At 41.8% G+C, this 57,671-nt stretch carries 41 protein-coding genes and 2 tRNA genes (1 of these 43 running past the window's edge); 38 read left to right on the top strand and 5 right to left on the bottom strand.

What is annotated here, in order from left to right:
- The 5 genes in view from HMPREF3112_RS01585 to HMPREF3112_RS01565 are tightly spaced (at most 60 nt apart) and all read left to right on the top strand, a layout consistent with a single transcriptional unit that may run on beyond the window.
- On the top strand, positions 1 to 889 hold the final stretch of the coding sequence (locus HMPREF3112_RS01585; RefSeq protein WP_060971833.1) for a peptide ABC transporter substrate-binding protein. 1,082 nt of this gene lie to the left of the window's left edge; the window shows 889 of its 1,971 coding nt (coding positions 1,083-1,971); its start codon lies off the left edge, out of view; its stop codon occupies positions 887 to 889.
- A 60-nt stretch (positions 890 to 949) separates the two neighbouring features.
- A complete protein-coding gene (locus HMPREF3112_RS01580) occupies positions 950 to 2,443 on the top strand; it encodes an ABC transporter permease (RefSeq protein ID WP_060971834.1) in 1,494 nt (497 codons plus the stop codon).
- A complete protein-coding gene (gene oppC, locus HMPREF3112_RS01575; protein WP_022496729.1) occupies positions 2,443 to 3,369 on the top strand; it encodes an oligopeptide ABC transporter permease OppC in 927 nt (308 codons plus the stop codon). Before HMPREF3112_RS01580 ends, oppC begins: the two co-directional genes overlap by 1 nt.
- A gap of 9 nt (positions 3,370 to 3,378) precedes the next feature.
- The gene (locus tag HMPREF3112_RS01570) at positions 3,379 to 4,464 is read left to right on the top strand and encodes an ABC transporter ATP-binding protein (RefSeq protein ID WP_002891435.1); all 1,086 of its coding nucleotides are present in this window, start codon (positions 3,379 to 3,381) and stop codon (positions 4,462 to 4,464) included.
- A complete protein-coding gene (locus HMPREF3112_RS01565) occupies positions 4,457 to 5,386 on the top strand; it encodes an ATP-binding cassette domain-containing protein (RefSeq protein ID WP_022496727.1) in 930 nt (309 codons plus the stop codon). The genes HMPREF3112_RS01570 and HMPREF3112_RS01565 overlap by 8 nt, the downstream gene beginning before the upstream one ends.
- A 49-nt stretch (positions 5,387 to 5,435) precedes the next feature.
- On the opposite strand, the gene HMPREF3112_RS01560 is transcribed toward HMPREF3112_RS01565, so the two are convergent.
- The 3 genes from HMPREF3112_RS01560 to HMPREF3112_RS01550 are packed head-to-tail and all read right to left on the bottom strand — an operon-like array spanning position 5,436 to position 7,313.
- The gene (locus HMPREF3112_RS01560) at positions 5,436 to 6,221 is read right to left on the bottom strand and encodes a hypothetical protein (protein ID WP_037611821.1); all 786 of its coding nucleotides are present in this window, start codon (positions 6,219 to 6,221) and stop codon (positions 5,436 to 5,438) included.
- An 11-nt stretch (positions 6,222 to 6,232) separates the two neighbouring features.
- Positions 6,233 to 6,931, bottom strand: coding sequence for an ABC transporter ATP-binding protein (locus HMPREF3112_RS01555; RefSeq protein ID WP_022496274.1), 699 nt, complete (start codon positions 6,929 to 6,931; stop codon positions 6,233 to 6,235).
- Between the two features lie 4 nt (positions 6,932 to 6,935).
- Positions 6,936 to 7,313 (bottom strand): GntR family transcriptional regulator, encoded by a 378-nt coding sequence (locus tag HMPREF3112_RS01550; protein ID WP_022496273.1) that lies wholly within the window; start codon positions 7,311 to 7,313, stop codon positions 6,936 to 6,938.
- 181 nt (positions 7,314 to 7,494) lie between these two features.
- On the opposite strand from HMPREF3112_RS01550, the gene HMPREF3112_RS01545 reads away from it, so the two are divergent.
- The 29 genes from HMPREF3112_RS01545 to HMPREF3112_RS01405 all read left to right on the top strand — a co-directional run bounded on the left by HMPREF3112_RS01545 (position 7,495) and on the right by HMPREF3112_RS01405 (position 42,051).
- On the top strand, positions 7,495 to 8,289 hold the full coding sequence (locus HMPREF3112_RS01545) for an HAD-IIB family hydrolase (protein ID WP_070437658.1): 795 nt from the start codon (positions 7,495 to 7,497) through the stop codon (positions 8,287 to 8,289).
- Positions 8,282 to 9,100: a Cof-type HAD-IIB family hydrolase gene (locus tag HMPREF3112_RS01540; RefSeq protein WP_021143817.1), complete on the top strand. Its 819-nt coding sequence runs from the start codon at positions 8,282 to 8,284 to the stop codon at positions 9,098 to 9,100. Before HMPREF3112_RS01545 ends, HMPREF3112_RS01540 begins: the two co-directional genes overlap by 8 nt.
- Positions 9,101 to 9,110: 10 nt before the next feature.
- Positions 9,111 to 10,508, top strand: coding sequence for a signal recognition particle-docking protein FtsY (ftsY, locus tag HMPREF3112_RS01535; protein WP_021143818.1), 1,398 nt, complete (start codon positions 9,111 to 9,113; stop codon positions 10,506 to 10,508).
- A gap of 234 nt (positions 10,509 to 10,742) precedes the next feature.
- Positions 10,743 to 11,372, top strand: coding sequence for a guanylate kinase (gmk, locus tag HMPREF3112_RS01530; protein WP_002884259.1), 630 nt, complete (start codon positions 10,743 to 10,745; stop codon positions 11,370 to 11,372).
- Between the two features lie 21 nt (positions 11,373 to 11,393).
- On the top strand, positions 11,394 to 11,708 hold the full coding sequence (gene rpoZ / locus HMPREF3112_RS01525; protein WP_002886855.1) for a DNA-directed RNA polymerase subunit omega: 315 nt from the start codon (positions 11,394 to 11,396) through the stop codon (positions 11,706 to 11,708).
- A 142-nt stretch (positions 11,709 to 11,850) separates the two neighbouring features.
- The gene (locus HMPREF3112_RS01520; RefSeq protein WP_070437655.1) at positions 11,851 to 14,247 is read left to right on the top strand and encodes a primosomal protein N'; all 2,397 of its coding nucleotides are present in this window, start codon (positions 11,851 to 11,853) and stop codon (positions 14,245 to 14,247) included.
- Between the two features lie 17 nt (positions 14,248 to 14,264).
- Entirely contained in the window at positions 14,265 to 15,200 is a 936-nt protein-coding gene (gene fmt, locus HMPREF3112_RS01515; protein ID WP_070437652.1) for a methionyl-tRNA formyltransferase, read from the top strand.
- Complete coding sequence (rsmB, locus tag HMPREF3112_RS01510; RefSeq protein ID WP_038677043.1) at positions 15,190 to 16,512, top strand: 16S rRNA (cytosine(967)-C(5))-methyltransferase RsmB; 1,323 nt, start codon at positions 15,190 to 15,192, stop codon at positions 16,510 to 16,512. Before fmt ends, rsmB begins: the two co-directional genes overlap by 11 nt.
- Before the next feature lie 43 nt (positions 16,513 to 16,555).
- Positions 16,556 to 17,293 (top strand): Stp1/IreP family PP2C-type Ser/Thr phosphatase, encoded by a 738-nt coding sequence (locus HMPREF3112_RS01505; protein ID WP_038677041.1) that lies wholly within the window; start codon positions 16,556 to 16,558, stop codon positions 17,291 to 17,293.
- Positions 17,293 to 19,167, top strand: a complete 1,875-nt coding sequence (gene pknB / locus HMPREF3112_RS01500; RefSeq protein ID WP_002884755.1) for a Stk1 family PASTA domain-containing Ser/Thr kinase — start codon at positions 17,293 to 17,295, stop codon at positions 19,165 to 19,167. Before HMPREF3112_RS01505 ends, pknB begins: the two co-directional genes overlap by 1 nt.
- A gap of 145 nt (positions 19,168 to 19,312) precedes the next feature.
- On the top strand, positions 19,313 to 20,071 hold the full coding sequence (locus tag HMPREF3112_RS01495) for a potassium channel family protein (RefSeq protein WP_070437649.1): 759 nt from the start codon (positions 19,313 to 19,315) through the stop codon (positions 20,069 to 20,071).
- A gap of 163 nt (positions 20,072 to 20,234) precedes the next feature.
- The gene (gene liaF, locus HMPREF3112_RS01490) at positions 20,235 to 20,933 is read left to right on the top strand and encodes a cell wall-active antibiotics response protein LiaF (protein WP_013990238.1); all 699 of its coding nucleotides are present in this window, start codon (positions 20,235 to 20,237) and stop codon (positions 20,931 to 20,933) included.
- On the top strand, positions 20,930 to 21,940 hold the full coding sequence (locus HMPREF3112_RS01485) for an envelope stress sensor histidine kinase LiaS (RefSeq protein WP_013990239.1): 1,011 nt from the start codon (positions 20,930 to 20,932) through the stop codon (positions 21,938 to 21,940). The genes liaF and HMPREF3112_RS01485 overlap by 4 nt, the downstream gene beginning before the upstream one ends.
- On the top strand, positions 21,930 to 22,574 hold the full coding sequence (locus tag HMPREF3112_RS01480) for a response regulator transcription factor (RefSeq protein ID WP_002884791.1): 645 nt from the start codon (positions 21,930 to 21,932) through the stop codon (positions 22,572 to 22,574). Before HMPREF3112_RS01485 ends, HMPREF3112_RS01480 begins: the two co-directional genes overlap by 11 nt.
- Before the next feature lie 301 nt (positions 22,575 to 22,875).
- Positions 22,876 to 22,947 (top strand) — tRNA-Gln (locus HMPREF3112_RS01475).
- A gap of 29 nt (positions 22,948 to 22,976) precedes the next feature.
- Positions 22,977 to 23,048: transfer RNA gene (locus HMPREF3112_RS01470), tRNA-Glu, on the top strand.
- Between the two features lie 222 nt (positions 23,049 to 23,270).
- A complete protein-coding gene (gene rimM / locus HMPREF3112_RS01465; protein ID WP_002884411.1) occupies positions 23,271 to 23,789 on the top strand; it encodes a ribosome maturation factor RimM in 519 nt (172 codons plus the stop codon).
- Positions 23,779 to 24,498, top strand: coding sequence for a tRNA (guanosine(37)-N1)-methyltransferase TrmD (trmD, locus tag HMPREF3112_RS01460; RefSeq protein WP_002886864.1), 720 nt, complete (start codon positions 23,779 to 23,781; stop codon positions 24,496 to 24,498). Before rimM ends, trmD begins: the two co-directional genes overlap by 11 nt.
- Position 24,499: 1 nt before the next feature.
- Positions 24,500 to 25,498 (top strand): NAD(P)/FAD-dependent oxidoreductase, encoded by a 999-nt coding sequence (locus HMPREF3112_RS01455; protein WP_048674163.1) that lies wholly within the window; start codon positions 24,500 to 24,502, stop codon positions 25,496 to 25,498.
- 82 nt (positions 25,499 to 25,580) lie between these two features.
- Entirely contained in the window at positions 25,581 to 27,995 is a 2,415-nt protein-coding gene (locus HMPREF3112_RS01450) for an FtsK/SpoIIIE family DNA translocase (RefSeq protein WP_070437646.1), read from the top strand.
- A gap of 214 nt (positions 27,996 to 28,209) precedes the next feature.
- Positions 28,210 to 30,405 carry a type I pullulanase gene (pulA, locus tag HMPREF3112_RS01445; RefSeq protein WP_070437643.1) on the top strand — a complete coding sequence of 732 codons (2,196 nt, stop codon included), beginning with the start codon at positions 28,210 to 28,212 and terminating at the stop codon, positions 30,403 to 30,405.
- A gap of 169 nt (positions 30,406 to 30,574) precedes the next feature.
- A complete protein-coding gene (gene glgB, locus HMPREF3112_RS01440; protein ID WP_070437640.1) occupies positions 30,575 to 32,455 on the top strand; it encodes a 1,4-alpha-glucan branching protein GlgB in 1,881 nt (626 codons plus the stop codon).
- 191 nt (positions 32,456 to 32,646) lie between these two features.
- Entirely contained in the window at positions 32,647 to 33,789 is a 1,143-nt protein-coding gene (locus HMPREF3112_RS01435; protein WP_014634805.1) for a glucose-1-phosphate adenylyltransferase, read from the top strand.
- Positions 33,779 to 34,915 carry a glucose-1-phosphate adenylyltransferase subunit GlgD gene (glgD, locus tag HMPREF3112_RS01430; protein ID WP_002884710.1) on the top strand — a complete coding sequence of 379 codons (1,137 nt, stop codon included), beginning with the start codon at positions 33,779 to 33,781 and terminating at the stop codon, positions 34,913 to 34,915. Before HMPREF3112_RS01435 ends, glgD begins: the two co-directional genes overlap by 11 nt.
- Entirely contained in the window at positions 34,912 to 36,342 is a 1,431-nt protein-coding gene (gene glgA, locus HMPREF3112_RS01425) for a glycogen synthase GlgA (RefSeq protein WP_070437637.1), read from the top strand. Before glgD ends, glgA begins: the two co-directional genes overlap by 4 nt.
- A 319-nt stretch (positions 36,343 to 36,661) precedes the next feature.
- Positions 36,662 to 39,067 (top strand): glycogen/starch/alpha-glucan phosphorylase, encoded by a 2,406-nt coding sequence (locus tag HMPREF3112_RS01420; RefSeq protein ID WP_048674155.1) that lies wholly within the window; start codon positions 36,662 to 36,664, stop codon positions 39,065 to 39,067.
- A 211-nt stretch (positions 39,068 to 39,278) separates the two neighbouring features.
- Positions 39,279 to 39,839, top strand: a complete 561-nt coding sequence (locus tag HMPREF3112_RS01415; protein ID WP_022496317.1) for a GNAT family N-acetyltransferase — start codon at positions 39,279 to 39,281, stop codon at positions 39,837 to 39,839.
- 105 nt (positions 39,840 to 39,944) lie between these two features.
- Positions 39,945 to 41,474: a DUF1310 family protein gene (locus HMPREF3112_RS01410; RefSeq protein ID WP_048674152.1), complete on the top strand. Its 1,530-nt coding sequence runs from the start codon at positions 39,945 to 39,947 to the stop codon at positions 41,472 to 41,474.
- Positions 41,455 to 42,051 carry a hypothetical protein gene (locus HMPREF3112_RS01405; protein ID WP_048674150.1) on the top strand — a complete coding sequence of 199 codons (597 nt, stop codon included), beginning with the start codon at positions 41,455 to 41,457 and terminating at the stop codon, positions 42,049 to 42,051. The genes HMPREF3112_RS01410 and HMPREF3112_RS01405 overlap by 20 nt, the downstream gene beginning before the upstream one ends.
- 61 nt (positions 42,052 to 42,112) lie before the next feature.
- Here HMPREF3112_RS01405 and gshAB read toward each other — a convergent pair whose 3' ends face one another.
- Entirely contained in the window at positions 42,113 to 44,377 is a 2,265-nt protein-coding gene (gshAB, locus tag HMPREF3112_RS01400; protein WP_048674148.1) for a bifunctional glutamate--cysteine ligase GshA/glutathione synthetase GshB, read from the bottom strand.
- 808 nt (positions 44,378 to 45,185) lie between these two features.
- Between gshAB and HMPREF3112_RS01395 the strand changes: the two genes are divergently transcribed.
- Positions 45,186 to 46,931, top strand: coding sequence for an ABC transporter ATP-binding protein (locus HMPREF3112_RS01395; protein ID WP_070437634.1), 1,746 nt, complete (start codon positions 45,186 to 45,188; stop codon positions 46,929 to 46,931).
- Entirely contained in the window at positions 46,921 to 48,789 is a 1,869-nt protein-coding gene (locus HMPREF3112_RS01390; RefSeq protein ID WP_013990253.1) for an ABC transporter ATP-binding protein, read from the top strand. The genes HMPREF3112_RS01395 and HMPREF3112_RS01390 overlap by 11 nt, the downstream gene beginning before the upstream one ends.
- A 93-nt stretch (positions 48,790 to 48,882) precedes the next feature.
- Here the strand turns inward: HMPREF3112_RS01390 and HMPREF3112_RS01385 are convergent, their stop codons facing one another.
- Positions 48,883 to 50,406 carry an ATP-binding cassette domain-containing protein gene (locus tag HMPREF3112_RS01385; protein ID WP_070437631.1) on the bottom strand — a complete coding sequence of 508 codons (1,524 nt, stop codon included), beginning with the start codon at positions 50,404 to 50,406 and terminating at the stop codon, positions 48,883 to 48,885.
- A 428-nt stretch (positions 50,407 to 50,834) separates the two neighbouring features.
- Here HMPREF3112_RS01385 and HMPREF3112_RS01380 point away from each other — a divergent pair, with 428 nt between their 5' ends.
- Positions 50,835 to 51,923 (top strand): hypothetical protein, encoded by a 1,089-nt coding sequence (locus tag HMPREF3112_RS01380; RefSeq protein WP_070437628.1) that lies wholly within the window; start codon positions 50,835 to 50,837, stop codon positions 51,921 to 51,923.
- 527 nt (positions 51,924 to 52,450) lie between these two features.
- On the top strand, positions 52,451 to 57,671 hold a 5,221-nt coding region (locus HMPREF3112_RS01375), incomplete at its 3' end, for a Spy0128 family protein (RefSeq protein WP_141738645.1).

Below are 57,671 nucleotides of genomic sequence, written 5' to 3'. Positions count from 1 at the left end.
TGCTGTTCGTAACCTTCTTGTGAAACCTGATTTTGTTTATGCTGGTGACAAGTCATTCGGTGATTTGGTAACTGAAAAGATGCCTTCATATGGTGACGAGTGGTCAGGTGTTAACCTTAAAGACAGCCAAGATGGTCTCTTCAACGCTGATAAGGCTAAGACTGAATTTAATAAAGCTAAGGAAGCTCTCCAAGCACAAGGTGTTCAATTCCCAATTCACTTGGACCTTCCAGTTGACCAAGCTGCAAAACCAACTGTAGCACGTGCACAATCTTTGAAACAATCTGTTGAAAAGACACTCGGAAAAGAAAATGTGGTTGTAGACGTTCATCAAATGTCTCAAGATGATCTTCTTAACAGTACTTTGTATGCAGCTAACGCAGCAGCAGAAGACTGGGATATCAATATTTCAGTTGCTTGGGCACCTGACTACGAAGACCCATCAACATTCCTTGATATCTTCAAGACAACAGCTAGTGAGAACACAAAAACTTACATGGGATTCGACGATCCTAACAATGCAGCAGCAGCTCAAGTAGGTCTTAAAGACTTTGATGCTTTGGTTGATAATGCAGCTAAAGAAACAAGCGACCTCAACGTACGTTATGAACGTTATGCAGAGGCACAAGCTTGGTTGGAAGATAGCTCACTCTTCATGCCACTTATGGTTAACAAGGGTGCTGCTCCAATGGTAGCTCGTTTGACACCATTCTCAGGTGCTTACTCTCAAGTGGGACCTAAGGGTTCTGACAGATACTTTAAGTACCTTGAGCCTCAAAAAGATGTTGTCACTAAGAAAAACTATGATAAAGCCCGTGAAAGCTGGCTTAAAGAAAAGTCTAAGTCCAACGAAAAAGCTCAAAAAGACCTTGAGAAACACGTTAAATAAAAGGACGATGGAACTTTCTCATTAGATTGGGAAAGTTCTTTTGGAATTAAAGGAAGAGACATGAAAAAATACATTTTATTGAGAACCCTCCGTTCTCTATTGTCAATATTTGTCGTGACGGCCTTGACCTACACGATTATCTATACCATGGTGCCGAGGCGTCTGATTTTCAGACAGGACCCTAACTACAACAAGATTGCTAAGACAGCTGATTCTAAGGCTAACTATGAAAATACAATCTATGAACGTATGGGTTACATTGATTACTATGACACCAAGGAGTTGCAGGAGAAAGCTAGCTCCCTTGATAAGTCGGTAACCACTAAGCCAACAAAAGAAAATAAAGCTATTTACCAAAAATATGTGGATAGTTTAGGACATGGCTGGCGTTTGCATCAATTCAAGCAAAGTAAACAATTCTATGCAACACGTGATGTGCCAGTGCTTGAACGTGTGTTTGGCTTCTATACGCACCTCTTTGAATTTGACAATACTGGATGGGTTAAAGATAAAACAAATCCAAACTTGAAGCGTTACATCCGTATTGAAAATGATCCAGCTATCGGTTGGTCAGTTGTCGGTTCAGGAACTAAGCATAAATATTTGCTTTACTTTAACGGTCAGTTCCCATTTGTTCACCAAAACTTTGTGAAGATGAACCTTGGTACCTCTTATCCAACTTATGCTGAGCAAGGTGTTCTTGATGTTATTACGCAAGGCCAAGGGCAAACACAAAGCTCTGAGGTCAACTTCCCTACTGGTAAGAAGATATCTTCAGTAGATATCTACTCTCGTACTTATAAATCACCAAGTCAGGCTGATGCGAGAGATCGTTCTTACTATGGAAATGACCCATACACAGCTACCAAGAGTCGCTACCAATACCCATCAATGGTGACAAGTTCTGCTATTGCAGGTTTGATTGGTTTGGTCTTGTCTTATGCCTTGGCAATTCCATTGGGATCATACATGGCACGCTTTAAAAACACACTCTTTGATAGTGTGTCAACAGGTGTCTTGACTTTCTTGCTTTCACTACCAACCATCGCCTTGGTTTATATCATCCGTTTGATTGGTTCTGAGATTGGTCTTCCAGACTCCTTCCCTATCTTGGGTGCAGGTGACTGGCGTTCATACGTCTTGCCATCTGTTATTCTCGGTCTCTTGTCAACACCAGGTCTTGCTATTTGGATTCGTCGTTATATGATTGACTTGCAATCACAAGACTTCGTTCGTTTTGCACGTGCCAAAGGGTTGTCAGAACAAGAAATTTCGAATAAACACATTTTCAAAAATGCTATGGTTTCCTTGGTTTCAGGGATCCCAGCATCTATCGTTAGTGTTATCACAGGGGCAACCTTGACAGAAACAATCTTTGCCTACCCTGGTATGGGTAAAATGTTGATTGACTCTGTCCGTGCTTCAAATAACGCTATGGTTGTGGGTCTTGTATTTATTTTCACAGCCCTCACCATCTTCTCATTGCTTGTGGGTGATATCCTTATGACTATGATTGACCCACGTATCAAATTGACATCTAAAGGAGGTAAATAATGGCTTCAATTGATAAAAGTAAGTTCCAATTTGTAAAGCGCGATGATTTTGCCTCTGAAACAATTGATGCGCCGGCCTATTCATACTGGAAATCGGTGATGCGTCAGTTCTTCAAGAAAAAGTCAACAACTGTCATGTTGGGAATCTTGATTGCTATCATTTTGATGAGCTTTATCTACCCAATGTTTTCAAAATTTGACTTTAATGACGTGTCTAAGGTTAATGACTTTAGTGTACGTTATGTGCATCCAAATGCTCAATACTGGTTCGGTACGGACAGTAATGGTAAGTCTCTCTTTGACAGTGTTTGGTTTGGAGCTCGTAATTCTATCCTTATTGCTGTTATCGCTACCTTCATTAACGTTGTTATTGGTTTAGTCGTTGGTGCTGTTTGGGGGATTTCTAAGACCTTTGATATGATTATGATGGAAATCTACAACATCATCTCAAACATTCCTGCCCTCCTTGTCGTTATCGTCTTGACTTACTCATTGGGTGCAGGTTTCTGGAACATGATTTTTGCCATGACTGTCACAGGTTGGATTGGTATTGCTTATACTATCCGTATTCAAATCATGCGTTACCGTGATTTGGAGTACAACTTGGCTTCTCGTACTTTGGGAACACCAACTCCTAAGATTGTGGTTAAAAATATCATGCCACAACTTGTATCAGTTATCGTGACTATGGCTAGTCAGCTCTTGCCAGGATTTATCTCTTACGAAGCCTTCCTTTCTTACTTTGGTTTGGGGCTTCCTGTTACAACGCCTAGTCTTGGTCGTTTGATTTCAGACTATGCACAGAACGTTACAGTCAATGCTTATCTCTTCTGGATTCCATTGACTACCTTGATCCTCGTTTCCCTCTCTCTCTTTATTGTCGGTCAAAACTTGGCGGATGCCAGTGACCCACGTACGCATAGATAGGAGTCCAATATGACAGAAAATAAAAATGTAATATTATCGGCTCGCGATATCGTCGTGGAATTTGACGTTCGTGACCGTGTTTTGACAGCCATTCGAGGAGTTTCCCTTGATCTGGTTGAAGGTGAAGTTTTAGCCTTGGTTGGTGAGTCTGGTTCAGGTAAATCAGTTTTGACTAAGACTTTCACAGGGATGCTTGAAGAAAATGGTCGTGTAGCTAGCGGTTCTATTGATTATCGTGGCCAAGATTTGACCAAACTTAAGAGTCACCAAGATTGGGCATCTATTCGTGGGGCTAAGATTGCGACTATCTTCCAAGATCCTATGACCAGTCTTGACCCAATTAAGACTATCGGTAGCCAAATTGTTGAAGTTATTGTCAAACACCAAGGAAAATCAGCCAAAGAAGCTAAAAAAATGGCCATTGATTACATGGACAAGGTTGGTATTCCTGATGCTGAAAAACGTTTCAATGAGTATCCTTTCCAATACTCTGGTGGGATGCGTCAACGTATCGTTATTGCCATTGCCTTGGCTTGTCATCCGGATGTCCTTATCTGTGACGAACCAACAACTGCCCTTGATGTGACCATTCAAGCTCAAATCATCGACCTCTTGAAATCACTCAAAGAGGAGTACGGTTTCTCAGTGATTTTCATTACCCATGACCTTGGTGTGGTAGCAAGTATCGCTGATAAGGTTGCTGTTATGTATGCTGGTGAAATCATTGAATACGCAACTGTTGAGGAAATTTTCTATGAGCCTTGTCACCCATACACGTGGAGCTTGCTTTCAAGCTTGCCACAGTTGGCTGATGATAAGGGTGAGCTTTTCTCAATTCCAGGGACACCACCATCACTTTATACACCGGTTGTTGGGGATGCCTTTGCTTTGCGTTCAGACTATGCTATGCAGATTGACTTCGAGGAAAAAGCGCCACAATTCCAAGTTTCAGATACTCACTGGGCTAAGACCTGGCTCTTACATGAGGATGCACCAAAAGTTGAAAAACCTGCGGTTATCCAAAATCTACATGAAAAAATCCGTGCTAATATGGGATTTGCACATTTAGGAGATGAGGAGGAAGGCAATGCCTGAGAAGTTAGTTGAAGTAAAAGATGTGGAGATTTCCTTCGGTGAAGGAAGCAAGAAATTCGTTGCTGTCCACAATGCTAATTTTTTCATCAACAAGGGTGAAACCTTTTCCCTCGTTGGTGAGTCTGGTAGTGGTAAAACCACTATCGGGCGTGCCATTATTGGTCTAAATGATACAAGTAATGGTGAGATTATTTTTGACGGTAAGAAAATCAATGGACACTTGTCTCACTCTGAGAAAAACGACCTTATCCGTCGTATCCAGATGATTTTCCAAGACCCTGCGGCTAGTTTGAATGAACGTGCAACAGTCGATTATATCTTGTCTGAGGGCTTGCATAACTTCCATCTCTATAAGGATGAGGAAGATCGTAAAGCTAAAATCAAGAAAATCATCAAAGAAGTGGGACTTCTTGAGGAGCACTTGACACGTTACCCTCACGAATTTTCTGGGGGACAACGTCAACGTATTGGGATTGCACGTTCCTTGGTCATGCAACCTGATTTGGTTATCGCTGACGAACCCATCTCAGCCCTTGACGTGTCAGTTCGTGCCCAAGTTTTGAACTTGCTTAAGAAATTCCAAAAAGAGTTGGGACTGACCTACCTCTTTATCGCTCACGACTTGTCAGTGGTCCGTTTCATTTCTGACCGTATCGCTGTTATTTACAAGGGGACAATCGTGGAAGTTGCTGAGACAGAAGAACTCTACAACAATCCTATCCACCCTTACACCAAGTCACTCTTGTCTGCTGTTCCTATTCCAGACCCAATCTTGGAACGTAAGAAAGTCTTGAAGGTTTATAATCCAAACCAACACGACTATTCGGTTGATAAACCAGAAATGGTTGAAGTACGTCCAGGACACTTCGTTTGGGGTAACAAGGCCGAAATCGAGACTTATCGTAAAGAACAAAGTAAATAAGTCTTTTCAATGCAAAAAAAACGTGTTCCAGAAGGAACACGTTTTTTCTTTAGTCTAAATTTAAGCGTTTTGTCATGATATAGTAGGTACCAAAGTAACTTGCTCCGATGAGAATGAGAGACTGAACTAGACTAAATATATATGCCGAGTTATTAATTGCAGTATTTGTTGCATCTCCGGTCAAGGCTGCACCGATTCCAAAGAAGAAACCAATAAAGGATAGGATAGCCTGAATGGCAAAATAGGCGACAAACCCCATAAGAACTTTGTTAGTATTAAAGAGGTTTCCAATACTAATACAGAGGTAATAGAATAGGATACCGCTAATTGTTCCTAAAATTGTAGAAGGGATGACAAGGTAGAGGGCACCTATTTCTTTTAGGAGCTGTCCCAAGTAACTAGTAGTTAGTAGGAAATCTTTGAAGTCTATATTAAATCCGGCTATAATAGCAATCGAAGCGAGTACTACGAGACTAGAAATCGTATTTAAAATAAAGGCTACCAAGAGTTTAGATAAAATCAATTGGTGGGCAGAAACTGGGAGTGTATTGGTTAGATAGCCTTCTCTCCCAAAGACAGTCTGTGCAAAGCGTCTAACAATGAGGACTATTGTCGCTATATAAATGGTTCCCCATACGATAATGGTAGCAAAAACCATCAGTGTGAAGAAAGCGAAGAAGAGTAGACTAGGTTCTTCGTGACTGTGTTCAAAGGTGAATATTAATTTGTGCAGCATTAAGCCCAAGGGGATAGAGAGTAGGATGGCAATACCATAAATGCTAAGGTACCACTTACGGACCGATTGTAATTCATACTTAACTAATTTCCAAAACATGCTCATACCTCCTAGTTATGGAACATCTCTCTAAAGAGTTTGTCGATAGATTTGCCATGGGCTTGACGGATATTATCAGCATCCCCTTGAAGTTCAATCTGACCGTATTTTAAGAAGATAACTTCATCTAGGACGGATTCAATATCTGCAATCAAATGGGTTGAAATGATAACAGAAGCATCTTCAGAGTATTGGTTGATGATGGTTTTAAGAATGTAGTCACGTGACGCGGGATCGACTCCACCGATAGGTTCATCGAGGAGATAGAGTTTAGCTTCACGACTCATAACCAAAATCAACTGAACTTTTTCTTTGTTACCTTTTGATAGGTCTTTAAGGCGCAAATCAGGCTGGAGCTTTAAATCCTGCAAGAGTTGCAAGGCAAGAGGATAACGGAAGTCAGCATAGAAATCTTGGAAGAAGTCCAAGTAGTATTGGATAGTCTTACTTTCATCCAAATAAGTTGTATCAGGTAGATATGCCACTTGAGCTTTGGTGATAGGTGATGGCTGAAATCCATTAATAGTTGCTAAACCAGAAGTTGGTTGGAGGAGGCCATTCAAAATCTTGATGAGAGTTGTTTTACCACTACCGTTTGGTCCTAAGAGACCAATGATTTTACCAGAAGGGATGGACATGGTCACATCTCTAAGGGCTGGAATACCATTATAGGTCTTGGTGAGATTTGTTAGAGTTACAATATCAGTCATTGGTCTATAAGTCCTTTCCTGTTTGTTCGATGTAGTCAGTGATGATAGATTTGATTTCAGGTGAGCTAAAACCAATGGCTGTCATCTCAGTGACAAAGTTTTTCATGAGACTTTGGGCAATCTCGTGTCGTTTTTGATCAATTAGTTTTTCATCTTCGGTAACAAAGCGACCAGAGGTACGGGCAGAGTAGACCAACCCCTCTTTTTCAAGTTCTTGGAAGGCTCTTTGTACAGTGTTAGGATTGACCCCAGCTTCCTGAGCAAATTCTCTAACGGGTAGGAGTTGTTGTCCCATACTCAATTCCTTGGAAGCTATCTTCAGTTTGACGCGATAGGCGATTTGGAGATAAATTGGCGATTTTTCATCAAATGTCCAAGCCATAAGAGACTCCTTTCTAAAAGTATAACAGTATTATTTTTGTACTACCGTAATGATACAACTAAAATACTGGATTTGCAAGTAAAATGCCATATTTTCTCTAATTTCTCTGGCTTTTCCCAAACTTATATTCCTATTTTTGGTACAATAGGGGCAAGTATATTCGACCTGAAGGGAGATTATTTTGAAAATTTTAGCAACAGATATGGATGGTACCTTTCTAGACCATCTTGGTGCCTATGATAAGGCACGTTTGGAAAACCTTTTGGATGCGTGTGAAGCTAAAGATTACGTTTTTACAGTAGCTTCTGGCCGAGCTCTCTTGGCCTTGGAGGAGCTTTTTGATGGTTTTGTGGACCGCATTGCTATTATTGCGGAGAATGGGGCCTTGGTTCAGTACAAGGGTGAAGTCCTATTTGAGTCCAAGCTAGAACCTAAAGATTATTTAGAAATTGCAGACACGACTTTAGCCTTACCAACTTGCGAGGGAATTCTCTTGTCGGGACGTCGTGGTGCCTATGCTCCAAACGATGCAGAACCAGCCTATCTTAAGGCCATGGAACGTTACTATGAAAATGTTATGGCAACGGACCTTGAAGCGGTTACAGATGACATTTTCAAGGTAACTGCTAAGTTCCAAGGGGATACCATTATGGAACGTGGTGACTATCTCAACACGATTTTTGAGGATATGACAGCTGTGACAACTGGCTTTGATTCTATGGATATTATCCTTAAAGGTGTGGATAAGGGCTTTGGTCTTTACCATCTTTGTCAAGAGTTGGGGCGTCAAGCTTCAGATGTTGTAGCCTTTGGTGATAATCTCAATGATATGGAGATGCTGACCTTTGCTGGGCATGCGGTTGCTACGGAAAATGCCCGCGATGAGATTAAGGCAGTAGCTGACGAAGTGATTGGTCACCATAAAGACGGTGCAGTCTTTGACTACATGGAAGGATTGGTGGACTCAGATGTCTGAGATTAAATTATTGGCCTTGGACCTAGATGGGACACTCTTCACTAAGGATAAGCAAGTAACAGCTGAAAATAGAGCTGCTCTGAAAGCGGCAGAAGCTAAGGGGGTTCATGTGGTCATTACGACTGGTCGCCCTCTGCCAGCTATTACTCATATCTTGGAAGATTTGGGCTTGTTGGATGATAAGCACTATAGTGTGACCTTCAATGGTGGCTTGGTTCAGCGTAATAATGGGGATATCCTCATAAAGAAAGAGATGAGTCGAGAAGATTTAAAGCAGATTTATGCTGTCTTCGAACCTCTAGGGCTTCCTATGGATGTTATCAGTGATGGCATTGTCTATGGTGTGCCAAGTAAAGGCAATCATTCTCTCTATCGTCAGGCTAATCCTACCCTGACCTTCGTTGATGTGGAGAGTATTGATGACATTCCTGAAAATATCGTCTATAATAAGGTAGTTACGGTCTGTGAGGAAGCGTTTTTGGATGCTCAAATTCAAAAAATACCTGACCATTTATACCAAGCGTTTGAGGTCTTTAAGTCTCGTGAAATTATCCTAGAGGTCATGCCTAAAGGTGTTCATAAGGCTGTAGGTTTGAGACTCTTGACTGATTACCTTGCTCTGGATAAAAGTCAGGTCATGGCTATTGGAGACGAGGAAAACGACTTGACAATGCTGGAGTGGGCTAGTCTTGGTGTGGCTATGGCGAATGCTGTTCCCAAGGTCAAGGCTGTTGCCAAGGCAGTAACGACAAAAACTAATGAGGAATCTGGAGTGGCTGAGGCCATCCACAAATATATTCTAGAGAAATAAGGAGAACCAAATGGGTCTATTTGATCGATTATTTGGACAAGAGGAAAACCAGTCACAGGAAACTGTAGCAAATCATGAAATTTCAGAAACTGAGGCTCTTGATAATCAAGACTTATCAACAAGTGAAGGGATAAGCGAGAGTCAAACAGAACAGCTCAGTGAGTCGGAGACTCAAGTAGAAGAGATTTCATCCACAGAATCTGTTGAATCTAGTGATTCTACTGTGACAGAAGAAAGTGAAGCAGTGTCTGACGAAGACCTTTCTGTTGATAATCAGGCTTCAAGCGAAGCAGAAGGCGTTTCCGAGTCAGAAGAAAGTCAAGTTGCTGTGGATAACCACTTTGCGGATGTCATGGCTGATTACTATGCTAAGAAGGCTCAAGTAGCTGCTGCTGCAGAAAAAGGTGAAACTGTCACTTTTGAAGCCGTTCAAACCCGTAAAGTTGAGGAAAAACCTGAAGAAGTTCAGGATTCAAAAACTGAAACAGAACAAGAGAAATATAACCGTACCCTCAAGAAGACGCGTACTGGTTTTGCTGCCCGCTTGAATGAATTCTTTGCGAATTTCCGTCGTGTTGATGAGGAGTTCTTCGAAGAATTGGAAGAAATGCTAATTCTTTCTGATGTTGGAGTTAATGTTGCAACGCAATTAACGGAAGATTTGCGCTATGAAGCCCGCCTTGAAAATGTCAAAAAGACTGAGGATTTGCAACGCTTGATTATTGAAAAACTTGTGGATATCTACGAGAAGGATGATGTCTACAAGGAGCAGATTAATTTCCAAGATGGTTTGACAGTCATGCTTTTCGTTGGTGTCAACGGGGTTGGTAAGACAACGTCTATCGGTAAGTTGGCGCATAAATACAAACAAGAAGGCAAAAAAGTTATGTTGGTAGCTGCTGATACCTTCCGTGCGGGAGCTGTTGCTCAGTTGGTTGAGTGGGGACGTCGTGTTGATGTGCCAGTAGTGACTGGTGCTGAGAAGGCTGACCCAGCTTCAGTGGTCTTTGACGGTATGGAAAAGGCCCTTGCTGAGGGAGTTGACGTCCTTATGATTGATACTGCGGGTCGTTTGCAAAATAAAGATAATCTTATGGCAGAGCTTGAAAAGATTGGTCGTATTATCAAACGTGTGGTTCCAGAAGCACCTCATGAAACCCTCTTGGCCTTGGATGCCTCAACAGGTCAAAATGCCCTTAGTCAGGCTAAGGAATTTTCAAAAATTACACCTCTTACAGGTCTTGTCTTGACTAAGTTGGATGGTAGTGCCAAGGGTGGGGTGGTTTTAGCCATTCGCCAAGAGTTGGATATTCCAGTTAAGTTAATTGGTTTTGGTGAGAAAATTGATGATATTGGTGAGTTCCATTCAGAAGAATTCATGCAAGGTCTCTTGACTGGTTTGGTTTAAAAGAGTATTTAAAAAAGAGTGAGTACTGAGAAAAGGAATTCACTCTTTTTAATGGTGTCCTCACCTTGAAAAAAGTCGCTTTTATTGGTAAAATAGTAAGGAAAAACGCATGCTCTGAAAAGTGAGCTGTAACTTAATCACTGAACAACCCCTAAGCCAAAAAAAGAGATGATTGTTTTCTCTTTTTTAAGGTGAGTCATAAGAAGATTTTTAATCTTAGTTTAAGGAGAAGACATGTCTGAACGTGGACTTTTGATTGTTTTTTCAGGGCCTTCTGGTGTCGGAAAAGGAACTGTTCGTCAGGAGATTTTTTCAACACCTGACCACAAATTTGAATACTCAGTATCAATGACCACACGTGCTCAACGTCCTGGTGAAGTTGATGGAAAGGATTATTTCTTCCGTTCGCGTGAGGAATTTGAAGAGCTTATTCGTAATGGTCAAATGTTGGAATATGCTGAGTATGTGGGTAACTACTACGGAACACCTTTGACTTATGTTAATGAAACCTTGGATAAAGGTATTGATGTTTTCCTTGAAATCGAGGTTCAAGGTGCCCTTCAGGTTAAGAAAAAGGTCCCAGATGCTGTCTTCATCTTTTTGACACCACCGGATTTGAACGAGCTTCAAGAACGTTTGGTTGGTCGTGGAACAGACTCTGAGGAAGTTATTGCTCAACGTATTGAGCGTGCGCGTGAAGAAATTGCTCTCATGAGCGAATACGATTATGCCATTGTTAATGACGAAGTGCCTTTGGCTGCTGAGCGTGTCAAACGTGTTATTGAAGCAGAACACTTCCGAGTTGACCGTGTGATTGGTCGCTATCGTAATATGATTTCAGAAAAGAAATTATCAGATAAATAAATTAGAAATAGGTATAGAATTATGATGTTGAAACCCTCTATTGACAAACTTTTGGATAAAGTGCCTTCAAAATATTCATTGGTTATTTTGCAAGCCAAACGTGCCCATGAATTAGCCGCTGGTGCTGAACCAACTCAAGAGTTTACGTCAGTAAAACCAACCCTTCAAGCCCTTGAAGAGATTGAATCTGGTAATGTGACTATCCACCCAGATCCAGAATCTAAACGTGAATTGGCACGTTTGAAAGTGATTCAAGCACGTCTTGCTGCTGAGGAAGAAGAACGTAAAATCAAAGAACAAATCGCTAAAGAAAAAGAAGAAGGCGATAAAATCTAAAATCAAAGTCTTGCTTTGGTTTATGAGGAGAGGGGAGCTGAGGCATAGTGTCTCAGCTTCCTTCTTTATGACGATAATAGGAAGCTCATATTTTCTTGAGCTTGGAAGATACTGGTCTTAAGGAAGTGACAGGAGGAAATTTATGGTTTTAGTAGCACATATTATTGTCGACGTTCCTCTGATGCAGACGGACAGACCTTATAGTTACCTGGTACCGGAAGCCATGCAAGAACAAATCGCCATCGGTATGCGGGTTCATGTGCCTTTTGGTAAAGGAAATCGTTTACTTCAAGGTTTTATTATTGGCTTGGAAGAGCAGGAAAATTTAAGAGATTTTCCTGAACTAAAACCCATCGCTGAGCTTTTAGATTATGAGCCAGTGCTTAATCAGGAACAGCTGGATTTGGCTGATCAGATGCGACATACGGTCTTTTCTTATAAGATTTCCATCTTGAAGTCAATGCTACCTGGTCTCCTTAATTCGCAGTACGATAAGGTTATCATGGCAACTGATAAACTGGGTGAAGAGGAAAAAGAGACTCTCCTTCAAGGGCAGAATCATATTCTTTTCTCGCAGTTGTCAGAGGTACAACGTCAAGCCATTCCTCGTCTGGTCCAGTCTGGGCGTGTAACGGTTGATTACCTTGCTAAAGATAAGCAGAATATCAAGACTGAGAAGCACTATAGTGTTCAAAAGGGTATTCTCGAGACTTTGGCTATTTCGCAAAGGGCTAAGAGACGTTTGGAGATGCGTGACTTCTTGTTAGAGAAGAGTGAGGCAGGGAAGTTGGCAGACCTCCACAAGCTTTTTTCACGAGATGTGGTTAAGTTTTTCATCGAAGCTGGTGCCTTGGTCATCACTGAAGTTGAGGTCAATCGTGCCGACAGCTACTTTGAAAAGGTAGAGAAGACGGATTTTCTTGAGCTTAATGTTCAACAGGCGCATGCGGTTGAAGAAATGACGCGCCAAATCGGCCAAGGTGGCAAACCATTCTTATTGGAAGGGGTAACGGGATCAGGTAAGACAGAGGTCTATCTGCATCTTATCGAGAGGACCTTGGCTATGGGGAAAACGGCTATTGTCTTGGTACCAGAGATTTCCTTGACACCCCAAATGACTAATCGTTTCATTTCACGTTTTGGGGACTTGGTGGCGATTATGCATTCAGGCTTGTCAGACGGTGAGAAATTTGACGAGTGGCGTAAGGTTAAATCTGGTCAGGCAAAAGTTGTGGTAGGAGCGCGTTCGGCTATCTTTGCTCCTTTGGACAATATCGGGGCAATCATTATCGATGAGGAACATGAGGCTACTTATAAACAAGAGTCCAATCCTCGCTATCATGCAAGAGATGTTGCCTTGCTTAGAACTAAGAGTCATGGAGCTGTGCTCGTCCTTGGGTCAGCAACACCCTCTATTGAGACACGGGCGAGAGCTCAGAAAGGGGTTTACCATTTTCTTGAGTTGACACAAAGGGCTAATCCTAATGCTAAAATTCCGCAGGTGGAAGTGGTGGACTTCAAGGATTTTGTGGGCCGTCAAGAGGCGAGTGATTTTACACCACCTCTTTTGGAAAAAATCAGGGAACGTTTGGCACGTAAGGAACAAGTCGTATTGATGTTGAACCGTCGTGGGTATTCCTCTTTTGTCATGTGTCGTGACTGTGGCTATGTGGATGATTGTCCGAATTGTGATATTTCACTGACCTTGCACATGGATACCAAGACCATGAATTGCCACTATTGTGATTTTCAAAAAGCAATACCACATGTCTGTCCTAACTGTCAGAGTCGTCAGATTCGCTATTATGGGACTGGGACACAAAAGGCCTATGACCAGTTAACGGAACTTTTGCCAGAAGCCAGAGTGATTCGTATGGATGTTGATACGACACGTAAGAAAGGTGCTCACGAGAAACTCTTAGAGACTTTTGGAAGTGGCAAGGCTGACATTTTGCTTGGGACTCAGATGATTGCCAAGGGCTTGGATTTTCCCAATGTCACCTTGGTAGGGGTCTTGAATGCAGATACATCGCTTAATTTACCAGATTTTCGTTCGGCTGAACGTACCTTCCAGCTTTTGACTCAGGTGGCTGGTCGTGCTGGTCGTGCTGACAAGGAAGGGGAAGTTATTATTCAAACCTATAATCCTAGTCATTATGCCATTCGGTTTGCACAGCAACAGGATTATGAAGGTTTCTACGCCTATGAAATGGGGATTCGACGTCAGTTGGCCTATCCCCCTTATTTCTATACGGTAGGGATTACGCTTTCTCACAAGGATGAAGAGTTTGTGGTTCGGAAGAGCTATGAGGTTATGGCTTATTTAAGAGAGCACCTGTCAGACAAGGTGACCTTCCTAGGGCCTACACCTAAGCCAATTGCCCGAACACATAACCTTTATCACTATCAGATTATTATCAAATACCGTTTTGAGGATAACTTGGAAGAAACGCTTAATAGGGTCCTTGACATGACTCAGGAGCCTGAGAACAAGGACCTGCGTTTGATTATTGATCACGAACCTCAGAATTTTACCTAATCTAGAAAAGGAAGAATATGACAAAATTAGTATTTATGGGAACGCCTGCCTTTTCAGCGACAGTGCTGGAAGGACTTTTGACCGATGAGCATTATGATATTGTCGCTGTGGTGACGCAACCAGACCGTGCTGTCGGCCGTAAAAAAGAAATCCGCATGACACCGGTCAAGGAAGTAGCCTTGGCGCATGACTTGCCAATTTATCAACCTGAAAAGTTGTCAGGTTCTGAAGAAATGGCACAACTTATGTCACTTGGTGCTGATGGTATTGTTACTGCGGCTTATGGACAATTCTTGCCAAGTAAGTTGCTTGATAGCATGGATTTTGCTGTGAATGTCCACGCTTCACTCCTGCCAAAATACCGTGGTGGAGCACCTATCCATTATGCCATTATCAATGGTGATGCAGAAGCGGGTGTGACGATTATGGAAATGGTCAAGGAAATGGATGCTGGTGACATGGTTAGCCAAAAGGCCTTGCCAATTCTTGACGAGGATAATGTTGGTACCATGTTTGAAAAATTGGCAGTCTTGGGGCGTGACCTCTTGCTTGAAACCTTGCCTGCCTATATCGCTGGGGAAATCAAACCTGTTCCTCAAGATGCCAGTCAGGTAACATTTTCGCCAAATATTAGCCCAGAAGAGGAGCGCCTTGATTGGAATAAGCCGGCTCGTGACATCTTCAATCAAATCCGTGGTATGTACCCATGGCCTGTGGCCCATACCTTGCTTGATGGCAAACGTTTCAAAATTTATGAAGCGAATTTGGCAGAAGGTCAAGGACAGGCTGGTCATATTATTGAAAAAACCAAGAAGAGTTTGGTAGTTGCGACTGGCCAAGGAGCTATTTCGCTTAAGACAGTTCAACCTGCTGGAAAACCTCGTATGGCTATTGCTGATTTCCTTAATGGGGTCGGACGCAATCTTGAAGTAGGTGATGCATTTGGCCAATGATTGGAAAAAAACAGCTCGTGGACAGGCACTCGAAGTCTTAGAAGAAGTCTTCCAGGAAGGGGCCTACTCAAATATTGCTCTCAATGCACATCTGAGCAAGTCGCAGCTAACAGATAAAGACAAGGCCTTGGTGACGGAAATTGTTTACGGGACTTTAGCTCGTAAGATTACTTTGGAGTGGATTCTAGCCCATGTTATTGAGGACCGTGATAAGCTTGAACCTTGGGTTTATGACCTCTTGCTCTTAAGTCTCTATCAGCTAGCCTATTTAGATAAGATTCCAGCCCATGCAGTAGTTAACGATGCTGTTGCTATTGCCAAAAATCGTGGCAATAAAAAGGGTGCTGAGAAGCTGGTAAATGCGGTTCTTCGTAAACTATCTAGCCAGCCTTTGCCAAATCCAAGCCAGATTAAACGTGTCAATAAACGCTATTCCGTTCAGTATTCTCTACCTGTATGGTTGGTTAAAAAACTTATCGACCAGTACGGGGAAGACCGTGCCCTTGCTATTTTCCAAAGCCTCTTTGTGAGAAATAAGGCTAGTGTGCGTGTAACGGATGCGTCACGTTTGGAAGAGATAGAGGAGGCCACTGGGGCTGAGCGTTCAGTTCTATCACCAGTCGGGCTTGTTAAGTCTTCCGGTTACTTTGCTGGAACAGATTATTTTAAAGAGGGCTTGTTGACCATTCAGGATGAGACCAGTCAACTGGTTGCGCCAACTTTAGGGATTCAAGGTGAAGAAGAAATCCTGGATGCCTGTGCGGCACCTGGTGGTAAGACGGTTCATATGGCCTCTTATTTGACGAGTGGACATGTGACGGCGCTTGATCTCTATGATCATAAGCTTGCCCTTATCGAAGAAAATGCCCAACGTCTTGGCCTAGCTGATAAGGTTAAGACACAGAAACTGGATGCTAGTCAGGTACATCAAGTCTTTCCAGCTGATAGTTTTGACAAGATTTTAGTGGATGCTCCTTGTTCAGGGATTGGGCTCATTCGTCGGAAACCTGATATCAAATATAACAAGGACCTCCAAGACTTTGAGTCTCTTAAGGCTGTGCAGTTGGATATCCTATCCAGCGTTTGTCAAACCCTACGAAAAGGTGGTATAATAACATATAGTACTTGCACCATCATAGCAGAAGAAAATCAAGAGGTGATTCAAGCCTTTCTTGAGAGCCATCCTGATTTTGAGCAAGTTGCCTTAGACCATCCATGTAAAGACATCGTGGTCAATGGCTGTTTGGCAATTACCCCCGAACAGTATCTAACTGATGGTTTTTTCATCGCACAGTTGCGTAAAAAAGCTTAGGGTTACAGAGGAGGAAATGCTGACGCAAGTCAGAAAGAAAACTATGGAAATATCATTATTAACGGACATTGGCCAAAAACGGTCAAACAACCAAGATTTTGTTAATAAATTTGTCAACCAAGCTGGTGTTACCCTTGTCGTTGTTGCAGACGGAATGGGTGGACACCGTGCTGGAAATATTGCCAGTGAGATGTCAGTAACTGACCTTGGTCGTGACTGGATTAACACTGATTTTCGTGAGTTGAGTCAAATTCGTGATTGGATGATTGCTGCTATTGATGCAGAAAATCGTAAAATCTATGAACTTGGCCAAAACGAAGAATATAAGGGAATGGGAACAACTATCGAGGTTCTTGCCTTTGTTGATAATGCTGTGATTTTCGCCCATGTTGGGGATTCACGTATTGCCCTTATCCGTAATGGTGAGTATAAGCAATTGACGAATGACCACTCTTTGGTCAATGCTCTTATCAGGGCTGGTCAGTTGACTGAAGAAGAAGCAGCGGTTCACCCACAACGTAATATCATTACGCAATCTATTGGGCAAGCTGCTCCGATTGAGGCTGACCTTGGTGTCCAACAATTGGAACCAGGAGACTATATTTTGGCCAATTCAGATGGTTTGACCAATATGATTTCAGTCGAACAAATTGTTCATATTGTCAACAGCCCTGGTTTCGTCGAAGAAAAAACGAGTCGTTTGGTAGCTGCAGCCAATGAGGCTGGTGGTCATGATAATATTACCGTTGCTCTCATCAAAATAGAAAGTGAGGAAGGATAATGATCCAAGTTGGCAAATTGTTTGCTGGACGTTATCGAATCCTTAAGTCTATCGGGCGTGGTGGTATGGCGGATGTTTATCTGGCTAACGACCTGATTCTGGATAATGAAAGAGTAGCTATTAAGGTGCTACGTACCAATTACCAAACGGATCAGGTGGCTGTGGCGCGTTTCCAGCGTGAAGCGCGTGCCATGGCAGAACTCAGTCATCCTAATATCGTTGCTATCCGAGATATTGGCGAAGAAGACGGCCAGCAGTTTTTGGTGATGGAGTATGTGGATGGTTCGGACTTGAAGAAATATATTCAAGACCATGCGCCACTTTCTAACCAAGATGTTGTGCGTATCATGGGGGAGGTTCTTTCCGCCATGACTCTTGCCCACCAAAAGGGCATTATCCACCGTGACCTTAAGCCACAAAACGTTCTTTTAACTAAGGACGGTACAGCCAAGGTCACAGACTTCGGAATTGCGGTTGCCTTTGCAGAGACTAGTCTAACTCAAACTAACTCTATGTTGGGTTCTGTCCACTACCTCTCACCAGAGCAGGCTCGTGGATCGAAAGCAACTATCCAAAGCGACATCTATGCTATGGGTATTATGCTTTTTGAAATGTTGACAGGTCATATTCCTTATGATGGTGACAGTGCAGTAACCATTGCACTCCAACATTTCCAAAAGCCACTCCCATCGATTTTGGCAGAGAACCGTAATGTTCCCCAAGCCTTGGAAAACGTGGTTATTCGAGCAACAGCCAAAAAACTAGAGAATCGTTATAATAGTACTTTGGAAATGAGCCGTGACTTGGTAACGAGTTTGCATCCTAGTCATCGACGCGATGCCAAGGTAGTCTTTGATGATATGACGGATACCAAGACCTTGCCAAAGGTTGATCCAGTTCCATCTGCAAGTCTTGAGAAAAAAGCCGTTGCTGCTGAGCCATCAGAGCCTACACCTGCTCCAAGTAAACAACCAAGGAAAAAAACGACACCAGCTAAGAAGAAAAAGAAGAAAAACTTTTTCTCAACCTTGCTCAAGGTTTTCCTAGGACTTGTCTTTATTGGTATTATCATCTTTGCCTATTTGGTATTTACCAATCCTGATAATGTCCAGGTGCCTAATGTGGTCGGTCAAGAGTTGTCCGCAGCTCAGACTAACATTGAGGGTGCTGGATTTAAGGTAGGAGACGTTAAGGAAGTGGAAGATGACTCTGTCGATACAGGCAAGGTCATCAAGACTGATCCTACAGCTGGAACTACACGAAAAGAAGGATCAAGTATTGATGTCTATGTTTCTTCTGGTAGTAAAGGTTTCGCTTTGAAAGACTACAAAGGTAAAAACTATAAGGATGCCATTGAGGACTTAACTTCGAATTATGGCGTTTCTGAGGATCAAATTGATATTCAGCATGTCGAAGACGATAATGCTGAAGAGGGAGAAATCTTATCTCAAAGTCCAGGAAAAAACAAGTCCTTCAACCCTAAGGATAGTAAGGCTAAAATCAAGTTCCGTGTGGCAACTCCTAAGACAGTTACCATGCCTGATGTGACTGGTTTGACGGTTTCAACAGCGGTTCAAACCTTGAATCGTAAGAGTATCTCAAGTAGTAGTATCGAGTATCATGACTATAATACTGGTGTTAAGTTAGACAAGGATAAGATTCCTAGCAGTACAGAGGTTCTATATCAAGATCCACAAGCTGGTACAAGCGTTGATGGTACAGTGATCCTCTATGTTTCAGTTGCAACAGCAAGTTCAAGTCTACAGTCAAGCTCAAGCAGTACGACACATTCGTCATCGACGAGCTCAAGTACTGACAGTACAACTTCAAGCACTGAAACCTCGACAGAGGCTACTCACACAGAGCTACAATAGATAAAAAAACTTAGACATAATGAAGAGAGGTTATTTCATCTCTCTTTTTTTGTTATCTAGAGTTCTTGTCGATAGCTTAAAAAGCCTGCTTGCCAGGGGTCAGAGATTCTTTTATAATGAAGACATCACATATAGGAGAGACGCTATGAGAAACCGTAGAAAACTGAGAAGGTATATCATTACCTACGATATCGTCATGACGGTCCTGGCCCTGATTTCCATTGGCTTGGTTATCTTTGATTTGGTTGGATTAATTTCAATTGGAAGGCGACCTTTCAGAGTGATAGATCAGTCTATAACGCTCATCTTTGCCATTGATTATGCGATTCGTTTCTCCCTGGCACCTCGTAAGCGAATTTTTGTTAAAACGCATGTATTAGACTTGTTGGCTATTATTCCCTACAATGAAGTCTTTACCTTCTTCCGTTTTTCAAGGGTGGGACGCTTTGCTCGTTTGGCCAAACTCTCTCGCTTAATTGGTTTGAGTAGTAAGCTCAAGCACATTTCCAATCGCATTAATCGCAGAAATGGCTTTTATTTTCTGCTTTCGGTTAATAGCATTATCATCCTTATCAGTAGTGCTATTATTGCCCGAGTAGAGCACCATAATTTTATAGATGCTATTTGGTGGTCTGTAGCAACGGTTACCACAGTAGGTTATGGAGATATCGTTCCTCGAACATTGGTAGGTAAGGCAGTTGCTGTTATTCTCATGTTTAGTGGGATTGCCACTCTGGGCTTGTTAACTAGCTCTCTCAATAATATTTTTGTGCGGTCAGGTCGTCAGACTGAAAGAAAATTGGCTGAGATTGAGAAGGAGTTGGCGGAACAACGTGTCATACTGGAGGAAATCAGAAGTACAGTGCAACTCATAAATAGCAAGATAGACGAAACTGACGATTAAGATTTTTGAATGAAAGACGGTGTTTCCTTTAATGGAGGCACTTTTTTTGCTTTCTGCGGCCCCTTTTCTATCTTGCTTAGTCGGTGCTCAAACTGGGTCTTTTTGTCAATTGCCTTAAAATTTGATAGAATGAACCCTGTATACTTTTATTTGAGAGGTCCTTATGACCAAATTTAATTTTTTCTTAGTGGTGGAAGCCCTGCTTTTGACTCTGGGCCTGATTACCATCTTTAATAATGATATTACCAGTTTTATTTTCATTTTGGTCTTGACCTTGTTGGCCGTTCGCTTTTTTAACAAGGAGTCCAAGAGTGACTTTGTCTTGACCATCTGTTTGATCTCCCTTTTTCTGGTTTCCATGTGGAATATCTATGTGGTGCTTGCTATCCTAGTGGGTGTGGCCTATGTCATGATTAACCATTTTTCACAGGTCAAGAAAAAGAATCGCTACGCCCTCATCCAATTCAAAGAAGATAATTTGAATCCTCGAGCTGTCCGAAATCAGTGGATTGGGACTCGTATGGAACCTGTCAGTGATCGTTATGACTTTGATGATATCAATATCATCCGTTTCTTTGGGACAGATGTGATTGATTTGACTCAGGTTATTGTTTCGGGGCGAGATAATGTCGTGATTTTGCAGAAACTCTATGGACCGACGACTATCTTGGTACCAATTGATGTTTCCGTTAAACTCAACATATCGGCAATCTATAGCTCTGTCACCTTCTTTAATGAAGATGAATACGATCTCCGTTATGAAAGCTTGACCTTGCAGGGGGCAGAGTATGAGCATGCCCATCGGACGGTTAAATTGATTCTCAATGTGGGAGCTGGACCAGTGGAGGTACGTCGCAAATGAAGAAACAGTACCTATTTTTAATCCTGATTTATTCGGTTGTAGTTTTGGTTGGTGTTACCCTTGTAGTGATGGATAGCTTTAACCTCAACTTTTCACTGGTTTTCGGCAATCTGTCTCAGGCCTTCCACTTCCTTTTTAACATGGTTTTTGTGGTTCTGAGTTTGCTCATTTTGCTTTATATTCTCTGGGCCATTGCCAATGATAACAGTATGCGTTCAGTCAATCAGGATTTGCGCCGCATTATCAATAATCAACCAGTCAAACGTCAGGGAGATATTGAGTTAGACAAGAATATGATGCGCCTGTCTCATAAGATGCGTAAATTGACTAAGGACTTGCAGAAAACTGAGAATGCCCAAGCTCTACAAAGTCGTGATATTATCAAGAAGGAGAGAGGTCGTATTGCTCGGGACCTTCACGATACCGTTAGTCAGGAACTTTTTGCGGCTAGTATGATCCTATCTGGAGTCTCTCAGATGGCAGACCAGCTAAGTAAGGAAGATTTGCATAATCAAATCCAGGCGGTTGAGGCCATGCTGACAGATGCTCAAAATGATATGCGTGTCTTGCTTTTGCATCTTCGCCCGACAGAGCTTGAGAACAAGACCTTGCAAGAAGGCTTGCAGATGATTCTTAAGGAATTAACCGATAAATCCAATATTCACGTCGTCTACAAGGATATGGTTAAGAAAGTGCCCAAGCGTATTGAAAATAATCTCTTTAGGATTGCCCAAGAGTTTATCTCTAATACCCTTAAACACGCCAAGGCTAGCCAGATAGAGGTTTATCTCTATCAAAATAGTCAGGAAATTCAATTGAAAATGTTGGATAATGGTGTTGGTTATGACTTAAATGCGTCGACTGACGAGATGAGTTATGGCTTGAAAAATATCCAAGAGCGTGTCGATGAAATGGCAGGAACTGTGCAGTTCCTATCTGCTAAAGGTAAGGGGACGTCTATTGATGTCCGTGTGCCGATATTAAGAGGAGAAGACAATGTCGAATAAGATTAATGTGATTTTGGTCGATGACCATGAGATGGTCCGTTTGGGCCTTAAAAGTTTCTTGAATCTCCAAGGAGATGTCGAAGTGGTTGGAGAGGCAGGGAATGGTCGAGAGGGTGTTGATCTTGCCTTGGAACTGAGACCAGATGTCGTCGTTATGGACCTTGTTATGCCTGAATTAGATGGTGTTCAAGCGACTTTGGAATTGCTCAAAGAATGGCCTGAAGCCAAGATTTTGGTTTTGACTAGCTATTTGGACAATGAAAAAATTTACCCAGTCATTGAAGCTGGTGCTAAAGGCTATATGCTTAAAACTAGTAGTGCGGCAGAGATTCTCAATAGTATCCGTAAGGTTTACCGTGGTGAAGAAGCTATCGAAACTGAGGTGGACAATAAGATTAAATACCATGATAGTCATCCGGACTTACACGATGACTTGACGGCACGTGAACGTGATATCTTGGCCCTTTTGGCTAAGGGGTATGACAATCAAACCATTGCTAATGAGCTATTTATTTCGTTGAAAACCGTTAAAACTCACGTGTCTAATATCCTTGGAAAACTCAATGTTGATGACCGTACTCAGGCTGTCGTTTATGCCTTTAGACATCATTTGGTTTCGCAGGATGATGAATAAAGTTATCAACTAATCTTGTTATCTAGGGGCTAGAGAGGGTTTTCATAACTCTTAACCCTAAGTCGGATTTTGTGAGTCAAATTTTTTGACTTTATTTCTAGCAAAACATATAATTAAACCATCCTAAAACTTTTCTTTTTTCATATGAGGTTGAAGCGACCTCATATCATCTATCTAAGTTCGCTTAGATGATGAAATCTCCTAACTCCTAGCAATCGGTACTTCCGGTTGCTTTTTTTGAAAAAAGTTTAAAAAAGTGTTGACAGCCTACTAGTTTTTATGTAGAATAATAAGAGTCTTTTGGGGTATAGCCAAGCGGTAAGGCAAGGGACTTTGACTCCCTCATGCGTTGGTTCGAATCCAGCTACCCCAGTTCTACCTGAGGGTAGAGACACAGATTATGGTCCGTTGGTCAAGGGGTTAAGACACCGCCTTTTCACGGCGGTAACACGGGTTCGAATCCCGTACGGACTATAAGTACCAGCTAGAGAAAGCTGGTTTTTTTGTGTCCTTTTTGATAAAATAGAGGGGTTGACTGGCCTAGGTCAGACATTTTATACCACTTTAAAATCATAAATAACGAGACCTCGACCCGACGAAAAAAACTTTTGTCTTGTAATGGCTATCAGATGATGATAAGCCCTTGGTCGAGTCGTGGTTTTATTTGAATAAGAAAACAGATAATAAGGAAATGCAATGACATACTATAACGTTGGAAAGATTGTGAATACACAGGGCTTGCAGGGTGAACTTCGTGTTTTGTCTGTAACAGATTTTGCGGATGAGCGTTTTAAGAAGAAGAGTGTCCTAGCCCTTTTTGATGACAAAGATAATTACATCATGGATGTCGAGATTGCGAGTCACCGAAAACATAAAAACTTTGATATCGTTAAGTTCAAAGGGCTTTACCATATCAATGATGTAGAGAAGTACAAAGGTTGTAGCCTCAAGATTGCTGAGGAAAATCTAACAGACCTTGATGACGGTGAATTTTACTACCATGAAATCATTGGCCTTGATGTTTATGAAGGTGATACTTTGATCGGTCAGGTCAAAGAGATTCTCCAACCGGGTGCTAATGATGTTTGGGTAGTGAAACGTAAAGGCAAGAAAGACTTGCTATTGCCATACATCCCACCTGTAGTTCTCGATGTTGATGTCGCTGCTGGTCGTATTGAGGTTGAGCTCATGGAAGGATTAGACGATGAAGATTGATATCTTGACCCTATTTCCAGATATGTTTGCTCCCTTAGAGCATTCCATTGTTGGTAAGGCAAAGGATAAGGGGCTTCTAGAAATCAACTATCACAATTTCCGTGAAAATGCGGAGAAGGCTCGTCATGTAGATGACGAACCTTACGGTGGTGGACAAGGCATGTTGCTTCGTGCCCAGCCAATTTTTGATACCTTTGACAAGCTAAATGTCACTAAGCCTCGCGTTATTCTCCTAGATCCTGCGGGTCGCACCTTTGATCAGGCCTATGCAGAAGAATTGGCGCAAGAAGAGGAATTGGTCTTTATCTGTGGCCATTATGAGGGCTATGATGAGCGCATCAAAACTTTGGTGACAGACGAGATTTCCTTGGGAGACTTTGTCTTGACTGGGGGGGAGCTGGCTGCTATGACTATTGTAGATGCTACTGTTCGCTTGATTCCTGAGGTTTTAGGTAAGGAAGCTAGTCATAAGGATGATAGTTTCTCATCAGGGCTTTTGGAATTTCCACAGTACACTCGCCCAGCTGAGTTTCGTGGCATGAAGGTACCAGATGTGCTCTTGTCAGGTCACCATGTCAATATTCGACGTTGGCGTATGGAGCAGAGTTTGCGTAAGACCTGGGAGCGTCGACCAGATCTTTTGGAAAACTATGATTTTACGGATGAAGAACGCCAGATTTTAGAAGAGATAAAAGCAGAAGGAAAATAAAATGTCAGAAGAAAAGATTTATGATATTACCATTATCGGTGGTGGACCAGTAGGCCTTTGGGCTGCCTTTTATGCTGGACTACGTGGCATGACTGTTAATATTATTGAGAGTCTGTCAGAGCTTGGTGGACAGCCTGCCGTTCTCTACCCTGAGAAGAAAATCTATGATATTCCAGCCTTTCCTCAAACAACAGGTGCGGAATTGACAGGAAACCTCTTGACTCAGCTTAAGCGTTTTGAAGATCGTGTCAGCATTCATTTGAAAGAGGAAGTTCAAACCTTTGAAAAGACTGATGGCATCTTTACAATTGCCACTAGCAAGGGTCAACACTTGTCTAAGGCTATCGTCATTGCCTGTGGAAATGGTGCCTTCGCTCCACGTCCTTTAGGTGTGGACAATGAAGAAGATTATGCGGATAATAACTTGTTCTATAATGTGCATAGCTTGGACCAATTTGCTGGCAAGAAGGTTGTGATTGCTGGTGGTGGGGATTCAGCTGTTGACTGGGCCAATCACCTAGATGGGATTGCTGAGAGCGTGACTTTGATTCACCGACGTGATGCTTTTCGTGCCCATGAGCATAGTGTAGAGCTTCTTCATCAATCATCAGTTAATGTGATGACACCTTATGTACCCCTTGAAATCAAGGGTGAAAGTGGTCTTGCCAAAAGTTTGACTGTTCAAAAAGTGAAGTCAGATGAAGTTGTGGAATTGCCGCTTGATACCCTTATTGTTAGCTTTGGCTTCTCAACCAACAATAAAAACCTTCGTAACTGGAATGTTGACTTTAAACGCTCTAGCATTACTGTCAATGCCCAGTTTGAAACTTCACAAGCAGGTGTTTACGCTATCGGTGATGCAGCAGAATATGAAGGCAAGATTGACTTGATTGCTGTGGGAATGGGTGAAGCTCCTATCGCTATCAACCAAGCTATTCAATATATTGATCCAGATGGTAAGAATCGTCCGGTTCACTCAACATCGTTAATTGAAGAATAATGTCAAAAGAAGACTTTGTCTTCAATCTAAGGAGAGACTTGTCTCTCTTTTTTCATGTCTAAAAACGTGGTATAATACACTTATGGCTACAACGAAAAAAACGAAAAAAGGGACGGCTTCTAAGAACGGTAAGAAGCGTCTTACAAAAGCAGAATTAGACAGACAGAAGGCGATTAAGCGAATGCTATGGACCTTCTTTTTTGCCTTTGTCTTAATTTTCCCAGTCTTTCGATTGGGTTTCTTTGGGGTTACCCTCTATAATATCTTTCGAGTATTTGTGGGGAGTATGGCTTACCCTTTAATTTTTGCTATCTATGTTTATCTCTTTGGCTTTAAATGGTTACGTAAACACAGTAACTATGTCACAGGATTTTGGATGGTCTTCGCGGGGCTCTTGTTGGAGTTTCATGCCTATCTCTTTAGTCTAGATCGTATGAACGGTCTGGATATTTTCCCTGGTACCAAGGACTTGCTTTTTGGGGAACTTGTGAGTGTGCAAGTCGCTCGTTTTGCGGGTGGTGGTATGTTGGGGGCTCTTCTGTACCAACCGATTTCCTTCCTCTTTTCAAATATCGGTAGCTTCATGATTGGGGTATTGATTATTCTCTTAGGGGCTTTCATTCTTAGCCCTTGGGATGTCTTGGATATCATGGAGTATGCTAAGGAAGCTTGGCAAAAAGGGGCTGAGAAGCGTTTGGAACGGACGGCTCAACGTCAGGAGAAGAAGGCAGAACGTCAGGCTCGGAAAGAACGTGAAGCAGAAGAACGTGCCGAAGCCGAGCGTCTGGCTGATTTGACTGTCGACGAGGAGACGGGAGAAATCTTGGATGATGCCGCAGAGGCCTTGCCACAAGAAGCTGAGATTTTTGCACCTGAACCTGAAATCAGTGATTATGCCTCTGAGGATTACTATGATAATCTGCCTCCAGAGGATTATGAGGATTTCCAAGAAGATTATGCACCTTATCCAGAGGATCTGCCAAGCGAGGAGTTTCCCCCATCTATGGTGGTTGAGGGAGATGACGCGCCAGTCGAGGTTGATTTCACGCCTAAGGAACTCCTACAGTATAAATTACCTCATATAGATCTCTTTGCACCTGATAAGCCTAAGAGTCAATCTAAAGAGAAGAACATCGTTCGTAAGAATATTCGAATCTTAGAAGATACCTTCAAGAGTTTCAATATTGATGTCAAGATTGAGCGGGCTGAAATTGGACCGTCAGTGACCAAGTACGAGGTCAAGCCTGCTGTTGGGGTCCGTGTCAATCGCATTTCAAATCTAGCTGATGACTTGGCTCTGGCTCTAGCTGCGAAAGATGTCCGTATCGAGGCACCTATTCCTGGAAAATCTTTGGTTGGTATCGAAGTGCCTAATTCAGAGATTGCGACGGTTTCTTTCCGTGAACTTTGGGAACAGTCCAAGACGGATCCTAATAAGCTCTTGGAAGTTCCTCTCGGTAAGGCAGTTGATGGTTCGGCTCGTAGCTTTGATTTGGGTCGGATGCCTCACTTGCTGGTCGCGGGATCTACAGGTTCTGGTAAATCGGTTGCGGTAAACGGTATTATCTCTAGTATTCTTATGAAGGCTCGTCCTGACCAGGTGAAGTTCCTCATGGTCGATCCTAAGATGGTTGAACTTTCAGTTTACAATGATATTCCTCATCTCCTTATCCCTGTGGTGACTAACCCACGTAAGGCCGCTAAGGCTCTTCAAAAAGTGGTAGATGAGATGGAAAATCGTTACGAACTCTTTAGTAAGTTTGGCGTGCGTAACATTGCTGGCTACAATGTCAAGGTGGAAGACTGGAACGCTCAGTCGCAAGAAAAACAGATTCCCTTGCCATTAATTGTGGTTATTGTTGATGAGTTGGCTGACTTGATGATGGTAGCCAGTAAGGAAGTGGAAGATGCCATCATTCGTTTGGGACAAAAAGCGCGTGCTGCGGGAATTCACATGATTCTCGCCACTCAACGTCCGTCGGTTGATGTTATCTCTGGTTTGATTAAGGCCAATGTGCCATCTCGTGTGGCCTTCGCCGTGTCTTCGGGAACAGATAGTCGTACCATTTTAGATGAAAATGGGGCAGAAAAGCTACTCGGACGTGGGGATATGCTTTTCAAACCGATTGATGAGAACCACCCTGTTCGTCTACAAGGTTCCTTCATCTCTGATGATGACGTGGAACGTATTGTGACCTTTATCAAGAATCAGGCTTCAGCTGACTATGATGAGAGCTTTGATCCTGGTGAAGTTTCTGAAAATGATTTTGGTGGAGGTTCCTCTGCCAATGGTGGTAGCTCAGAAGGTGACCCACTCTTTGAAGAGGCCAAGGCTTTGGTCCTTGAAACACAAAAAGCAAGTGCTTCCATGATTCAACGTCGTCTGTCAGTTGGTTTCAACCGTGCCACTCGTTTGATGGAAGAGTTGGAAGAAGCAGGCGTTATCGGACCAGCTGAAGGTACCAAACCACGTAAGGTTTTGATGACTCAAGAATAATGAACTGGAAAGAGTCTCAAGCCTGGTTTTTAAAAGAATTAAAATAGACAAAAGAAATGATAAAAATGAGTGTTTTGCCATTTATTTTCTCATTCTTTTTTTATGTTCAAAATAGACCAAAAAATTGCAAAATATTCCATAAGAACGCTTACAAAACGAACATTTTTTGCTATAATAGGAGAAGAAGTGAGTAACAAAAACTAAGGAGTAAAAAATGGACAATTTATTAACCGTTCATTTTCATAGTATGCATGGCGACTATTCCAGATACAGTATGTGGAAGTGGCTAGATGGTTATTGGGGCGAAGAAGCCCATTTTTCACGTGAGGATGATTTTGGCCTTGTTGGTCAGGTTACTTCTCCCTCCAATCGTTTTATTGATTCTGTCAATCTTTTGGTCAAAACGGAAGACTGGTCGAGGCAAACACATGATTACCGTGTCCGACGCTTCCTAGGGGATGCTCCCAATGCTATTTGGATAGTTGAAGGTGATCCAACTGTTTATTATTCTAAACAGGCAGCCTTGACTAGCCATAGTTTCGAAGGTCGTGACCAGCATGCCTTTGATATGGCACTTCGTAGACAGGAATTTGATCAGAAGTGGGGCTTTCAAGGTTGGTTAGGTCATAAGTATGAAAAAGGGGCTACAGAGTTTCGCCTTTGGTCACCTCTAGCTCGTCGTGTGAAGCTCTTGCTTTTTAAAAAGGGCAGTAAAAACCCTAAGATCATTAAGATGAGCCGAGGAACCAGTATCAATAAGGACCGTCATGAGATGAATACTCACGGTGTTTGGAGTGCCACTGTCAAAAAGGATTTGGATGGGGTAGCCTACCAATTTCGTGTGTATCATGAGGAAAGCTTCTATCAGGATACGAGAGACCCCTACAGTATCGCCCTTAGCTTAGATAATAAAAAAAGTTTGGTGGTCAATCCACAGCGACTTGTTCCAAGAGGGTATGAAAAGGTTACCAAGCAAAAAGCGAGCTGGCGTAAGGCAAATGCTTGCTCATCCGTTATCTGTGAAATGCACCTCCGTGACTTCTCAATCTCAGAGACATCTGGTGTTAAGAAGTCCTATAGAGGAACCTATCTAGGTGCTTGTCAGAAAGGGACTAGAAATGCCCATGGAGATGTGACTGGTTTTGATTACCTCAAACGTATGGGCTACAACTATGTCCAACTGCAACCAGTCTTTGATCACCATAAAACCTATGATAAAGGTGGGAAGCTTCTCTACAACTGGGGGTACGATCCTGAAAATTACAATGTTCCGGATCGTCAGTTTGCTGCTGATCAAAAGAATCCCGTGGCACCAATTTTAGAGCTTAAGAAAATGATTCAGGCCTACCATGAAGCAGGAATAGGGGTTATCATGGATGTGGTTTATAACCATACTTACTCATCTTACAGCTCTCCTTTCCAACTATCTGTGCCGGCTTATTACTACCGTATGCATGACAATGGGTCTTTCCAAGATGGATCAGGCTGTGGAAATGAGACAGCCAGTGAAAAGGAAATGTACCGTAAGTATATGATTGATTCCTTAACCTATTGGGCAGAAGAATTTGGAGTGGATGGTTTTCGTTTTGACCTTATGGGCTTACATGATGTTGCTACGATGAATGCCATTCGTTCGGCCATGGATGATATTGATCCTAGGATCCTTCTTTATGGTGAAGGATGGGATATGGGAATTGGACTTCCTGTAGACCAAAAGGGCAAGAAGGATAATGCAGCCTTGATGCCTAGAATCGGATTTTTCAATGACAATGCGCGTGACGCGGTCAAGGGGGCAGAGGTCTATGGGTACATCAATAACGGCTATGTGTCTGGAGCCCCATTGGAAGACCAGATTGCCAAGAGTCTGCTTGGTAGCCGTGGTTTTGTAAACTACCTCATGCCAGGTCAGGTCCTCAACTATATCGAAGCGCACGACAACTACAATTTGAATGACCTTATGCATCATTTGCATCCACATGATTCGCCAGAAGATATTGAAAAACGTATTTACTTGGCAAATGCTCTTAATCTAAGTATGCAAGGGATGTGTTTCATGCAGTTGGGACAAGAATTCCAGCGTAGTAAGATGGTTGCAACAGGTGAAGATGGAAATTACACGGAAGCGGATGTTAAGCGTGCCATGAATAGCTACAATGCCCCTGATGCTGTTAATCAGGTGGATTGGAATCAAGTGACTCTTAAGAAAGACTTGGTTGCTAAAGTTGCCAAATTAATTGAGCGTAAGCAAACCGTACAAGAATTTTCATATCGTTCATATGCAGATATTTACGATAATCTCTATGTCGCAAAAGCTGAGTACGATTCAGGTATTGTTGAATTACATATTTCTGGAAAATTACGTAAGACTTTTGTGTTCGATAATATGAAAAAAGATTTGGAGATTTACTGACAAGAATGTCAAAAAATGTTATAATACAGTAAACGCTTACATAAGTGGTTTTGTTTACTTGTAAGCCCTATCGGTCTGAAGGGTTTTCTAGTGTATTTACATATATTTCAATGTTTTAATTTCTTGATAGTTAGAACTATCAAGGCTAGTTTAAGAAAGGAGTGATGGTATGAATCTCGATGAAGCCATGTACACATTTGGAACAGGTGAGAACTTCCACCTTCAGAATTATTTGGGTGTGCATGAATTAGAGGGAGAAGAAGGTTTTATCTTCCGTGTGTGGGCCCCTCATGCTGAGCAGATTCAGGTAATTGGAGATTTCACAGGTTGGTTTGATGAACCTCTGGATATGACCAAAAACCATATCGGTGTTTGGGAGGCGACTTCAGCTCTCCCAGAGGAAGGACAACTCTATAAGTTCTTGGTGAAACGTAAGGGAGGTCAAGTCGTCGAAAAGATGGATCCTTTTGCGACTTACTTAGAGCCTCGTCCTGGAACAGGAGCTGTGATTCGTAAGAAGAAAACTAAGAAGTGGAAGGATGGCCTTTGGATGGGTCGTCGTAAACGCTTTGGTTTCCAAAAACGTCCGGTTAATATCTATGAAGCTCATGCATCATCTTGGAAACTAAAAGAGGATGGTCAACCTTATACTTTCAAAGAATTGAAAGAAGAGTTGATTCCATATTTGGTTGAGATGAACTATACCCACGTGGAATTCATGCCACTCATGGCTCATCCTCTTGGGATGAGTTGGGGTTACCAGCTTATGGGTTACTTTGCTTTTGAGCATACCTATGGCACACCAGAAGAATTTCAAGATTTCGTAGAAGCATGTCACCAGAATAATATCGGTGTCTTGGTAGACTGGGTCCCAGGTCACTATACACAGAATGACGATGCTTTGGCCTACTTCGATGGTACACCAACTTTCGAATATCAGGATCATGATCGAGCTCATAACTATCGTTGGGGCGCACTTAACTTTGACTTAGGAAAAAATCAAGTTCAGTCTTTCCTTATTTCAAGTGCTCTTTACTGGATTGAAAATTATCATATCGATGGTATCCGAGTGGATGCAGTATCTAACATGCTCTATTTGGACTATGATGAAGGTCCATGGATGCCTAATAAGGATGGTGGTAATCGTAACTTGGAAGGTTACGGCTTCCTTCAAAAGCTCAATCGTGAAATTAAAAACCGTTATCCAGATGTCATGATGATTGCGGAAGAATCAACTGCGGCAACGCCAATTACACAACCGATTGAAGAAGGTGGTCTAGGTTTCGACTTCAAATGGAATATGGGTTGGATGAACGATATCCTCAAATTCTACGCAGAAGATCCAGTTTACCGTCAGTATGACTTCAATCTGATGACCTTCAGTTTCATGTATTGCTTCAATGAAAACTATGTTCTACCTTTCTCACATGATGAAGTGGTTCATGGTAAGAAGAGCATGATGCATAAGATGTGGGGTGACCGCTATAATCAGTTTGCTGGTCTTCGTAACCTCTATGCTTACCAACTCTGTCACCCAGGTAAGAAATTGCTCTTTATGGGTTCTGAGTTTGGTCAATTCTTGGAGTGGAAGTTTGATTATCAACTCGAATGGGGTAATCTTGAAGATGAGATGAACCAGAAGATGCAGGCCTTTACTAGCCATATGAATGCTTTCTACAAGGACCATAAATCTCTCTGGCAGATTGATGATTCTTACGATGGTATTGAAATTATCGATGCGGATAACCGTGCTGAAAGTGTTCTTTCCTTCATTCGTAAGGATGACAAAGGTGATAAGGGTGACTTCCTCGTCTGCGTCTTCAACCTAGCTCCAGTGGAACGACAAAACTTCACTATAGGATTGCCAGTAGCTGGTATCTACCAAGAAGTGCTTAACACTGAGATGGAAGAATTCGGTGGCGTTTGGAAAAAAGGAAATCCTGAAACCCGTACCCAAAAGGCGAAGTGGAAGGACTATGAAAATACCCTTAGCTTCACCCTACCTGCTCTAGGAGCAAGTATCTGGCGTGTGAAACGTCGCCTGAAATAAAGGGTAGACTTAAACGTGTACACGATTTGTTTTTCAGAGGTGATAGCAAGGAAGTCACGGTTGAAAGAAGCTGTTTGATGCCCAAACTATTGCCAGAATGAGAAACTTACTTTAATTGTCATAATCAGTTTCGACTGATTGTCTCGTCATCCTTTTTAGGATGCAACTAAAAATCATGAGGGGGACTATTCATGAAAAATGAAATGTTGGCTTTGATCCTTGCTGGTGGGCAAGGAACTCGTCTTGGAAAATTGACCCAAAGTATTGCCAAACCAGCTGTTCAGTTTGGTGGACGCTACCGTATCATTGACTTTGGTTTGTCAAACTGTGCCAATTCAGGGATTAACAATGTTGGTGTCATTACACAGTATCAACCACTTGCTTTGAACAACCATATCGGAAATGGTTCAAGTTGGGGCTTGGATGGTGTTAACTCTGGTGTATCAATTCTTCAACCTTACTCAGCTAGTGAAGGTAATCGTTGGTTTGAAGGTACCAGCCACGCTATTTACCAAAACATTGACTATATCGACAGCATCAATCCTGAATACGTTTTAATCTTGTCTGGTGACCATATTTATAAGATGGACTATGATGATATGCTCCAAGCACACAAAGACAACAACGCGAGTCTTACTGTAGCAGTTCTTGATGTGCCACTTAAGGAAGCTAGCCGTTTCGGTATCATGAACACAGACGCTAATAACCGTATCGTCGAATTCGAAGAAAAACCTGAAAATCCTAAATCAACGAAGGCATCAATGGGTATTTACATCTTTGACTGGAAACGTCTTCGCAATATGTTGGTTTCAGCTGAAAAGAGTGCAGTTGATATGTCTGACTTTGGTAAGAACGTTATTCCTGCTTATCTTGAAACAGGTGAAAGCGTCTATGCTTATGAATTTGAAGGCTACTGGAAGGACGTAGGTACTATCGAATCCCTTTGGGAAGCAAATATGGAGTATATTTCTCCAGAAAATGCTTTGGATAGCCGTAACCGTCAATGGAAAATTTATTCACGTAACATGATTGCACCACCAAACTTCTTTGGTGAACATGCTGAAATTGAAGACTCACTCGTTGTTGATGGCTGTTTGGTTGATGGAACTGTTAAACATTCAGTGCTTTCAACAAGTGCCCAAATCCGTGAAGGTGCGGTCGTTGAAGATTCAGTGATTATGAGTGGTGCAGTTATCGGTAAAGGTGCAAAAATTAAACGTGCGATTATCGGTGAAGGGGCACACATTTCTGATGGCGTGGAAATTGACGGTACAGAAGAAGTGCAAGTCGTAGGATACAATGAAGTAGTGGGGGTACCAAAAGATGAAGATTGATAAATATTCTGCAATTCTAGGAAATACCGTAGGATTCCATGACATGGATGGTTTGACTGAGCACCGTCCTATTGCCAGCCTACCATTTGGTGGAAAATATCGCCTCATCGACTTCCCGTTGTCTAACTTGGCTAACGCTGGTATCCGTAGCGTCTTTGGTATCTTCCAAAACGAAAATATCAGTTCTGTTTTCGACCACATTCGTTCAGGTCGTGAGTGGGGCTTATCAACACTCCTCAGCCACTACTACCTTGGTATTTATAACACTCCAGTTGAAAGTTCAACGGTTGATGAAGAATACTATCGTCAAATTTTGACTTACCTTAAACGTTCAGGGTCAGACCAAACGGTAGCGCTTAACAGTGATGTTTTGGTCAATATTGATCTTAACCAAGTTTTCCACCTTCACAATACAGCAGAACCAAAAATTACTGTTGTCTACAAAAAACTTCCGAAAGAACTCATTTCAGATGTAAACAGCATTTTGGAAATTGATGAATCTGACAAAGTGCTTGGCCATGAACTCTTCCAGGGTGGAGATAAAGAAGTTTACAATATGTCTACAGATATCTTTGTTGTGGATACACCATTCTTGATTGAAAAATTGGAAGAAGAAGCAGCTAAAGAAGAACCGCGTAAGCTTCGTTATGTACTTCGTGATTTGGCAGTTGCTGAAAATGCTTTTGCTTACGAGTACACTGGTTACCTTTCAAATATCCACTCAGTGAAAGCGTACTTTGATGCTAACTTGGATATGTTGGAATCACAAAAATTCTATTCACTTTTTGCACCAAACCAAAAAGTTTATACAAAAGTTAAAAATGAAGAGCCAACATACTATGCAGCTTCATCTGATGTTAAAGTTTCTCAGTTTGCTTCAGGTTCTCTTGTCCGTGGTAAAGTAGATCATTCTGTTGTTTCACGTAATGTTGACTTGTCAGAAGGTTCAACTGTAAACCATGCAGTCATCTTCCCACGTGTTGAAGTTGGTAAGAATGCTACCGTTGAATATGCTATTGTGGATAAAGGTGTTAAAATCGCTGACGGCGTTACTATCCGCGGTACAGAAAACAACCCAGTTGTCATCAAAAAAGGTAGCGTTGTAACAGAGGATATTGTACGATGAAAATTTTATTTGTAGCGGCTGAAGGTGCACCTTTCGCTAAGACTGGCGGTTTGGGTGACGTTATCGGTGCTCTCCCTAAATCTCTAGTCAAAAATGGTCACGAAGTTGCCGTAATTCTCCCTTATTATGATGTGGTTTCGGCTAAGTTTGGCGATCAAGTTGAAGACCTTGGCTTCTTCTATACAAATGTTGGTTGGCGGCGTCAATATGTCGGCATCAAGAAAATCGTTCGCGATGGTGTGACTTTCTACTTCATTGATAATGAGCAGTATTTCAACCGTAGTACGGTATACGGTGAGTGGGACGATGGTGAGCGTTTCGGCTTCTTCCAAATGGCTGCCCTTGAGTTGATGGAAAAAGTGGACTTTATTCCAGATATTCTCCACGTTCATGACTACCACACAGGCATGATTCCATTCCTTCTTAAGGAAAAATACCATTGGATTCAAGCTTACCAAGGTATTAAGACAGTCTTCACTATCCACAATATTGAGTTCCAAGGTCAATTTGACAGTGGTATGCTTTGGGAAATCTTCGGTGTTGGTTATGAGCGTTATGCAGATGGTACCCTTCGTTGGAATGACTGCCTCAACTGGATGAAAGCTGCTGTTCTTTACGCAGACCGTGTAACAACAGTTTCACCTTCATATGCTGGAGAAATCCAAACACCTGAATTTGGTAAAGGCCTTGATCAAATCATGCGTATGGAATCTGGTAAGTTATCTGGTATTGTTAATGGTATCGATACGGACCTCCTTGATCCAGAAACGGATACTCACATTCCTTACCACTTCTCAGTGGATGATTTGTCAGGTAAAGCCAAAGACAAGGCAGCGCTTCAAGAACGTCTTGGTCTTCCAGTTCGTGAAGATGTACCAGTCATTGGTATGGTGTCTCGTTTGACAGACCAAAAAGGTTTCGATTTGGTGGTCAATGAGCTCCACAATATCTTGCAACATGATGTTCAGATTGTTCTTTTGGGTACTGGTTACAGTGACTATGAGAATTCTTTCTCTTGGTTCGGTCATGCCTACCCAGAGAAAATGTCTGCCAACATTACCTTCAACCTAGAGTTGGCTCAACAAATTTATGCTGGTTGTGACATTTTCCTTATGCCTTCAGCCTTCGAACCATGTGGTCTCTCTCAAATGATGTCTATGCGCTATGGTACCTTGCCAGTGGTTAGTGAGGTTGGTGGTCTTCGTGACACTGTTGAACCTTACAACCCTGTGACAGGCTCAGGTACAGGCTTCTCATTTGGTAACTTCTCAGGTTACTGGATGGTTCAAACCCTTGAAAAAGCTCTCGATGTCTACGAAAATCATGCTGAAGCTTGGAAACAACTTCAACACAATGCGATGACACGTGACTTCTCATGGGATACAGCAAGTTTGGCATATGTTGATTTGTACAAACAATTAGTATAGTTCCAAAGATAACTTTTCTCGTGAGGGAAAAGTTATCTTCATGTAAAGAGTTTGAAAATGCTTCTATACTTATTTAGTTCTTTAAGATTCGCTTGAAAGCAATTATGGAGATAACATCTAAAAATCTGAATAGAAGAATAACTCTAATCATGTTATAATGAATTTAACTGCTTTAGCAGTTTTGTAAAAAGATTTTGAAACCTTTGTTTTGAATCTTATCTGGCAAGGTTTGGGAGTTAAAAATTTCCAATCCCCCTTATCCTAATTATTCTCTTTTAGAGGTGGATCCAAGGTATAGAAGTAGTAAGAAAGGAATTCTATGCAACTAGAAAATTTAACAAAAGAACAATTTATCCGTGACTTTAAAGATACTCTCCATCAAGAGCAGTTGATTAAAGTTGCTAAGGCGACACCAACAGAAATCTTTACAGCCTTGGCTGGTTTGATCCGTAAATATTACACAAATACATGGATTGAACGTAACCATGCACTTTCAGACAATCAAGAAAAAATTGCTTACTACTTCTCGATTGAATTTCTTCCAGGTCGCATGTTGGAAACTAACCTCCTCAACCTTGGTATTCTTGACCTTGTTAAAGAAGGTTTCGCAGAACTTGATATCGATTTCCGCGAAGTGGTAGAAGCTGAGCATGATATGGCACTTGGTAACGGTGGTCTTGGTCGTTTGGCTGCTGCCTTCATGGATTCGCTTGCAACTACTGGTTATCCAGGTTTTGGTAATGGTCTTCGTTACCGTTACGGACTTTTCAAACAACGTATTGTTGATGGTTACCAAGTAGAGCTACCAGATGGTTGGTTTGGTTCAACAGGAAATGTTTGGGAAACACGTAAAGACCATGATATTGTCTATGTAAAACTCTTTGGTGATGTTGTCCTTGAAAGTGACGAAGATGGTCGTTTTGTTCCAACTTATAAGAATGCTCAAGTTCTTCGTGCTGTGCCTTACGATGTGCCACAAATCGGTTATCAAAATGGTGTGATTAACAACCTTCGTCTTTGGGATGTAGAAATTCCTGAAGAATATGAATTGGACTACCCAACTTTGGAAGCTCGGCGTCGTGTGAAAGATATTACAGCCATTCTTTACCCAGATGATACAACGATTGAAGGTAAAGAATTGCGTTTGGTTCAGGAATACTTCATGACAAGTGCAGGTCTCCAAACCATTATCAAATCATACCTCAAGATGGGCTTGCCATTGAAAGATATCCACGAAAAGGTATCTGTTCACATCAATGATACTCACCCTGCGGTTGCACCAGCTGAATTCATGCGTCTCCTCCTTGATGAATACGGTCTTTCATGGGAAGATGCTTGGAATGCGACTGTTAAGACCATGAGCTATACTAACCACACAATCCTTCAAGAAGCTCTTGAAAAATGGGATCAACAGCTCTTCAAACGTGTTCTTCCACGTGTTTACCAAATCATCTTGGAAATCGATAACCGTTATGTAGCTGCAATGGCTGGACGTGGTGTTGCTGCAGATGTTATCGAACGCACTCGTATCGTGAAGGATAACCAAGTGCATATGGCTAACTTGGCGATTATTGGTGGTCACTCAGTCAACGGGGTTGCCAAACTCCACACAGAACTTCTTAAAGAAGATACCCTTCACGACTTCTATACTATTTATCCTGAAAAATTCAATAACAAGACAAATGGTATCGTTCAACGTCGTTGGACACAAATTGCAGCTCCTGAACTTTCAGCAGCAATTGATGACGTGATTGGTGATGGATGGCGTAAAGACATCCATGAGCTTGAAAACCTTACAACTTACTTGGATGACAAGGAAGTCTTGAACCAGTTCTATCAAGTTAAGAAGACTGCTAAACAACGTTTGGCAGACTACATCAAGGAAACAACAGGCGTAGAAGTGTCTACTGATGCTATCTTTGATGTTCAAGTGAAACGTCTTCACGCTTACAAACGTCAATTGCTTAACCTTCTTCATATCATCAAACTTTATTGGGATCTTAAAGATAACCCAGATAAAGACATGGTACCACGTGTATTCATCTTTGGTGCCAAAGCTGCGCCTGGTTATCACTTCGCTAAATCTGTTATCAAACTCATCAACGAAGTTGCCAACCTTGTTAACAATGATGAAAGCCTTCAAGGCAAACTTAAAGTTGTCTTCCTAGAAAACTACCGTGTAAGCCTTGCGGAACTCATCATTCCAGCAGCTGATGTCTCTGAGCAAATCTCATTGGCTTCTAAAGAAGCATCTGGTACGTCAAACATGAAATTCATGATGACTGGTGCTATCACCTTGGCAACACTTGACGGTGCCAACATTGAAATCAAGGATGAAGTTGGAGATGAGAATGTTGTCATCTTCGGTATGGACAAGGACGAAGTTTATGAACACTATGCACGTCACGATTACTACTCTCGTGCAGTTTATGAAAATAATCCTGTCATTCGTCGTGTTGTTGATACTTTTGTCAACGGTACGATTCCAGATGCTCAAGCTGAAGGTACTGAAATCTATGAAGCACTCATCACCCACAACGATGAATACTTCCTCTTGGAAGACTTCGAAGCTTATGTAGAAGCTCAAGAGAAAATCGATGCGCTTTATCGTGATCATGACAAGTGGGCACGCATGAGCTTGGCAAATATTGCTAAATCTCATAAGTTCACTTCAGATGATACGATTACAGAGTATGCTAAAGAAATTTGGGAATTGAAAAAATAGGCGTTAGCTCATGAATCACAAAAAGACAAAGGCTAGAAATGGTCGTTGTCTTTTTATTTTTTTAGAAGAGGGGTGTCATAGACAGCCAAAAAGCATTTATAAATGGCAGGGTAGTTTATCTGCAGATCTATCTTAGCCCTTGAAACTTGCACTTGCTTATCAAGGTGTTATAATGACCTATAGGTATAAGCATCAAAAAGGGGGACAATACATGGCTTTACGCAGCCAATTAATTACTAAGGAGTTTCCAGAATTAGATAGGGTAGAGCGCTTAAATAACGAGGCCTTCCCAGAAGAAGAACGTATTCCATTAAGTGAGTTTTTACAATTGGATGGTCGTGATGATTATCATTTCTTTGCCTTTTATGACGAGGATGATTTTGTTGGATTTGCCTCAGTTCTCTACAATGCCAAAGTTTTTTATGTGAGTTTCTTTGCCATCGTTCCTCAAATGCGGAGTCATGGCTACGGAAGTGAGATTATTGATAAACTGGTGGACTTTTATGGACCATCTCGGTCTATGGTCTTGGAAGTAGAGCGTTTGGATGAACCAAATGACAATCCTGAGCAACGTGAGGCACGTTGGGATTTCTATAAGCGTAATGGGTTCAAGACTTCCAATGCTTTCTTGGAATATGAAGGTTTGAGTTTTGAGATTCTCTATCGTGGAGATCACTTTGACGAAGAAGCCTACAGAGAGATATTCCGCAAACTTCAGGAAAATGCTTATTTTGACTTCAGTATTAAACATCGTCGCTTGAGTGATTTATAAATAATCAAACCAAACAGGTCTTAGTTAACCTGTTTTTCATTTGTTTTCAGCGTTTGCCAATCGTTCTCAGAATATTTTGTCCTCCTATGCTATAATGGAAGTACTATGAAGAAAGTAATTTTACAGTATCTAGCAAGTGCTCTAACTGTAATCCTTATACTTGGTCTTGTGGTTTTCAACAGACAGCGAAATCACCCTCTGGTAAAGAAGGTCAAAGACCCTGAGATTTCCTATATCTATCAGGATTCTTTGGAAAATCTAGATAGACTGGCCCTTAGTCAGGCTGGAGTTATCCAATCCTATCAGCTCGATTCTTTGTCTGTTAGGAAGGAAGATGGAAAGATTCACCTCGTTCTCCATATCAATCATTCCTATGATATGCAGGTAAATCTTGTCCTAAAGTCTGATATCTACGGTGATTTATCTGTGGTTGAAGCGACGCCATCAAAGGCTTTGAAGCTAGCCTTGGAGGACGAGTCTTATCAGAAACGGTTGACCTTAATTTCGCAAAAGGCAGATGCTATTATGGCTCGTGATCACTGGGATCAGGCCATTAAGCCAGCCTATGTGGCTCAGGTCAGAAGTAAGATGAAGAAGACTTCCCTAACCCAGCTAGACAAGGTTCTTCAGGACGTTGACCAAGAAAGTAAGGAAGTGGGCTCCGATACCTATACGGCCTTTTTCCAAGCTTCTCAACTGCCTAATCACGACAAGCTCAATTTGGTTATGGAGCACATGCAGGTTTATGTGGATAAGTATCAGTTCCTTCAATTAGGGAAGTCAGGCTATAAATTTTCCAAGAAACTTGAGCCAACCAGCCCTTTTTACAGTTACTTCCGCGAGGCTATTATGGAGACTTATCAGACGGATTTAGGACTGGGCGAGGATGAGTTGGGCATCAAGCTCCACCTTTTTAGGTCTTGGATTGATAAACAGTCTATGGATTACATTAGGAGCAATTACAAGGGCAAGACAGACTTGGATAAACTTCTATCCTATAGTAAGGACAAGAAGATAAACTTGGATTATACTACAGGTGCTTCCTACCATAATCGAAGCTTGGGAGACTTTACCTATCCAGAGAATATGAAAATCCAGCTACCTCAGACCAGTGTCATGGGACCTTACGGTGTCAGCAATTCCCGCTTTATTGAATTTATTGTCAATATGGATACAGGGAAATTTGTTTCTGAGTGGAATGTCTACAAGAAAAGGAAAGACGGTAGTATCGACTCTAATCCTAAGCATTACAAGATTGAAGATGGTGCTGATATTGCTGATACGGACTCTGCTAACTACGGCCTATCTAAGGGACTAAATGCTGACTTACCAGCCTATCTCAATAATAGCCATACCTATCTTGATGTTCGTCACCCTGCGGATAATGCGATTAGACGTAAGATGGTTAGAAAGTGGAAAAATGCCAAGAATGTCTTAAATGGTGGGCGCTATGCTGATATTGTTAAAAAAGGAGGCTTGAAAGACCTTGAAACATGGAGACAAGTTAAAGCTGAAGACCGCCTCCAGGTCTACAATGCTTACCTTGATTATATTCGCTCTCATCTTGTGCTTAATGGGTTTGACAGCTTTTACCAAGAAACCTACAACCCCCAAGGTGGAGACAAAAAAGACTGAAACCCTTGATAGTGTTCTTGTCGCTAAAAATTTCTATCGTGTAAGGGATGCCTATGCCATCAAGCTCTACGGGCAGGATGAGGGGATGTCCTTTGATGTGGCTGGTCAGAGACTCTTTGGGTCAAATATTGCTATTAAAGATGGTCTGTTATATGGCTCCAGTCTTGGAGATTTGACCATTGAGGCTTATTTTCAGGGGGAGCTGTCCTACCTTTTAGAGGCCACCCAGAAGCTCCCAGTGGACAAAAATCGTATCAAGGCTAATCACTATAGTCAGGACATCGTTCTGAATAACGTTTGGTCTAGTCTGGAAGGTCAAGAAACCTCCAATAGTATCATCACTCAGTTTCAGGATAAGACCTTGCTTAAGCTGCGGATCAGCTACAACAAGGATTTCCTTCCGACTAAGATTCAGGGTTTTTACAATAGCCAAACCTTTAATGGCTGGCGGGACCTATTTTACATAGATTATCCATATAGTAATCAGGAAGCCTTCAATCAGGCTCAAGATGCCTATATACAACACATCCAGTACATGGAAACGCATCCTGAGGAAGAAACAGGAGAGTTTGGTTAATAAAGCAAAATCACCTTTATCTCGAGATAAAGGTGATTTGTTTGTTCCTAAGAATTAGGTTTTAGGTTTGACTTGTGGTAACTTCTGGAAAAAGCTTGTCTAGGATTTTTGGAGTGATAGCTTGTCCAGGACCTTCAGCACAATAGGTGTGCATATACATAGAGGGATTGAAGTTGAGCTCGATACAAGTGCAATGAGGTTTTTCCTTGCTAGCAGGCTGAGTTTTATCTGGAATGATGAGGTCAACCCCGCAAGCCCAGGCCCCCATGCTAGTCGCCATAGCTGCAGCTAATTCTTGATAGGATGAATCCATGGTCTCAGTGACATCAATAGAGTCACCACCCGTAGAGATGTTGGAGTTACGGCGGAGATTGACCTTTTTCCCTTCTGGGAGAATATCATCAGGTGCATAACCTTGCTGAGTCAACATCAGTTGTTCGATGTCTCCTAGCTCAATGATTTCCAGCGGTGAGCGGTGGTCACGGCCTCGCAATGGGTTGGCATTTTTCTGAGCGACTAATTCACGAATGGTGTGTTTGCCATCACCGACAACATTAGCAGCGACACGAAGGAGAACAGCCTCACAACGCCCGTCCAGAATGAAGAAACGGTATTCGGTTCCTGGGATAAATTCTTCAACAAGAACAGCTGTATCTTCTGCAAAGGCAATCTCGAGGGCTTTCTTATAGTTATCAAGGCTGGCAGGCTCTTGGAAAATGGAAATGCCCAGACCGAAGTTGGTTGATTTTGGTTTAACCACAATTTGCTTGCCCTTGATAAGAGGATAGTAGGCTAGACCTTGATCTAGGTTGGTAAATTCGTCTCCAGCAGGAACCGGGAAGCCAGCGTCGGCTAAGATTTTCTTGGTTACGGTCTTATTGGCCATAGCAAGGGGTACCACGTAGTTGTCTTTTGAGGTCATGTTACCATTTTTGACGTACTCAACATGATCTTTATGCCAGAGTTTAAGGAATTGATCCTGCTCATCTAGGATTTCAAAATGAAGCCCTTTTTGAATGGCATCAAAGAGCAGCATCTGGGTAGAAAGTTCCATCTCCTCATAACCCTTAAGGGCATAGTGGGCAGTCCAGTCGTAATCATGATAGGCAAGAGCCTTGTCGAGGGCAAAGTCAGCAAGGGACTTGTCTTTGATATGAGGAAGAAGTTGGGCTGCTAGTGTCTGGTTAGGATCTGCAAAGGCATCTTTAACTTGTTTAACCAGCCCTTGATGATAGTCACCAAGCCCAAAATGTTGCACCAGTTGGTCTAGAGCTGTCGTAATGTTCTGAGTTTCAGCTTCAGAAGGTAGAGGTTCTAAAGGATGAGAGAGGGCAATTTTTTCATTCAGCGCGTGACCTTGAGCCAGAGCCTGATCAACATTTTCAGGGGCATCCATCCAGAGGAAGGCTAGAAGGAGTAGGTGTACGGTATCCATGGTAGTTTGGCTAATACCGATACGCTCAAAGGGGTTGAGGTCGAAGTTACGGAATTCCAGGTAGGTGATTCCCTTGTCAAGGAAGGAGCGATTAACCTTTTGTCCACGGAAACGAACAGCCGAGTAAAATTCCTTTTCCGCAATCAAATCACCTTGTTCGATATAGTTTTCGATGGCAGAGACATAGTCTTCTAGGTTTGCAAAAGATACTTGGATTTCTTCCTTATTGACATAACCATGGTCGCTGTTTCGGAAGGAACGCACGGGTTCTGGGACTTCTTGGTCGAAGAAGCCTTGCTCAGCAACAGGTGCAGCACCAAAGAGATAGGTAATCACCCAACGGTAGCGCAAATAGTTCTGAGCCAGCTTAAGATAGAGGGCGTTCTTGAAAGCAATCATATCAGTCTGGTCGCTTTCTTTGAATAGGGCTTCAACCAAATCTTTCCCTAGTTCCATATTATAGTGGATACCTGAGATAGCTTGAAGTTTAGTTCCGTATTTTTCGGCCAAGTAGTTACGATAATGGCGTTCAAATTCATTCTCCAGTTGGGCAACTTGGATTTCTTGGGCCTTGATACGAGGTGGCATGGACAAGGGCCAGAGAAGTTCATCTTTACTGATGGAACGTCCAGCTACATCGGTAATGGCTCCAAGAAAACGACGAGCCTCAGTGGTAGATTTAGCAACTGGTGTGATGAGCTCCATTTGAAACTCACAAAAATCTGTTTGAATATAAGGGTGGAAACTTCGAGCTCCTAGGCAAGAAGGGTGAGGCGTATGTGCTAATTTTCCCTGTCTATCGACACGAAGACTTTCGCGTTCAATTCCAAAGTTAGCTTGAAGGATAGGGCTGGTAGGCTCCAGCTTTTGAAGCAGTTGATTTATAGTCATAGAGTCACCTTTTCATCTAATGTTAGTGTTAGTCTATTATAAATAGGAACAGAAAACAAATTTCTGCTACGTTTGGCTATGATTTACGAACATTTATGATGAGTTTGTGAAAAATGAGCAGATTTTAGAGAGATTTTTTATCAAACATCGTAAAATGCTTACAAATGTTAGTGAAATGACATTGTACTTGCAATTTTACTCAATTTAACCTATACTAATGACATATATATGAGAACGAAAAAATCCCTAGGGTCTGCCCTCAGGGGCTTTTGTATGCTCTCAAAAGGGTATGACCGTTCTTTTATAGATAAATGATAAGCATAAGACTGTTAGTTTTAAGCTTTGCTATGCCTAGAGTAGACGATATTTTTCGCCGTGGTCGAGACCATTCTGAACCTATTTGCACTTGCTCGAAGTTGCTCACAATTCGACAGTTCGCTCTGCCCAACAGCGATGCTTTCGCCGTGATAGATTACAAAAATGGTGTATATCTATCAATGCATGAAACACGCTCTGCACAGAGCAGGCGATATTTTTCGTCGTGGTAGGGCTCATCCTGAATCTATTTGCACTTGTTCGAATTGCTCACGATTCGACAGTTCGCTCTGCCCAATAACGATGCTTTCGCCGTGATGATATTCCTATAACTGCAGAAGCAGTTATAGGAAGCGGAGTTATCGAGACTTTGGCTCGATAACTAGTCATGGAACGACTGAGTCGGTCGCTGACGTCCGCCATCACTTAAGAAAGCATCAAAAAAGAAAAATATCAAAAGAAAAAAAGAAAAAGAATAAAAACGGAGGTAATTATGTTTCAAACCCTGATCGCCCAGATAAAGGAATACAAGAAACCCTCAATCCTAGCGTCTCTCTTCATGACGCTAGAAGTCATGTTTGAGATTTCCATTCCCTTTGTCATGGCCAATCTTTTGGACAAAGGTGTCCAGCAATCTAACATGTCTAACATTTGGCTCTATGGTGGCCTCATGTTGGTCTGTGCCTTCCTGTCGCTTTTCTGCGGTATGCAGTCGGCACGCTATGCGGCCTTTGCTTCTGCTGGATTTGCTAAGAATCTACGTCAGGCCATTTTCAAAAAGGTTCAAACCTTCTCTTTTGAAAATATCGATAAGTTCTCAGCTGGTGGTTTGGTAACACGTATGATGACTGATGTTACCAACGTGCAGAACTCTTACCAGATGATTATCCGCATCTGTGTACGTGCACCACTTAATCTGATTTTTGCCATTGCAGCAAGTTTCCTTATCAATGGTGAAATGGCTTGGATTTTCGTTGGTGTAACCCTCTTCCTTGGTCTGGTTTTGGCCATTATTACCAAGATTGTATACCCTCTCTTTACTCAAGTGTTTGAGGCTTATGACAACCTTAACAATAGTATCAAGGAAAATATCACCAACATGCGTGTGGTTAAATCCTATGTTAAAGAGCAGGAAGAGACGGATAAATTCAAGAAGGCTTCACGTCGTATTTACAAGATGTTCATGCGTGCTATTCGTGTGGTTGTCATGTCTAACCCAGCCATGATGTTGTCTATGTACGCATCCTTCCTCATGATTTCTTGGTTTGGTGCTCATCTTATCGTTGTCGGCAAGCTATCTACAGGTGAATTGACTTCCATGTTCAGCTATACCATGACCATCCTCATGTCACTCATGATGTTCATGATGATCTTTGTCATGTTGTCCATTTCTATGGCTTCTGTAGAGCGTATCAATGAAGTGCTTAATACTGAATCAACCATTGTTTCACCTGAAAATGGTTTAACAGAAGTCACAGATGGCTCTATCAGCTTTGATCATGTAGATTTCTCATACACTGATGAAAATGGTGACAAGACCCATGTCCTCAAAGATATTTCGCTTGATATTAAGTCTGGTGAGGTTATCGGTATTCTTGGTGGAACAGGTTCTGGTAAATCAAGTTTGGTTCAGCTCATTCCTCGTCTTTATGATGTGGAAGCCGGTCAAGTTAAGGTTGCTGGCCACGATGTTAAGGATTATGATTTGGATAGTTTGCGTAAGCAAGTTGCCATGGTGCTTCAAACCAACGTCCTTTTCTCAGGAACTATTAAGGAAAATATGCGCTGGGGAAATAAACAGGCGACAGATGAGGAAATCATTGAAGCTTGTAAGATTGCCCAAGCTGATGAATTTATTCAAGAGTTTAAGGATGGCTATGACACCAAGATTGAACGTGGTGGAGCCAATGTCTCAGGGGGACAACGTCAACGTCTCTGTATCGCACGTGCCCTCCTCATGAATCCAAAAATCTTGATTCTTGATGATTCAACATCAGCGGTTGATACTAAGACGGATAGTTTGATTCGTCAAGGTTTGGCATCAAGTCTTAAGGAAACAACCAAGATTATCATTGGTCAACGTATTTCATCCATCCAAGATGCAGACCGTATCATTGTCATGGATGATGGCCGTATCGATGCTATTGGTACTCACGATGAATTGGTGGCGAACAATGCCATTTATCGTGAGGTTTACAAGATGCAAACACAAGGGAAAGGAGTAGCAGATGCAGAATAAGAAAAAAGCTAATTGGGGCTCTCTAGCACGTCTTCTACGCTTTTTGTGGCAAGACTACAAACTTTCGCTTTCTATCGCCTTTGTCCTTATTGTGGTTGCTTCCTTGGCAACGGTCAATTTGACGGCTTCTATTCAGTCCTTGGTTGACGTTTACGTTCAACCCATGCTCAAATCTGGTAGCCATGACTTTGGACCGCTTTTACATTTCTTGACTTCAGTGGCTGTCTTCTGTCTTATCGGTGTGATTGCCAACTATGTGTCATCACTCCTCATGGCAACGATTTCGCAAGATTCTCTACGTTCCCTTCGTAATCAGCTCTTTGCTCGCATGCAAAAGCTTCCTGTTCGCTACTTTGATACTCACCAACACGGTGACATCATGTCTATTTACACCAACGACATCGATGCCCTCCGTCAGGCTGTTGAGCAATCCATTCCACAGTTGCTACAAACGGCTATTACCCTTATCGGGGTAACAGTGACAATGCTTACGGTTAGTCCTCTCCTCTTTATCGTGGTCCTAGTCATGGTAGGTATCATGTTTATGGTCATCAAAAATGTATCAGCCAAATCAGGCCGTTACTTCGGTGAACAACAAAAGAATTTGGGGATTGAGAATGGTTTCATCGAGGAAATGATGTCAGGTCAAAAAGTGGTCAAGGCCTTTGTTCACGAAGAAGAAAGCATGGCTGATTTTGACAAGATTAACGAGCAACTCTTTGAATCTTCTTACTTGGCCAATCGCTATGCCAATGTTCTCATGCCAATTCTTGGAAACTTAGGAAATGTTTCCTTTGTTTTGACCGCCTTGGTTGGTGGACTCTTTGCCCTTAATGGTGTTGGTGGTTTGACTATCGGTGGTCTCATGGCCTTCCTACAATTGAACCGTTCTTTCAACGGTCCTATTACTCAGGTCTCTCAACAACTGAACTTTGTTCTTATGGCACTTGCCGGTGCTGACCGTATCTTTGACCTTCTGGACGAACCAGAAGAAGTTGACCAAGGTAAGGTCACTTTGGTCAACTACGAATTGGTAGATGGTCAAATGGTTGTGACAGACAAGAAAACCAATCTTTGGGCTTGGAAACACCCACGTCCAAATGGCGACTACGAATTGGTCGAGTTGGTCGGAAATGTGGTCTTCCAAGACGTTGATTTCTCTTACGATGGTAAGAAACAAATCCTTCATGACGTTAATCTCTATGCAGACAAGGGGCAAAAGGTTGCCTTTGTCGGTGCGACAGGTGCTGGTAAGACGACGATTACCAACTTGATTAACCGTTTCTACGATATCCAATCTGGTGTGATTACTTATGATGGTATTGATGTCAAGCTGATTGAGAAAGATTCTCTTCGTCGCTCGCTTGGTATCGTGCTTCAAGATACCCATCTCTTCACAGGGACTATCGCTGAAAATATTGCCTATGGTCGTGCCGATGCGACACGCGAGGAAATTCTTGAAGCTGCCCGTATTGCTAACGTGGATTCCTTTGTGCAACACTTGGACAATGGGTATGACACTGTTCTTACAGATGACGGTGCAGGCTTGTCTAATGGGCAACGTCAGCTTATCGCCATTGCGCGTGCTGCCCTTGCCAATGCACCGGTTCTTATCCTTGACGAGGCGACATCCTCTATTGACTCTCGTACCGAAAAAATGGTACAAGAAGGGATGGACCGACTTATGGAAGGACGTACGGTCTTCGTTATTGCCCACCGTCTTTCAACCATAGTCAACTCTGACGTTATCATGGTTATGGACCACGGACGTATCATTGAACGTGGTGACCACGATAGCCTTATGGAACAAGGTGGTACTTACTACCGACTTTATACCGGTGGTCTGGAAATTGATTAAGACTAAAAAACTCAGGTTTTGCCTGAGTTTTTTTGCATCTGAAGAAAAGGTTTCTTTTGAGACTTTTCTTGTAAAAACGATAGATTTGATATCCTAAATCTCAACTTCTTCTAAACCTTGTGAGTCTAGACGATAGATCTTTTGGCAGACTTGTTTGAGGTAGTTGACATCATGCGATACTGTCAGAATTGCCCCTGAATAGTTCTCGAAGAGCTGTCGGACTTGGGGTTGAGAGGTGGGGGAAAAATTTCTGGTTGGTTCATCTAAGATAAGGAGCTGAGGGCTTTCTAAGACCAGGTGCAGTAGGAGAAGTTTTCCTTTCTGTCCTCCAGATAAATCAGAGATTGCATGGTTCATTTCATCATGACTAAAGTTGAGGTTAGCGAGATGGGAGCTTATAACCTCTCGTTCAGACTTGTCGCCAGTCTTACTCAAAAACGCTATTAGAGACAAATCCAGTGGCAAGATAGTGTCATAATGTTGGGGCATGTAGCCAATGGTCAGGTCTGTCTTTTGGCTAAGTTTTTGGTAGAGATAGTGTAAGAGAGTGGATTTCCCACAGCCGTTATCTCCAACAATACCAATTTTTTCTTGCCCTTTCAAAGAAAGTTTGAGATGGTCAATGGTCAGGTGAGGAGCAATGTTTATCTGCTTTTCATCCAGATTTAAGAGATATTTTCCCTGAGGTAGAGGGTCGATATGAGAGAAGAAAAGTTCAATGCTGTCTTCTTTATCAGGCATCTGTGTCATATCTTGGGCAAGGCGGTCGAAGCGTTTTTCTTGTGAGAGGACTGCTTTCATCTTTTTAGCAAGCAATCGTCCTTGCGTGCTGTCATGCGTATTGCGTAGGGTGGTTTGGACATTTTGTTTGATACGGCGATGCTTGGCCATGGCTTTGTCATAGGCTTTTTTCTCAGTTTTGGCTTGCTGCATCTGTTGTTGGTAGCTATCAGTGTGATGTTGGCTGTAGTTATCATAGTCGAGGTGTTCCACACTGGTCCTTGCCTGTTGACGACGTTTAAGGAGTTCCAGATGGATAATGGTATCAGCTGTCTGACTGAGTAAATCCTCGTCATGTGAGATGTAGACGATCGTTTTATCAGAGTGCTTGATAAAGTCTTTTAACCAAGTCATAGTAGTTAAATCCATATCGTTTGAAGGCTCATCAAGAAAAATGATGTCGTGGGGACGAGCTAATTCTCGGATGAGTTGAATTTTGAGTTTCTCACCACCTGATAGAGTGGAGATCAGCTGACTGCTAGCAAAACGCTCACTATCAAAACGAAGTTCATCAGCCAGACGATAGAGGGTGGCATAGTCTAGGTCATAAGTGTCCGCAAAGAAGTAGTCGTTAAGGGTTAGAGATTGCAAGTTATCCGAAATTTGTTGGGGAATATAGACCAGTGGGCTATCTGTTTTGTTAATAGTTCCCTCGTAAGACAGATGGTCAAAATGTGCTTTTGGATTGACCATAACGGCAAGGAGACTAGATTTTCCATTGCCTTCCTCCCCAATGATGGCGACTTTTTCGCCTGTAGCTATCGTTAGATTTAGATCATGAACAAGTTCACGCAAATCTTTGGTATGTGTTATGGTTAGGTGTTGAATCTGTATCATAGGACCTCCTAGGTCAGAGTGTTTGTGGATATTGTTTGAAGTAGTTTTTTACTTCAAACAATATCAAAGGTCAAAAAACAGTCCTACCTTATAAGATAGAACTGCCTTGAATCTAGCTAAAAAGCTCTCTAGGAGATAGTGATGGTGTGGACGCAAAAAAGCGCAGATACCATCAACAAGTTTTCTACAGAAAAAGAGCGCAAAAAAGACATGAAAACAATCTATCAAATAAAGCAGGTTTATTGTGAATAGACTTAGTTGTTCATGTCTCCATTTACCTCCGAATGTTACTTGTCTCGATTTTACGCTGTCTAACGGATTTTGTCAAATGAAAATCAAAAATCCAGCCCTCTTAGACCGCCGATGCACCTTATCAATAGTCCCCACCTATGCTATACTAGAAGTAATACTGAAAAATGGAGATTATTATGGAAAATAAGTTTGTAAAGAAGCCAACACCTAAGGGGGATAAGACAACAAAAATTGTTTTTATAGGTCTCTTAGTGGCATTGCTTTTTGTAATCGCAGGAACGGCTATCTTTTTTGCTGTGAGTGGTAGCAGTAAGGCTACCAAGGGCTCAGCCTCATCTAGCAAGTCAAGTACAACTGTCTATTCCGGCAGCAATGCAGAAGATCCCTTGTTTAAAATCACCCTGACAACCTTCGGGGATAATAAGGAATTTCTACTCGTGACACCAAATCCTGGTCATGATAGAAACATGTTTAACATTGTGGGGGTAGCTGGTCAATACCTAGTCACTCAAGAGTACAAGGGTGATGTATCTGGTAAGAAAAATGCCAAGGGTGAAACTCTTTATAAATATGACTACTTTAATATCTATGTGTATGACACGGAAAAAACAAATCAGAAACCTAAACAAATTGACCTTTTGAAATTGGCTAAAAAAGCTGGGGATGAAGATTATTTAAATCAGGCAGGTCTAAGGCTTTTCATGCTTAATGACCAAGCCTACTTACAAATGCCTTTTGGTGCATCGTCAGCTGATTTTGCTTCTAATAAAAAATACCTCAATCTCAAAACTCAAAAAATCGAGGAGATGAATATCTCAGCTAACTCGAATACTTTGGACTCGGAATTGGAGTACGCTAATGTTGATATGCGTAAGACTTTAGAGCCTTTTGGTCTTGAGATGTGGCCAGGTGCAACTAATGGTAAGGATTTTGATAATCCGTCTGGAACACCAATTGCGAGTCTACCTGCTCTTTATTACATTTCTGAAAAAGACAGGAGCCTCAATATGGATAGTACAAACTTTGCCAAAGAGCAAAAGGAAGCTTATGAAGCTGTTAAGACCAAACATGCTAGAATCTATACGCTTCCAAGTAAAATCAATAACGAAAGCTGGTTCAATACCTTGCTCCATTGGATGGCACCTGAAGGGCAGGATGCCTACGAGTTACCCGTTAGGGCTTTTAGACCGACTCAGGAAGAAGGTAAAGTCAAGTCCTATCAAGAATTGCAGTCTTGGAATGACAACCATATCAGAAAAAAATAGAGGAAGTTACTTCTGGAACCAATAAGATGATTAACCCAAGTATGTGATGCTTGGGTTTTTATTTTTTAAAAAATGTAGTGGGTGACTATAGTCGTGAAAGGCAATTATTAAATTGTATATCAATGGTTTATCTAGGGTGTTACAGAATCGGATGGTTTGTAATAAGAAGGTAAAAATTAGAATTAAAGTGAGAAAATCAGCCAATAAAATGAGTTAAATCCTCTCATAAGTCTAACATCTTCCGTGAAAAACATGAGAAAGTTAGGAATGAAAAGAAAATAAAATAGAAATTTGGAAACGGTATAAAGTAAATAAAATCAAGGTTTTTACACTTGTAAAGGTAAAAAATGAACGAAAGTTGCCGGATAAATTGTCAGACAACTTGATTTTTTTTAAAAAAGTTGCCTTAATCACTTGACCATAAATTGTCAGAATGTTAGAATGTAATTGTATCATGAGTACACGTATAGGATTTTTTGTATACTCGTGACCTATAACTAACTATTTCATACAGAGGGAGACTTGAAATGAAAGACATTTTTAACAGACGCCAACGATTTTCATTGCGTAAATATTCGTTTGGTGTCGCTTCAGTCTTGCTAGGAACGGCACTCTTTGCTGCTCATACTGCACAGGCTGATGAAGTCACAGCACCTGATGCTTCTTCATCAAACCCTGGTTCATCAGTTGAGGGCGAAAGTTCGTCAGACCTTGTTGAGACGTCTACAGCATCAACAGCTCAAGCAGATCCTACTGCAGCTGTATCTTCAACTGATGCAACTGCGTCAACATTTAACTTGACGCCAGAAGCATCAGCAACAGATAAGGCTGCCGCAGAGACAACTGAGAAAGCTGCTACAGAAACTGCAAAACCTGAAGCAGCTAAACCAGCTTCAGAGACTGCAAAACCAACTGAGAAAGCTACTCCAGAAGCAGCTAAGCCAGCTACAGCGGCATCTACAAATGCAGCTAGCAACAACGTTGAAACAACAGCTTCAGCGACAACCGCTGCAGCAACTCCAGCTGCAACAGCGGCTAATCGTACTGCAACAACAGCTGCTCCAGTAGCTGAAGAAACAGCAGCAGCCGAAACTGCGGCAGCAACTACAAGTCTTAACACACGTGGTTCTGCACGTTTTTATTCTGTAGGATCAGCAGCAGATCGAAGTGCAACACTTGACCGCGCTGCAACTGATTTGACGAATGCTGGTGCTTTGGCAATAAGTCGTAGCCGTCGTAACCGTCGTGCCGCTACAGACCACAATAACGAGCCGGTTGCTGTAGCAAGTTTCCTAAAAGACGGTGAAGTTGCTACACCTGATATGACGGATCCAAATGGTGCAAGTGTTCGTTCACAAACAGTACCATCAGGATATGCTGCTAAAGAAGGCGATGTCTACACCTATAGTATTGTAGACCTTACTAAGTTTAATAAACGTTACAATACAAACTACTATACACGTGCTTACAAGAGATTTGATGCTTCAACAGATACGACTGTTGAATTAATCGATAAAAACACTGGTAGTGTAGTTGAAACAAGAACTATTACAGCTTCAAGCGGTATTCAAAAATTCACAACTACAAAAGCAGCTTCTAACGGAGAGTTGACTTGGCAAGTTGATTACAGCCCAGGTATCGGTGTTGGTCCTGGTAAGACTGACCAACCTTTCATTCAATTTGGTTATGAAGTTGGGGCAAGTGTCCAAGCTTTAGTATCTTCTGGGCACCAACTCACTCCTGCTGAGAAAGCTTTTTATGATGCAGTTTATGATGCACGTAATTCTACAGATATTATTAACGTTGTAGAACCCGCATACAATGGTCGTGAAATTACAGATACCAATGCTAAGATTCCAGTATCAGTTAATAAAACAACTTACTATAAAGTAGTTGATAAAAACAACCCAACATTTAACGCTAATAAAACAGATAAAACTGTTCAAGACTATGTAGCAAATGGTAACGAAGTAGACTTAGCTTCATACACTCTTAAAGCTATGGAAGGGCAAAACTTCACAGCATCTGGAGAGCGCCAATTTGATGGATACAAACTTTATCAAGCAGCTGATGCAAATGATCAATCAGGTTATGTAAGCCGTCCTTACACTATTGGTACGAAATTCATGGACGCTGAGCGTGCAGGAATTAAACGTATTAAAGAAATCGTAGGTGAAGATGGAACTGTAGTCGTGCGTGTTTATCTTCTAGATCCAAAACAACAAAGCAAGCGTTCTGATGGCACCTTGAGCACTGATGGCTACATGTTGCTAGCAGAAACTAAACCTATTAAACCAGGTGATTACAACAAACAGGAGTTGGCATATAAGAAGTCACCTCTTAAGACTATCGCGCATACAGTAACTGATCCAAAAACTGGAGCAAAAACTGAATATCCAAACGGTAAAGATGTTCCATTTGACTTCCAAAAAGCTGCTGGATACACACCTTATAAGACAGTCTTTGTCCCATTCTTGGGAGACAACATCGGTCACCTTTCTCCAAATGCTCAATTAGAGCGTGGTGTAGGAGGTATCGGTACCAACGTTGACTTGCTTAACTCTTTGACACCGTATAAACAACCTGTTTATTACTATGTCAAACAAGAACCTGTAACAGTTACTCCAGAAGTTGAAAAACAACTTGAAGGACGTGTACTTGTTGATGGTGAATTCAGCTTCAAGATTGAAAAAGATCAAGAAAATAAATCACTACCAGGATATGAAGAAACTGTAACTAACAAAAACGGTAAAGCTACATTTAGTAAATTAAGCTTCAATAAAGTTGGTACTTACACTTACACAATCACTGAGGTTAAAGGGGCAGATACAAACGTCGATTACGATGGTATGACAGTTAAGATGACTGTTACTGTAACTGAGAACTCTAAAGGTGATTTGCAAGCTTCAGTTAAATACAGTGGTACTGGTGGATTCGCTTCAAGTGCAGATGATAAGGTCTTCAACAACTACGTTGTAGCTCCAGTTAAGACTAAATTTGACTTTAGCAAGGCTCTTGCAGGTCGTGAATTGAAAGCCGGTGAATTTAGCTTCGTATTGAAAGATTCAACTGGTAAAGTTCTTCAAACTAAGACAAATACTAAAGAAGGTGTTGTAGCCTTTGATGATTTGACTTTTGACAATACTCAAGTTGGTACTCACAAATACACTGTAGAAGAAGTTATCCCAGAAAATAAAGAAGCTGGTATGACTTATGATACAATGAAAGCTGAAGTAACAATCACTGTTACTAAGGAAGGTCACGTTCTTAAAGCAACAAACACTCTTCCATCAGATACAGAGTTCAACAATACATTCACTCCAGGTGCGGTTAAAGTTAACCTTGAATTTGATAAATCACTTTCAAACGGTACTTTGAACGCAGGTGACTTTAGCTTCACATTGACTGGTGACAACAATGTTAACGAAACTGTAACTAACAAAGCTAACGGTAAGATTAACTTCAGCGAATTGTCATTTGACCGCGAAGGTGTCTACAACTACACTGTTAAAGAAGTGAAAGGCAACAATGCCGATGTAGACTACGATGAAATGACTATCGCAGTTAAAGTAACAGTTACTAAAGATGCCGCTACAGGTCTTTTGGTTGCTAAGACTGAAATGACTTCAACAGGCGGTGAAGCAACTGGTACTGATGACAAGATCTTCAACAACCACGTTGTAGCTCCTGTAACTGCACAATTTGACTTCAGCAAAGCTCTTGCAGGTCGTGACTTGAAAGCTGGCGAATTTAGCTTTGTATTGAAAGACAAAGATGGTAAAGTCCTTCAAACAAAACAAAATGATGCCAACGGTAAAGTTAAATTTGACGCATTGACATTTACAAATGCTCAAGTTGGTGACCACAAGTACACTGTAGAAGAAGTTCAAGGAACTGAAGCAGGTATGACTTATGACCCAATGAAAGCTAACGTAACAGTTACTGTTACTAAGTCAGGTCATGCGCTTACTGCTGTTGCAACTCTTCCAACTGATAAAGAGTTCAACAATACCTTCACATCAGCTCCAACTCAAGCTCAATTCAAGTTCACTAAACGTCTTGAAGGTAAAGCACTTGAAGCAGGTGCCTTCGAATTCGAATTGCTTGAAAACGGCAACGTTATTCAAACTAAGAAAAATGCAGCAGATGGTTCAATCACATTTGATGCTATTGAATACAGCGCTGAAGGTGAACACACTTACACTGTGCGTGAAAAAGCTGGTAACGATACAAACATCGATTACGATACAATGAACGCAGAAGTGAAGGTTAAAGTTACTAAAGATGCTGCTACAGGTCTCTTAAGTACTGCTGTTACAATGCCTGAAGACACAGAGTTCAACAACTATGTGGTTTCTCCAGTTGTAACTAAGTTTGACTTCACTAAGAAATTGGCTGGTCGTGAACTTAAAGCTGGTGAATTTAGCTTCGTATTGAAAGATGCTGCTGGTAACGTCGTTGAAACTGTTAAGAATGATGCTGCTGGTAACGTAACCTTCTCAGAATTGTCATTCGACAATACTAAAGTTGGTACACACACTTACACTGTAGAAGAAGTGATTCCTGAAAACAAAGAATTCGGAATGACTTACGATAAGATGAAAGCTACAGTGACAGTTGAAGTTGCTAAGAACGGTCACACATTGACTACTGTTACAAACGTTACATCAACTGGTGGTGTAGACGCTAACGGTAACGCAACTGACGGTACTGCAGATAAAGAATTCAACAACAAAGTCACTCCTCCAGAAACTCCTGAATTCCAACCAGAAAAATTTGTCGTTTCTAAAGAGAAATACGACATCACTGGTAACAAGTTGATGGATGACGATGATGATGTCCCTGGTAACGAGTACACAGCAACAAATGCTGATCCATATGTTGATGGTGTTGCAAACAACGAACCAGAAAACTTGAATACTAAGACTGTTAAACGCGGTTCTAAATTGGTATACCAAGTATGGCTTGATACTACTAAATTCACAGAAGCTAACAACATCCAATACGTTGGTGTATCTGATACATACGACGCAGATAAATTGGACGTTAACGCAGCTGACATTAAAGCATACGATTCAGTAACTGGTGCAGATGTGACAGCTAAATTCGACATCAAAGTTGAAAACGGCACAATCACTGCAACTTCTAAAGATGAATTTATCAAAGATAAAGAAAACAACCCTGTTATCGATACTACTAAGTTCGCCTTTGGACGTTACTATAAATTTGATATCCCAGCAACTGTTAAAGAATCTGTTAAAGCTGGTGCTGATATTGAAAATACAGCCAACCAAACAGTTCACGTTTACAATCCAGTAAGCAAGACAGTTGAAAAACCTGAAAAACCAACACAAAAACGTGTTAACAGTGTTCCAGTTCCAGTTGAAATGAACTTCACTAAACGTTTGGAAGGTCGTGAACTTCAAGCTAACGAATTCGAATTCGTATTGAAGAAAGACGGCGTTGAAGTTGAACGCGTGAAGAATGACGCTGCTGGTAAGATTGTCTTCAAGACTCTCGAGTTCGGTCGCGATGATCTTGGTAAGACTTACAACTACACAGTAGAAGAAACTCCTGGTACAGATGCAACTGTCAAATATGACACAATGGTTGCTACTGTTAAAGTTGTGGTTTCACACGACGGTACAGCTAAAGCAATCGTTGCTAACGTGACAGATGCAGCTGATAAAGAGTTCAACAACACTGTAACTCCACCAGAAGAACCTAAGTTCCAACCAGAGAAATACG

Origin of the sequence: Streptococcus sp. HMSC10E12 (assembly GCF_001807855.1) — a bacterium.
In the GTDB taxonomy this organism is placed as follows: domain Bacteria; phylum Bacillota; class Bacilli; order Lactobacillales; family Streptococcaceae; genus Streptococcus; species Streptococcus salivarius.
Note: the sequence above shows the minus strand (reverse complement) of the source record. Positions and strands in the feature narration are given on the sequence as shown.

What these genes read in the sequence shown, in the direction of transcription:
- pknB (WP_002884755.1), top strand. Translation starts at nt 17,293, where the DNA reads ATGATCCAAGTTGGCAAATTGTTTGCTGGACGTTATCGAATCCTTAAG.
- oppC (WP_022496729.1), top strand. Translation starts at nt 2,443, where the DNA reads ATGGCTTCAATTGATAAAAGTAAGTTCCAATTTGTAAAGCGCGATGAT.
- HMPREF3112_RS01485 (WP_013990239.1), top strand. Translation starts at nt 20,930, where the DNA reads ATGAAGAAACAGTACCTATTTTTAATCCTGATTTATTCGGTTGTAGTT.
- glgB (WP_070437640.1), top strand. Translation starts at nt 30,575, where the DNA reads ATGAATCTCGATGAAGCCATGTACACATTTGGAACAGGTGAGAACTTC.
- HMPREF3112_RS01415 (WP_022496317.1), top strand. Translation starts at nt 39,279, where the DNA reads ATGGCTTTACGCAGCCAATTAATTACTAAGGAGTTTCCAGAATTAGAT.
- HMPREF3112_RS01380 (WP_070437628.1), top strand. Translation starts at nt 50,835, where the DNA reads ATGGAAAATAAGTTTGTAAAGAAGCCAACACCTAAGGGGGATAAGACA.
- gshAB (WP_048674148.1), bottom strand. Translation starts at nt 44,377, where the DNA reads ATGACTATAAATCAACTGCTTCAAAAGCTGGAGCCTACCAGCCCTATC.
- rimM (WP_002884411.1), top strand. Translation starts at nt 23,271, where the DNA reads ATGACATACTATAACGTTGGAAAGATTGTGAATACACAGGGCTTGCAG.
- liaF (WP_013990238.1), top strand. Translation starts at nt 20,235, where the DNA reads ATGACCAAATTTAATTTTTTCTTAGTGGTGGAAGCCCTGCTTTTGACT.
- HMPREF3112_RS01410 (WP_048674152.1), top strand. Translation starts at nt 39,945, where the DNA reads ATGAAGAAAGTAATTTTACAGTATCTAGCAAGTGCTCTAACTGTAATC.
- HMPREF3112_RS01570 (WP_002891435.1), top strand. Translation starts at nt 3,379, where the DNA reads ATGACAGAAAATAAAAATGTAATATTATCGGCTCGCGATATCGTCGTG.
- HMPREF3112_RS01505 (WP_038677041.1), top strand. Translation starts at nt 16,556, where the DNA reads ATGGAAATATCATTATTAACGGACATTGGCCAAAAACGGTCAAACAAC.
- HMPREF3112_RS01565 (WP_022496727.1), top strand. Translation starts at nt 4,457, where the DNA reads ATGCCTGAGAAGTTAGTTGAAGTAAAAGATGTGGAGATTTCCTTCGGT.
- rpoZ (WP_002886855.1), top strand. Translation starts at nt 11,394, where the DNA reads ATGATGTTGAAACCCTCTATTGACAAACTTTTGGATAAAGTGCCTTCA.
- glgD (WP_002884710.1), top strand. Translation starts at nt 33,779, where the DNA reads ATGAAGATTGATAAATATTCTGCAATTCTAGGAAATACCGTAGGATTC.
- HMPREF3112_RS01550 (WP_022496273.1), bottom strand. Translation starts at nt 7,313, where the DNA reads ATGGCTTGGACATTTGATGAAAAATCGCCAATTTATCTCCAAATCGCC.
- HMPREF3112_RS01480 (WP_002884791.1), top strand. Translation starts at nt 21,930, where the DNA reads ATGTCGAATAAGATTAATGTGATTTTGGTCGATGACCATGAGATGGTC.
- gmk (WP_002884259.1), top strand. Translation starts at nt 10,743, where the DNA reads ATGTCTGAACGTGGACTTTTGATTGTTTTTTCAGGGCCTTCTGGTGTC.
- HMPREF3112_RS01495 (WP_070437649.1), top strand. Translation starts at nt 19,313, where the DNA reads ATGAGAAACCGTAGAAAACTGAGAAGGTATATCATTACCTACGATATC.
- HMPREF3112_RS01395 (WP_070437634.1), top strand. Translation starts at nt 45,186, where the DNA reads ATGTTTCAAACCCTGATCGCCCAGATAAAGGAATACAAGAAACCCTCA.
- HMPREF3112_RS01555 (WP_022496274.1), bottom strand. Translation starts at nt 6,931, where the DNA reads ATGACTGATATTGTAACTCTAACAAATCTCACCAAGACCTATAATGGT.
- HMPREF3112_RS01385 (WP_070437631.1), bottom strand. Translation starts at nt 50,406, where the DNA reads ATGATACAGATTCAACACCTAACCATAACACATACCAAAGATTTGCGT.
- pulA (WP_070437643.1), top strand. Translation starts at nt 28,210, where the DNA reads ATGGACAATTTATTAACCGTTCATTTTCATAGTATGCATGGCGACTAT.
- HMPREF3112_RS01455 (WP_048674163.1), top strand. Translation starts at nt 24,500, where the DNA reads ATGTCAGAAGAAAAGATTTATGATATTACCATTATCGGTGGTGGACCA.
- HMPREF3112_RS01390 (WP_013990253.1), top strand. Translation starts at nt 46,921, where the DNA reads ATGCAGAATAAGAAAAAAGCTAATTGGGGCTCTCTAGCACGTCTTCTA.
- HMPREF3112_RS01420 (WP_048674155.1), top strand. Translation starts at nt 36,662, where the DNA reads ATGCAACTAGAAAATTTAACAAAAGAACAATTTATCCGTGACTTTAAA.
- trmD (WP_002886864.1), top strand. Translation starts at nt 23,779, where the DNA reads ATGAAGATTGATATCTTGACCCTATTTCCAGATATGTTTGCTCCCTTA.
- HMPREF3112_RS01520 (WP_070437655.1), top strand. Translation starts at nt 11,851, where the DNA reads ATGGTTTTAGTAGCACATATTATTGTCGACGTTCCTCTGATGCAGACG.
- HMPREF3112_RS01560 (WP_037611821.1), bottom strand. Translation starts at nt 6,221, where the DNA reads ATGTTTTGGAAATTAGTTAAGTATGAATTACAATCGGTCCGTAAGTGG.
- HMPREF3112_RS01540 (WP_021143817.1), top strand. Translation starts at nt 8,282, where the DNA reads ATGTCTGAGATTAAATTATTGGCCTTGGACCTAGATGGGACACTCTTC.
- HMPREF3112_RS01580 (WP_060971834.1), top strand. Translation starts at nt 950, where the DNA reads ATGAAAAAATACATTTTATTGAGAACCCTCCGTTCTCTATTGTCAATA.
- glgA (WP_070437637.1), top strand. Translation starts at nt 34,912, where the DNA reads ATGAAAATTTTATTTGTAGCGGCTGAAGGTGCACCTTTCGCTAAGACT.
- HMPREF3112_RS01450 (WP_070437646.1), top strand. Translation starts at nt 25,581, where the DNA reads ATGGCTACAACGAAAAAAACGAAAAAAGGGACGGCTTCTAAGAACGGT.
- fmt (WP_070437652.1), top strand. Translation starts at nt 14,265, where the DNA reads ATGACAAAATTAGTATTTATGGGAACGCCTGCCTTTTCAGCGACAGTG.
- HMPREF3112_RS01435 (WP_014634805.1), top strand. Translation starts at nt 32,647, where the DNA reads ATGAAAAATGAAATGTTGGCTTTGATCCTTGCTGGTGGGCAAGGAACT.
- ftsY (WP_021143818.1), top strand. Translation starts at nt 9,111, where the DNA reads ATGGGTCTATTTGATCGATTATTTGGACAAGAGGAAAACCAGTCACAG.